Here is a 57,296-nt window from a genome sequence, read left to right on the forward strand (position 1 = left end):
AAACGCCCGGTTACATTCCGAACCCGGAAGCTAAGCCTCACAGCGCCGATGGTACTGCAGGGGGGACCCTGTGGGAGAGTAGGACGCCGCCGAACTCCTTTTAGAGCTCTGGCTCTTGGGCAACAAGCCCAAGAGCCAGAGCTTTTTTGCGTTGAGGTAGGGTCAGGGAGCAAAGTTGGCTCGTTTCCCATCACAGGAGGCCCCCGGGTGGAGGTCCAGGAGACGCGTGTCCAGACGGACCGGGTCCTCACCATCCCGAACATCCTCAGCATGGCGCGTCTCGTCGGCGTACCCGTCTTCCTGTGGTTGATCCTCAGGCCCGAGTTCGGCGGGCCCAAGAGCGACGGCTGGGCGCTGCTGGTGCTCCTCTTCAGCGGCGTCAGCGACTACCTGGACGGCAAGCTCGCCCGGCGCTGGAACCAGATCAGCAGCCTCGGCCGGCTTCTCGACCCGGCCGCGGACCGGCTCTACGTCCTGTCGACGCTGGTCGGACTCACCTGGCGGGAGATCCTGCCGCTCTGGCTGACGGCCGCGCTACTGCTGCGTGAACTGATGCTGCTGGTGATGGTGGGGATCCTCAGGCGCCACGGCTATCCGCCGCCACAGGTGAACTTCCTCGGTAAGGCCGCGACGTTCAATCTGATGTACGCGTTCCCGCTCCTGTTGCTCAGTGACGGAAGCGGTTGGATCTCGTCACTCGCTGCTATTTTCGGATGGGCGTTCGCCGGTTGGGGTACAACGCTCTACTGGTGGGCAGGAGTGCTCTACGTGGTGCAGGTCCGTCGCCTGGTTCGCGCGGACGCCACAGCCGATTGAGCTCGGCGATTGTCCGGACGTAGTGGCCCTCGATTGCTCTCGATGGCCCACGGCGGAAAAGTGCGGGACAATCTGGACGGGTGAAGTCGGCTAGACCGTCATCTCTTAGAGGAGGACGCTTCCGACATGAAGGCCGTCGTGATGGCCGGTGGCGAAGGCACACGCCTTCGCCCCATGACCTCAAGCATGCCCAAGCCGCTCCTTCCGGTGGTGAACCGCCCGATCATGGAGCATGTGCTACGGCTGCTCAAAAGGCATGGGCTCACCGAGACCGTCGTCACCGTGCAGTTCCTGGCATCGCTGGTCAAGAACTACTTCGGGGACGGCGAGGAGCTCGGAATGGAGCTCACCTATGCCAACGAGGAGAAGCCACTCGGTACCGCCGGAAGCGTCAAGAACGCCGAAGAGGCGTTGAAGGACGATGCTTTCCTGGTCATCTCCGGCGATGCGCTGACCGACTTCGACCTCACCGAGCTGATCAACTTCCACAAGGCGAAGGGCGCGCTCGTCACGGTGTGTCTGACGCGAGTGCCCAATCCCCTGGAATTCGGCATCACCATCGTCGACGAAGAGGGGAAGGTCGAGCGCTTCCTGGAGAAGCCGACCTGGGGGCAGGTCTTCTCCGACACGGTGAACACGGGCATCTATGTCATGGAGCCCGAAGTATTCAACTATGTAGAGGCCGATGTTCCGGTCGACTGGTCCGGCGATGTCTTCCCGCAATTGATGAAGGAAGGCAAACCGATCTACGGCTATATCGCCGAGGGCTACTGGGAGGACGTCGGGACGCACGAGTCGTATGTGAAGGCGCAGGCCGACGTCCTGGAGGGCAAGGTCGACGTCGACATCGACGGCTTCGAGATATCCCCGGGCGTCTGGGTGGCGGAGGGCGCCGAGGTGCACGCCGACGCCGAACTGCGCGGGCCGCTGTACATCGGTGACTACGCCAAGGTCGAGGCCGGCGCGGAAATCCGTGAGCACACCGTCGTCGGATCCAATGTCGTGGTGAAGAGCGGGGCCTTCCTGCACCGGGCCGTCGTCCACGACAACGTGTACGTCGGGCAGCACAGCAATCTTCGGGGCTGTGTCGTCGGGAAGAACACCGACATCATGCGGGCCGCCCGGATCGAGGACGGGGCGGTCATCGGGGACGAGTGCCTGATCGGTGAAGAATCGATCGTTCAGGGCAACGTCCGGGTCTATCCGTTCAAGACCATCGAGGCCGGCGCGTTCGTCAACACGTCGGTGATCTGGGAGTCCCGGGGGCAGGCGCATCTGTTCGGCGCTCGTGGTGTGTCCGGCATTCTGAACGTGGAGATCACCCCGGAGCTGGCCGTACGGCTCGCCGGCGCGTATGCGACCACTCTGAAGAAGGGGTCCACCGTCACGACGGCCCGTGATCACTCCCGTGGTGCCCGTGCGCTCAAGCGGGCGGTCATCTCGGCGCTCCAGGCCAGCGCCATCGACGTACGGGACCTGGAGAACGTACCGCTGCCCGTGGCGCGGCAGCAGACCGCGCGGGGCAGTGCCGGCGGCATCATGATCAGGACCTCGCCAGGGGTGCCCGACTCCGTCGACATCATGTTCTTCGACGGGCAGGGCGCGGACCTCTCGCAGGCCAGCCAGCGCAAGCTGGACCGGATCTTCGCGCGACAGGAGTACCGCCGCGCGTTCCCGGGCGAGATCGGCGACCTCTACTTCCCGGCCAGCGTCTTCGACTCGTACACGGGTTCGCTGCTGCGGAACGTCGACACGACCGGGATCGCCGACGCGGGCCTGAAGGTCGTCGTGGACGCCTCCAACGGCAGCGCCGGGCTCGTCCTGCCCAGCCTGCTCGGCAAACTCGGAGTGGACTCGCTGACCATCAATCCCGGCCTGAACGAGGCCAGGCCCACGGAGACGGCCGACCAGCGGCGGTCGGGCCTGGTGCGGCTCGGTGAGATCGTGGCCTCCTCCGGGGCCGCGTTCGGCGTACGGTTCGACCCGGTCGGCGAGCGGCTGTCCCTGGTGGACGAGAAGGGCCGCATCATCGAGGACGACCGGGCGCTGCTGGTCATGCTCGACCTGGTCGCCGCCGAGCGGCGCAGCGGTCGGGTGGCGCTTCCGGTCACCACGACCCGGATCGCCGAGCAGGTGGCCGCGTACCACGGCACCCAGGTCGAGTGGACGACCACCTCTCCCGACGACCTCACGCGCGTGGGGCGTGAGGAGGGCACCATCTTCGGCGGTGACGGAAAGGGCGGGTTCATCGTCCCCGAGTTCAGCAGTGTGTACGACGGTACGGCCGCCTTCGTACGACTGATCGGTCTGGTGGCGCGGACACAGCTCACGCTCAGCCAGATCGACGCCCGGATCCCGCGGGCGCACGTCCTCAAGCGGGACCTGGCGACCCCGTGGGCTGTCAAGGGGCTGGTCATGCGGCGTGTCGTCGAGGCGGCCGGTGATCGCTTCGTCGACACGACCGACGGTGTGCGGGTCGTGGAGACCGATGGACGCTGGGTGATGGTGTTGCCCGACCCGGCCGAGGCGGTCACCCATCTGTGGGCCGAGGGGCCCGACGACGCCTCCGCGCAGGCCCTGTTGGACGAGTGGTCGGCGATCGTGGACAGCGCCGGACGGTAGAAGACACTGCACGCGTGCGTGCCGGACAGGTGTCCCCCAGGGGGCCCGTCCGGCACGCCGGTGGGGCCATTCGGAGGTACTGGCCGCGACGTGCGACGATGTGCGGCATGCCGCAGCAACCCCCCGTTCGGAGCAGCGCCACCCGGCCGCAGCGCCCGGACGCCTCCATGTCGTTGATCACCAACGTCATGGACCACAGCCTCGACGACGGGTACGCCGAGGCGGCCGCCCGTAAGCGGGCTCAGGGGCAGGACGGCGGCATGCCGAAGACCCTCCGGGCCAAGCTGGGGCTCGCCGGCGGTCTGGTGCTCGCAGCCCTGGTGGTGACCCTGGGAGCGGCGCAGGCGCATGTGACAGCGCCGGTCGTGGCCAAGGAGCGCCAGGAGCTCATCGACCGTATCGACCGGGAGACCGCGGCCGCCGACAAGCTCGAGACGAATGTCGACAAGCTGCGTGACGACGTCGGCGACCGCCAGCGCGCGGCGCTGAAGGAGAGCGGCGGCAGCGGGCAGGTGGACCTGATGGGCGTCCTGTCGGGTGCCACGGCGGTGCACGGCCCGGGTGTGAAACTGGTGGTGAACGACGCCAAGGAGGCATCCTCCGGCGGCGACGCCAGCAATCCCCGGGAGACCTCCGGGTTCTCCGACACCGGCCGGGTCCGCGACCACGATATGCAGCGTGTCGTGAACGGGCTGTGGGGTTCCGGCGCCGAGGCGATCTCCATCAACGGGCAGCGGCTGACCGCCCTGTCCGCGATCAGGGCGGCGGGAGACGCGATACTGGTCGACAACAGGCCGCTGGTACCGCCGTACACGGTGCTGGCGGTGGGGGACGGGGCAAAGCTCGGTTCCAGGTTCCAGGACAGTCCGGACGGGCTGTACCTGCACGCACTGGAGCAGAACTTCGACATCAGGGCGACGATCTCCACGGAGAGTGACGTCCAGTTGCCCGCCGCACCGAGCGTGATCGTACGTACGGCGGAGCCGTACACCGAGAAGACTGAGAAGGGCACATCGTGATCGCCGTACTTGGCCTCGTCGTGGGCGTCGTGGCCGGACTTTTGGTCCGTCCTGAGGTTCCGGCGGTCGTCGAGCCGTATCTGCCGATCGCCGTCGTCGCGGCGCTCGACGCCGTCTTCGGCGGTCTGCGAGCCATGCTCGACGGGATCTTCGACGACAAGGTCTTCGTGGTGTCGTTCCTGTCGAACGTGGTGGTGGCCGCGCTGATCGTCTTCCTGGGCGACAAGTTGGGCGTGGGCTCGCAGCTGTCGACGGGGGTCGTGGTGGTCCTCGGTATCCGTATCTTCTCCAACGCCGCGGCGATCCGGCGGCACGTCTTCCGGGCGTGAGCGGCATGAACGAGAACGAGAACAGCGAGAACGGCCGCGAGCACGAGAAGCGGCCGGAGAGCCCGCTGCGCAAGGAACTGCCGGACGAGGTGCCCGCCGTGGCGCCGGCGCCCGAACCCGTTGCCGGGCCCGATCCGGAGGCCGGCCTGACCGGTCGCAGGCGACTGGTCCAGGGGCTGTGGCCGCCGCGGGTCAGCCGCGCCCAACTGATCGTCGCCGTGCTGCTGTTCGGGCTCGGATTCGGTCTCGCCGTCCAGGTGGCGTCGAACAGTGACAGCGACAGCGCGCTGCGCGGGGCCCGCCAGGAAGATCTTGTGCGCATCCTCGATGAACTGGACGACCGTACTCAGCGTCTTGAGGACGAGAAGACAGGACTGGAGAAGCAGCGCCAGGAGTTGCAGAGCAGCTCCGACCAGGCGGCGGAGGCCCGCAGACAGACGGCCGAGAAGGAGCGGCAACTCGGCATTCTGGCGGGCACCGTGGCGGCGCAGGGTCCTGGCATCACGATGACGGTCGACGACCCGAAGGGGACGGTGCAGGCGGACATGCTGCTCGACGCGATCCAGGAGCTGCGCGCGGCCGGCGCGGAGGCGATCCAGGTCAACGGGGTGCGGGTGATCGCCGGTACCTACCTGGCGGACTCCGGGAAGAGTGTGAGCGTCGACGGGAACAAGATCACCCAGCCCTTCGTTTTCAAGGTGATCGGCAAGCCGCAGGACCTCGAACCGGCCCTCAACATCCCCGGAGGCGTGGTGCAGACCCTGGAGAAGGAACAGGCGACTGTGTCCGTCGAGCGGTCGGCCAAGATCGTCGTGGATGCCTTGCGACCGGCGAAGCAGCCTGACTACGCTCGGTCGTCCTCACAGTGAACCGGCGGTGCATGGCGGACGTCCGGCGAGGGCATGAGGATGCGGGGGGTCGGCGCACCGGGGAGCCGGTGCGTGGTGGAAACTGTCTGGTGGATACGGACGTTGTGTGGTTGTCCGGGTCGGCCGGTTTGTTCAGTCAGGGTTCGTCCTGCCCCACGGGCGGGTCTGTTTCGGTCAAGGGGAATCGCCCGTGAAGTTGTTTGCGAAGTTGTTCGGCAAGAGCGCGCGAGAAGGCAGCGACAACGCGACCGCTCGCCATCGTGCACAGCCCGACGAGGAGGGCCGGCGCCCGCTGTTCCGGGATCAGGTGGCTGGTCCGGGGGGTGACATTTCGGGAGGTCAGGGCGCGCCGTCAGTTGACCCGTCCCAGTCCGGCGGCATAGGTTTCGGGCAACCGTCAACCTCAGGTGCGGGTGGAGGGTTCGCCTCCGGCCCGTACGCGTCCAACGCCCCGGCGGGGCAGCCGCGGCAGGAGGATCCGTCGATGTCGGCCCTGGTTTGTACGAGGTGCGGTAACCGCAACGCGGAGAACGCCCGCTTCTGTTCCAACTGTGGTGCCCCGCTGCGTGCGGGTGCCGTCCCCGAGCGTGCGGCGGAGACGACTTCCACGATCTCGATCTCCGGCCTGGAGGCCTACGACGCCGAGGTCACCGGCCAGACCCAGGTGCCGGCGCTCTCGCCCGAGGCCCAGGCGGCCGTCGACGCGCTGCCGGTGGGCTCGGCCCTGCTGGTCGTGCGGCGTGGCCCGAACTCGGGCAGCCGCTTCCTGCTGGACAGCGACCTGACCACGGCCGGGCGTCACCCGCAGAGTGACATCTTCCTGGACGACGTGACGGTCTCGCGTCGGCACGTGGAGTTCCGCCGTCAGCCTGACGGTTCGTTCACGGTGGCCGACGTGGGCAGCCTCAACGGCACGTACGTCAACCGGGAGCGCATCGACCAGGTCGCTCTGTCGAACGGTGACGAGGTCCAGATCGGCAAGTACCGGCTGGTCTTCTACGCGAGCCGGCAGGGCATCTGACCCTCCGGACCTCGTCCGGGGGATCCCAGGGAAGAAGGTCCATGCTGCACACACCGAGCGGCGGTGCCGGTCACGGCACCGCCGCCACGGAGACCGGGCTGATGAGTATCGGCACGGTACTGAACGTGCTGCGCGACGAGTTCCCCGAAGTCACCATCTCCAAGATCCGCTTCCTGGAGTCGGAGGGGCTCATCGAGCCGCGCCGCACCCCTTCCGGGTACCGCAAGTTCGGTGCCGGGGACGTGGAGCGGCTCGGACACGTCCTGAGAATGCAGCGGGACCACTATCTGCCGCTCAAGGTCATCCGGGAGTACCTGGACGCCATGGAGCGCGGTGAGGCCGTACAGCTGCCCGTACTGGGCCGGCAGCGGGACGGCGAGGCCGTACAGCTGGGCCCCGAGCCGCCCACCGTGGCGCGGATCGGGCGGGACGAGCTGCTCGCGGCCGCCGGGATCGACGAGAGCTGTCTCAAGGAGTGGGAGTCGTACGGGCTGATCGCTCCCCTGGAGGACGGCGTGTACGACGCCGAGACGGTCACGGTGGCCACGCTCGTGGCCGAGCTGGGCCGGTTCGGGATCGAGCCGCGCCATCTGCGGGTGATGAAGGCCGCGGCCGATCGTGAGGCGGGCCTGGTGGACCAGGTGGTGGCCCCGCTCAAACGTCACCGCAACCCGCAGACCAGAGCCCATGCGGAGGCCCGTGCGAAGGAGCTGGCGGTGCTCACGGTGAGACTGCACGCCGCGCTGGTGCAGACCGCGCTCGGGGTGCGGCTGCCGTGACCGTCGTGACGGGCCCCGGGCCGAGGCCGGATCGGGCGCGCGTTTTTGACCCGACTACCCAAACGTCCCGGGCACGGCCTAGGGTTGCTGTGTGAACGAGCTCGATGTCGTAGGTGTCCGGGTGGAAATGCCCTCCAACCAACCGATCGTGCTCCTGCGCGAAGTGGGAGGCGACCGCTACCTCCCCATCTGGATCGGGCCGGGGGAGGCGACGGCGATCGCTTTCGCCCAGCAGGGCATGGCCCCCGCGCGACCGCTGACCCACGACCTGTTCAAGGACGTGCTGGAGGCCGTCGGTCAGGAGCTCACCGAAGTACGCATCACGGACCTGCGTGAAGGCGTCTTCTACGCGGAGCTGGTGTTCGCCAGCGGCGTCGAGGTGAGCGCCCGTCCGTCCGACGCGATAGCGCTGGCGCTGCGCACCGGAACGCCGATCTACGGCAGTGACACGGTGCTGGACGACGCGGGCATCGCGATCCCGGACGAGCAGGAGGACGAGGTGGAGAAGTTCCGCGAGTTCCTCGACCAGATCTCGCCCGAGGACTTCGGCACCAGCAGCCAGTGAGGACAGAGCGGCCCGTCATCCGCCGGAAGGCAGGTGGCGGGCCGGTTCACGGCTGGGCGCGGCCGAAAGTCATGGGCAATTGCCAGCGGCCATTGAGAGCGTCCTACGGCTTCCCGCCAGAGCATTCGGCTAGCCTTTCCCCGCGGTGGAGCACGGGAAACCACTCCTAGGGTGATTATCACTCGGCGTGCCGAGTGTGGCGATCGTTGACGCGCCCCTGGTGACTGCCTACCGTCGAGAAGGCAGGTCAAGGACGGAGGTCGGCGTGAGAAGCAGCGGCGACGGTACGGCTGGGGGTGCCCCGGGACGAGGTCTCGGGGAGAGCGGTCCGTACGCGCTTCACGGCAGCGCGGCCGGTCGCACCCCGCAGCGGCCGGCGGCAGTGCCGAGCGGCGGAGGGGCGGCGTCCATGGCGACCGAGGAGATCGGCTACCGGGGGCCCACGGCCTGTGCGGCGGCCGGCATCACCTATCGGCAGCTCGACTACTGGGCCCGCACCGGTCTGGTCGAGCCCAGCGTGCGGCCCGCCTACGGGTCGGGTACGCAGCGGCTGTACAGCTTCCGGGACGTGGTCGTCCTGAAGATCGTCAAGCGGTTCCTTGACACCGGGGTGTCCCTCCAGAACATCCGTACCGCCGTCCAGCACCTGAGGGAACGCGGTTTCAGCGATCTGGAGCGCATGACCCTCATGAGCGACGGCGCCACGGTCTACGAGTGCACCTCGCCGGACGAGGTACACGCCCTGCTCCAGGGCGGCCAGGGCATCTTCGGTATCGCGGTCGGAGTGGTCTGGCGGGACGTGGAAAGCGCGCTCTCCCAGCTGCACGGCGAGCGCGTGGACACCGGGGAGACGCTCGTCGGGCACAACCCCGCCGACGAGCTGGCCCGGCGGCGCAACCGGGCGGTCTGAACTCCTGGCCCGAAGGCCCTCGGCCCGATGACCATCGTGACAACGCCCCGGCACGCAACCGTGCCGGGGCGTTGTCAGTGCTGTGGTGCAGCATCGGACATGTGAGAAACGCGCCCACGATCCTGCATCTCGACATGGATGCCTTCTTCGCCTCGGTGGAGCAGGCGTCCAAGCCGAGTCTGCGCGGGAAGGCCGTGATCGTGGGCGGGCTCGGACCACGCGGCGTGGTGGCCACCGCGTCGTACGAGGCCCGGGTGTTCGGGGTGCACTCCGCGATGCCGATGGCCCAGGCACGCAGGCTGGCGCCGAACGCCGCGTATCTCGTGCCGCGCTTCGGGCTGTACCGGTTGATCAGCGAGCAGGTGATGGGGCTGCTGCGCGCGCTGTCGCCGCTGGTGGAGCCGCTGAGCCTGGACGAGGCGTTCGTGGATCTGGAGGCCGCCGGGGCGGCCTGGGACGGGCCGTCGGCGCGATCGGTGGGGGAGAGGCTGCGCGCGGACATACGGGCCGTCACGGCGCTCTCCGGGTCCGTCGGGCTCGCCGCCTCCAAGATGCTCGCGAAGATCGCCTCCGAGCAGGCCAAGCCGGACGGTCTGGTGCTGATCGAGCCGGGTACGGAGCGGGCGATGCTGGGGCCGATGCCGGTGCGGACGCTGCCGGGGGTGGGGCCGGCGACGGGGGACCATCTGCGGCGGGCCGGCATCACCACCGTCGAGGAGATCGCCGAGGCGGGCGAGGACGAGCTGGTGCGGCTGCTGGGCAAGGCGCACGGACATGGGCTGTACGCGATGGCGCTGGCGCACGACGAGCGGCCCGTGGTGGCCGAGCGCGAGACCAAGTCGGTGTCCGTCGAGGACACGTACGACGTGGACATCCACGACCGGGTGCGGGTGGGGCTGGAGGTGCAGCGGCTGGCCGACCGGTGTGTACGGCGGCTGCGGGAGGCCGGACTGTCGGGACGCACGATCGTGCTGAAGGTGCGGCGGTACGACTTCTCGACGCTGACCCGTTCGGAGACGCTCAGAGGGCCCACCGATGACCCGGCGGTGGTGCGGGAGGCGGCAGCACGGTTGCTGGACTCGGTGGACACGACGGGGGGTGTGCGGTTGCTGGGGGTAGGGGTGTCGGGGCTGGCCGACTACACGCAGGAGGACCTGTTCGCGCAGGCGGCGGCCGAAGAGGGGACGGACGGCCTGGCGGAGGAGGCCGTCCCCGAGCCCGTCGCCGAGCAGGAGGAGGCCGCCGAGCGGCGCTGGCGTGCGGGACACGATGTGCGGCATACCGAGTACGGACACGGATGGGTGCAGGGGAGCGGCCTGGGCAGGGTGACGGTGCGCTTCGAGACGCCGGGGTCGCCGGTGCCGGGGAGGGTGCGGACGTTCCGGGTCGACGACCCCGAACTGGAGCCGGCGGATCCGTTGCCGCTGGTGCCGGGAGGACAGCGGGTGCCGTGAGCGGGGCACTCATCCGCAGGCGTCCGACGGCCTGGCGCCCCCTTCGGCGCTCACGCCCCCGCGTCCTCCGTTCCCGCCAGCTTGCCGAAGTCGTGGTCCGGGTGGTCCGGGGGCGGGGCGGTCGTGTCCAGGCCGTAGTGGTGGTAGAGCTGGAGTTCCTGCTCCGGGGACAGATGGCGGCCGACGCCGAAGTCGGGCGCGTCTTTGATCAGAGCGCGGTCGAAGGGGACCTGGAGGGTGCCCTCGACCAGTTCGCTGGGCTCCAGGGGCACGAAGGCGTCCCGGGAGAACAGGCCGGTGCGTATGGCCGCCCACTCCGGCACTCCGGTCGCGTCGTCGAGGTACACCTCGTCGATCGTGCCGATCTTCGTGCCGTTGCGGTCGAACGCCTTGCGGCCGATCAGGTTGCGCGGATCGATGTCGGTCTGCACGGGCCCTCCACTTGGTCGCAACTCATCCGTAAGCACTACAAAAGAGCACATTCAAGGAGGCGGCCACTCGAAGGCCCGTGCGTTGCCCTCGCTGGTAGGCTGGCAAGCGGCTGCTGACCCCGTGCGGGAGAGTCCTCCGGGCAACCGGAGGCGCCGAAGGAGCAAATCCTCCCCGGAATCTCTCAGGCCCACGTACCGCATGGACGAGGTCACTCTGGAAAGCAGGGCGGGTGTCGACGGTGTCCGCCCTCACCGACGGTGAAAGCCGGAGCCTTCGGGTATCCGGTGAAGCTCTCAGGTTGAGATGACAGAGGGGGAGGCCGTCGGGGTACCCGCGCCGGGGTACCCCTCAAAGGTCGCGTCAGACCAGGAGGCCTCCGCCATGACCGCCCACCGCCCTTCGCTTTCCGAACTCGAACAGGGGATCCCGTTCGAGCAGCGTCATATCGGGCCCGATCACGAGGCCCAGGCGAAGATGCTCGCCCAGGTCGGGTACGGCTCGCTGGACGAGCTGACCGCCGCCGCCGTGCCGGACGTGATCAAGAACGCCGACTCCCTGGAGCTGCCGGGAGCCCGCACCGAAGCCGAGGTGCTGGCCGAGCTGCGCTCGCTCGCCGACCGCAACCAGGTGCTCGACTCGATGATCGGGCTGGGGTACCACGGGACCTTCACACCGCCCGTCATCCTGCGCAACGTCATGGAGAACCCCGCCTGGTACACGGCCTACACGCCGTACCAGCCGGAGATCTCCCAGGGCCGGCTGGAGGCCCTGCTGAACTTCCAGACGGTGGTCGCCGACCTCACCGGGCTGCCCACCTCGGGTGCCTCGCTGCTCGACGAGGGCACGGCCGCGGCCGAGGCCATGTCCCTGTCGCTGCGCATGGGCAAGAACAAGAAGGGCGTCTTCGTCGTGGACGCGGACGCGCTGCCGCAGACCATCGCGGTGATCGAGACGCGGGCCGAGCCGACGGGCGTGGAGGTCGTCGTCGCCGACCTGAGCGACGGCATCCCGGCCGACCTCGCCGCGCGTGAGATCAACGGCGTGCTCATCCAGTACCCCGGCGCCTCCGGTGCCGTACGCGACATCAAGCCGGTCGTCGAGCAGGCGCACGAGCTGGGCGCGCTCGTCACCGTCGCCGCCGACCTGCTCGCACTGACCCTGCTGACCTCGCCGGGCGAGCTGGGCGCCGACATCGCCGTCGGTACGACCCAGCGGTTCGGTGTGCCGATGGGCTTCGGCGGTCCGCACGCCGGCTACATGGCGGTCCGCGAGAAGTTCGCCCGCAGCCTGCCCGGGCGGCTCGTGGGCGTGTCCGTGGACGCCGACGGGCACAAGGCCTACCGGCTGGCCCTGCAGACCCGTGAGCAGCACATCCGGCGCGAGAAGGCCACCAGCAACATCTGCACCGCGCAGGTGCTGCTCGCCGTGATGGCCGGCATGTACGCCGTCTACCACGGGCCCGAGGGGCTCAAGGCCATCGCGCAGCGCACGCACCGGTACGCCACGATCCTCGCCGCCGGGCTCAGGGCCGGCGGGGTCGAGATCGTGCACGGCGCCTACTTCGACACCCTCACCGCGCGCGTGCCCGGCAAGGCCGCCGAGGTCGTCGCCGCAGCCCGGCAGGGCGGGGTCAACCTGCGGCTCGTCGACGCCGACCACGTCTCCATGGCCTGCGACGAGACCACCACCCGCGCCCAGCTCGGCGCCGTGTGGACGGCGTTCGGAGTCGAGGGCGACGTCGAGGCGCTGGACGAGGCCGCCGAGGACACCCTGCCCGAGGCGCTGCTGCGCGGCGACGGCTACCTGACCCACCCCGTCTTCCACGACCACCGTTCCGAGACCGCGATGCTGCGCTATCTGCGCAGGCTCGCCGACCGGGACTACGCGCTGGACCGGGGCATGATCCCGCTGGGCTCCTGCACCATGAAGCTCAACGCGACCACCGAGATGGAGCCGGTCACCTGGCCCGAGTTCGGCCAGCTGCACCCCTTCGCGCCCGCCGAGCAGGCACAGGGCTATCTGACCCTCATCCACGAGCTGGAGGATCGGCTCGCCGAGGTCACCGGGTACGACAAGGTCTCGCTCCAGCCCAACGCCGGATCGCAGGGCGAACTGGCCGGACTGCTAGCCGTACGCGCCTACCACCGGGCCAACGGCGACGCGCAGCGGACCGTGTGCCTGATCCCGTCCTCCGCGCACGGCACCAACGCCGCCAGCGCCGTCATGGCCGGGATGAAGGTCGTCGTCGTGAAGACCGCCGGGGACGGCGAGGTCGACGTCGAGGACCTCCGGGCGAAGATCGCACAGCACCGCGACGAGCTGGCCGTGCTGATGATCACCTATCCGTCGACGCACGGTGTGTTCGAGGAGCACGTCGCCGACATCTGTGCCCAGGTGCACGAGGCCGGCGGCCAGGTGTACGTCGACGGCGCCAACCTGAACGCCCTGGTCGGGGTTGCCAAGCCGGGCCACTTCGGCGGTGACGTCTCGCACCTCAACCTGCACAAGACCTTCTGCATCCCGCACGGCGGCGGCGGCCCGGGCGTCGGCCCGGTGGCCGTACGGGCCCACCTGGCGCCGTACCTGCCCAACCACCCGCTGCAGCCCGCCGCCGGGCCGGAGACGGGCGTCGGACCCATCTCGGCCGCGCCGTGGGGCTCCGCGGGGATCCTGCCGATCTCGTGGGCCTACGTCCGGCTCATGGGCGGCGAGGGCCTGAAGCGCGCCACCCAGGTGGCCGTCCTCAGCGCCAACTACGTCGCCAAGCGGCTGGAGCCGCACTTCCCCGTGCTCTACACCGGTCCCGGCGGGCTGGTCGCGCACGAGTGCATCATCGATCTGCGGCCGCTGACCAAGGCGACCGGTGTGAGCGTCGACGACGTCGCCAAGCGGCTGATCGACTACGGCTTCCACGCGCCCACCATGTCGTTCCCGGTGGCCGGCACGCTGATGATCGAGCCGACCGAGTCCGAGGACCTCGGCGAGCTGGACCGGTTCTGCGAGGCGATGATCGCCATCCGCGCGGAGATCGACAAGGTCGGCGCCGGGGAGTGGACCGCCGACGACAACCCGCTGCGGGGTGCTCCGCACACCGCCGGTGCGCTCGGTGGGGAGTGGAAGCACGGCTACACCCGGGAAGAGGCCGTCTTCCCGGCCGGGGTGTCCGCCGCCGACAAGTACTGGCCGCCGGTGCGCCGGATCGACCAGGCCTTCGGTGACCGGAACCTGGTGTGCTCGTGCCCGCCGCTGGACGCGTACGAGGACTGATCCGGTACGGACCTGGCAGAGGAGGCCCCGCTTCGGCGGGGCCTCCCGTGCGTCTACGCCGGGTACGCGTGCGTCTGGGTGGCCTTCACCGTCGCCCAGACCGTGGCGCCGGGGTGCAGGTCCAGTTCGGCCGCGGCGACCGTGGTGAGGTCGGCGGCGAGGGGGAGTTCGCCGGTCAGGTCGGCGCGGATCTGGTCGCCGTGGGTTTCGAGGCCGGCGACCTCGCAGCGCCAGAGGTTGCGGGCGCTGGCGCCGGTGGGGCGGTCCCGGAAGAGGGTGACGGCGCTCGGCGGGAACGCGACGAAGGCGTCACCGGCGAGGTCCTCCGTGGTGCTGATCGAGGGGCCCGCCTCCAGTTTGACCGTGTGGCCCTCGGCCCGGCCCCGGTAGAGGTTGAGGCCGACCAGATGGGCGATGTAGTCGGTGCGCGGGTGGCGGGCGATGTCGGCGGGGGTGCCCTCCTGGACGACCCGGCCCTGTTCGATGACGACCAGGCGGTCGGCCAGCACCATGGCGTCCAGCGGGTCGTGGGTGACCAGGACGGCCACGGCCTCGAACTCGGCCAGATGGCGGCGGAGCTGGGACCGCACGTCCAGGCGGGTACGGGCGTCCAGCGCGGCCAAGGGTTCGTCCAGGAGCAGCAGGCGGGGGCGGGTGGCCAGGGCACGGGCCAGCGCGACGCGCTGCGCCTGGCCGCCGGAGAGACGGCGGGGCTTGGCGCCGGCGTGCTCGGCGAGGCCCATACGGTCCAGCCACTTGGCGGCCTGGGCACGGGACTCTGCCTTGGTCGCGCCGTGGCAGCGGGGGCCGAAGGCGACGTTGTCGAGGGCCGTGAGGTGGGGGAAGAGGAGGTAGTCCTGGAAGACGACGCCCACCGGGCGGGATTCGGGCGGTGTCCCGTCCAACTCCTCGCCGTCGAGCCGGAGACGGCCGGAGGTGAGGGGGGTCAGGCCGGCGAGGGCGCGGAGGGCGGTGGTCTTGCCCGCGCCGTTGGGGCCCAGCAGGGCGACGACCTCGCCGGGGGCGGCGGTGAGGGTGAGATCGAGGTGGAAGGCGGGGCGGGCCACGACGAGATGCGCGTCGAGGCCGTCGGGGATCGGGTCTGTCATTTTTCCTTACGCCCCCGCCATCCACCGGTCCCGCAACCCCGCGAGCACCGCGATCGACACCGTCAGCAGCACCAGGCTGAGCGCGATCGCCGCCTCGGGATCGTTCTGGAGGGCGAGGTAGACCGCGAGGGGCATGGTCTGGGTGCGGCCGGGGAAGTTGCCGGCGAAGGTGATCGTCGCTCCGAACTCGCCCAGCGCGCGGGCCCAGGCCAGGACCGCGCCGGCCGCGATGCCGGGGGCGATGAGGGGGAGCGTGACCCGGCGGAACGCGGTGAAGCGGGACGCGCCCAGGGTCGTGGCCGCCTCCTCGTAGCGCGGGTCGGCGGCGCGCAGCGTGCCCTCGACGCTGATCACCAGGAACGGCATCGCCACGAAGGACTCGGCGACGACGACCCCGGCCGTGGTGAACGGGAGGGTGATCCCGAACCAGGAGTCCAGCCACTGGCCGACCACCCCGTTGCGGCCGAGGGCGAGCAGCAGGGCCACACCGCCCACCACCGGCGGCAGGACGAGGGGGAGGGTGACCAGCGCCCGTACGAGACCCCGGCCGGGGAACTCCGTGCGGGCCAGCAGCCAGGCCAGCGGAACGCCCAGCACCAGGCTCACGGCCGTCGCCGCCGTCGCGCTGAGCAGGGAGAGCTGCAGGGCCTGCCACACCTCCGTGCTGGTCAGCAGCGACGGGAGGCTGCTCCAGGGGGCACGCAGGAGGAGGGCCAGCAGGGGCAGCAGGAGGAACGCCAGAGCTACCGCTCCGGGGAGGAGGAGCGGTAGCGGTACGGCTGTCCGGACGCGCCGGCGTCGCGGGCCGCCCCGGAGGGTCTCGGCCACGGCGCCGGACTCGTCGGCCTTCGTCACGGCTTGAGGAACCCGGCCTGGTTCAGGACCTGCTGGCCCTCGGCGGACTGCACGAGCGCGATGAACGCCTTGGCCACCGCCGCGTTGGGGGCGTTCTTCAGCAGGGCGATCGGGTACTCGTTGATGGCGTTGGCGGACTCGGGGAACTCCACGCCCTCCACCTTGCTGCCCGCGGCCTTCACATCCGTCTTGTAGACGACGGCCGCGTCGGCCTCCTTCAGCACGACCTTGTTGAGGGCGGACTTCACGTCCTCCTCGTAGGAGGCCGGGGTCAGCTTGAGCTTGCCGGCGTCCAGGGCCTTCTGTGCGGCGGCGCCGCACGGCACCGTCTTGTCGCACAGCACGACCTTCAACGAGGACTTGGTGAGGTCCTTCAGGGAGGAGATCCTGTCGGGGTTGCCCGGCAGGGTGGCGATCTCCAGCTGGTTGCGGACGAAGGTGGCAGGCGTGGTGGCGGTGTCGTTCTTGGCCGTCACCAGCGCCATGGTCTTGGCGCTCGCGGCGGCGAAGACGTCGGCCGGCGCACCGCTGGTGATCTGCGCGGCGAGGGTGTCACTGCCGCCGAAGCTGAAGTCGACGGTGGTGCCGGGGTGCGCCTTCTCGAAGTCGGCCTTCAGCGTGGTGAAGCTCTCCTTGAGGGAGGCCGCGGCGAAGACGGTGATCGAGCCGGACAGCTTGGGCGACGCCGACGACGAGGTGTCGGACTTCGTCTTCGCGGACGAGTCGTCCGAGGACGAGGACGAGCAGGCGCTCAGGGCGAGCAGGGCCGCGACCGAGGCACCGGCCACCTGGAGCGTCCGACGGGTCCGGCGCACGGAACGGGTCATCACGAGTGAACTCCTCTGAAGTCAACTGAAATAGCTGTCGCGCCCTGCTGCGACCTGTGTATCAGCCGCCTGGCGATGATACTGCCGCATTTGCCAGGCGTAAGTCTTCTGTCACATCGCATGAGCTGCATACTTGTGACTTGAGCCTGGCATGTGCGTTTGTACGGTGAGGTGCCGCGGGTACCGTCATCCGGGAGGTGGCCGCACATGACGCTCGCCGAACTCGTCCTCACCGGAGACCTGGCACGGCCCGCTCGGCTCACCGTGTCCGACCTGCTGCGCTGGCCCCAGCACCGGGCACGGGTCAGCTTCGAGTGCGCCACCAGCGGCGTCCAGCACCACGGCTTCACCGGCCCGCGGCTGTACGACGTCCTCGCCGATGCGGGCCCGGGCTTCGACCCAGCCCGGCGCAAGGACCGGCTGCGCTTCCTGATCGCGGTCACCGGCGCCGACGGCCACCACGCGCTGCTCTCCTGGGCCGAGATCGACCCCGATTTCGCGCACGCTCCGGTTCTGCTCGGTGTGAGCATCGACGACACCCCGCTGGACCGGGCGGGTCCGCAACTGGTCCTGCCCCAGGACCGCTGCGGGGCCCGGCACATCAGCGGCATCCGGGCGATACGGGTGGACGGGGGGTACGACGGCTGGCATCCGGTGCCCGCCGCACCAGGTCATGCGTCAGCGGCGGCTCAGTGAAGCACGCCGGCCACCGACCTGCCCGGCGCCCGGACCGCTCACCTCGTCACACGCGGTCGATGTGCACGTTCGTCGACTTCACCCGGGCCGTGGCCTCCATGCCGACCTCCAGGCCGAGTTCCTCGACGGCCTCGCGGGTCAGGAGGGAGACCAGGCGGTGCGGGCCGGCCTGGATCTCGACCTGGGCGGCCACGTCACCGAGCTTGATCGCGGTGACGATGCCGGGGAAGGCATTGCGGACCGAGGTGTAGGAGGCATCCTCGTCGCCCGAGCCGGACTTGGCCACTTCGACGGAGAACGCGGCGAGGTCCTTGCCGTCGATGAGCCGTCGGCCGCCCTCGTCGCGATGGGTGGCCATCCGGCCCGCGTCGGCCCAGCGGCGGGCGGTGTCCGGGCTGACGCCGAGCAGCCGTGCCGCCTGGCCGATCGTGTAGGAAGGCATGGGCTCACGATAGGGCCGGATGGCGGGGCACGCGGACATCGGGCCGCTGGTCAGCTGAGGCCGGACGCCTCAAGGACCGCGCGTGCGTTCGTGTCGTCGATCTCGTGACCGAGCCGGGCGAGCACCTCGGCGCCCCGGCGCAGGGTGCCGCGTTCCAGGGAGCGCCGCACACCGGTGTCCAGTTCGTGCCAGAGCAGGGGGTTGGCGTGCAGGACGTACGGGTCGAGCTCCAGCCGGTTGCCGGCGAGGTCGCGCAGGACCAGGTGGGTGGAGACGTCGCCGTACCGGCCGACGTAGACGAGACGGTCGGTACGGACGGTACGGCGGCGGAGCGGGCCGTGCACGGTCAGCCAGCCGGGGCCCGCGGTGACCCGGGCCGGCAGCAGCATGCTGAGGATCGCGGCCGACAGGGCGACCCAGAGCAGGGCGCGGGCCGGGGTGAGGGTACCGGCGTCCCAGTCCACCAGGAGCGTGAGGCCGCCGAAGCCCAGGGCGCAGCCGAGGGCCAGGCATGCGCTGCCGCGCCAGGTGCGGTCACCGGACGCCCGGACTCTGCCTCTTCTGTCCTCCATGAGGCCGACGGTAGGGGCCGGTGGGCGCACAGGACCGGCCCCTGACACGCTTCTTATGCGGACCGAGCGGTTATTGACGGGATCCTTACGGCACGCGCGCACCCCTGGGACACGGGCTCAGCCCGTGTGGACGCGCGGCCGCCGGGCGCGGTCCGGCTCCGCCTCGCGCAGCACCTCCCGGGTGACCGGGGCGACCTCGCCCTGGCCGAAGAGGAAGAAGCGCAGGAAGTTGGCGAACGGGCCGCCCTCGGTCCACTCGAAGTAGATGTGCGGGATCGAGCCGGTCTCGTCGCGGACGTGGAGCAGAAGCGCGGCCAGGGCGTTGGGAATGGAGGCCGACTCCAGGGTCAGGACGCGGTAGCGGTTGTGCAGGACCTCGCCGCGGACGGTCAGGCCGGCCTCGAACTCGGAGGGGTCGGTGACCGTGACCTCGACGAAGACGAAGTCGTCCTGCTCGGGCATGTCGTTGTCGGCCCGGATCTGCTCGACCTTGTCGCGGTACTCGGCCATGTCACGGCGGTCCGGCTCGTTCGCGATCAGCCGGATCTTCCGGCTGGCCATATCCCTGACGAACCGTTCCGCCATGTCGTCGAGGGTCACGCTCGTCACGCGCAGCTCGAAGGCGCGGGCGAGCCGGGACAGCAGCGAGACCAGGATGATGCCGACGATGAAGCAGGCACCGATCTTCACGCCGTCCGGGCGCTCGATGACGTTGACGACCGTCGTGTAGAGGAACACCGCCGAGATGACCGCGAAGCCTACGGTCCACTTGCGCTGGCCGGCCTTGCGGGCGGCGATGGTCACGGCGATCGCGGCGGAGCTGATCAGCACCAGCACACCGGTGGCGTAGGCGCCGCCCTGCGCGTCCACGTTGGCGTCGAAGATCCAGGTGACGAGGAAGGCGATCAGGGTGAAGACGATGACCATGGGGCGTACAGCGCGGGCCCAGTGCGGGGCCATGCCGTAGCGGGGCAGGTAGCGGGGCATCAGGTTGAGCAGGCCGGCCATGGCGGAGGCGCCGGCGAACCACAGGATGGCGATGGTCGACACGTCGTAGACCGTGCCGAAGGCGCCGCCCAGGTACTGGTGGGCGAGGTAGGCGAGGGCACGGCCGTTGGCGGCGCCGCCGGCCTTGAACTCCTGCTCCGGGATCAGCAGCGTGGTGATGAAGCTGGTCGCGATCAGGAAGCAGCTCATGATCACGGCGGCCGTGGTGAGCAGCTTCTTGGCGTCCCGGATCCGGCCGGTGGGCTGCTGCTCGGTGTCTTCCGGGTCGCCCTTGACGTGCGGCATGACGGCGACGCCGGTCTCGAAGCCGGACAGGCCCAGGGCGAGCTTGGGGAAGATGACGAGGGCGACGCCGATCATGACGAAGACGTTGCCGTGTTCGGCGGTCAGGGCACTGGTCCAGTCGGTGACCACGTGTTCGGCCGTGAGGACGTGGTAGAGGCCGACGATCACGACGACGACGTTCAGCGCGAGGTAGATCCCGACCAGGGCGACCGCGACGCCGATCGCCTCCAGGAAGCCCTTGAGGAAGACCGCGCCGAGCAGGGCCACCAGGAACAGCGTGATGATCATCTGCTCGCCGTGCAGGGCATTGGTCAGATGCGGGTTCTCCACCAGGTGGGTGGCGGCGTCGGCGGCCGACAGGGTGATGGTGATCAGGAAGTCGGTGGCGGCGAAGCCGAGCAGGGTCAGCACGAACAGCTTGCCCTGCCAGAAGGAGAGCAGCCGCTCCAGCATGGCGATGGAGCCTTCGCCGTGCGGGCTCTCCTCGGCGACCCGGCGATAGACCGGCAGAGCGCCGGCCAGGGTGACGATGACCAGCACGATGGTCGCGATCGGCGACAGCAGGCCGGCCGCGAGGGCGGCGATGCCGGGCTGGTAGCCGAGAGTCGAGAAGTAGTCGACACCGGTCAGGCACATCACCCGCCACCAGCGCTGGCCCTGGTGCGCGGGTTCCGGCTGCGCATGGGGGCCGGTGTGCCCGCCGCCCTTGCCCATGTCGGACAGCCCCTCCAGCATCCAGGCGCGCAGGCGACTGGGAGGGGGATGTTCGGTCGTGGCCATGGGGCTGGCTCCTGGTGTCCGGCGAGGTGTGGTGCGGGGCAGTTCGATTTCCGGCCATCACGCGGACGGCGGCACCAGCGTAAGCAGAGAGTGACGCGTGGGCCCACGGATAGGCGTGGGCTGGGCGTCAAGGCTGCGTTAAGAATGGCCTGGCGGGGGGTGGTCGAGCATCAAGAAGGGGTGGCTCGGAGGCCGTGACGAGGCGTTCGGCTGTACGAGGGACGACAAGCGGGAGCACGGCACCGGACACCGAGCGTTATCCCTCACGCCTCACGCCTCACGCCTCACGCCTCACGCCTCACGCCTCACGGCGCACGGGGCTACGCGTCCGTCGGCCTCGCCTCCTCCACCGTGATCAGGTCGCGGCGCAGCTGTCGGTGGACCAGATCGGCCGACTCGGCCGTACCGTCGTCGGTCGGACGGTCGCGGGCGGCGTCGAGGCGGCCGTGGCGGACCATGTGTGCGGTGAATCCCTGTTGGGCCGGCCGCCCCGGCTCGGCACGGACGCCGGGCCCGGGGCCTGGACCGGAGCGGCCGGCCGGAGGGCTGGACCGAGCTGTGCGCGTACGGCAACGGGCGCTACCTCGGTCGGTTCATGTTCACGCCGGGACCCGGGCCGGTGACCGCGGGACAGGCGGCGACCCGCGTTCTTGGCATGTTCTTGACGGATATTTGAACGGGGGTCAGGTGCCCGGCCGGAACCGGCGTCGCGGCCGGTGCCGTTCAGGCTGATGTGACGTCAACCCTCCCCGTACCAGCGGCATCTGGAGAGAGAACCGGGCACATGGTGATCTGCGGCGACGACGGGCTCGCGCACCGGCTCGCCGTCGAACTGGACGCCGTCTGCGGGGAGGTCGTCACCGTCGTCATGCCGTCCGCCGCCGATGTCCACGGCGGCCAGGTCGCCGCCCTGCACCGCGACCCGGGCTCCGCGGTCCACCTGCACGTCTCCAGCCGCCCCGACGAGGCCACCCTGCGCGCTGCCGGCGTCGAACGGGCCGCGGCACTCGCTCTCACCTACCGCGACGACCAGGTCAACGTCACCGCCGCCCTGCTGGCCCGTACCGTCAACCCCTCCGTACGGCTGGTCGTGCGCATGTTCAACCGGGAGCGCGGCAGCCATCTGGAACGGCTCCTGGACCGGGCGGCGGGCCTGGGCGACGGCCCCGCCGCGGACACCTCCACCACCGTGCTCTCCGACGCCGACACCGCCGTACCGGAGCTCGTCGCGGCCGCCGCCGTCGGTCACGGCCACACCCTCCAGGTCGAGGGCAAGGTCTTCCGCGGGGTCGTACGGCCGGCGGGCACCCCGCAGCACGCCACCGACCTCGCCACCCTCGCCGTGCTCTCCGGCGCTCACGAGGACGATCCGGCCAGCGAGGACAGCGCCGAGACGGCGGGTGAGGACGGCACCCAGCTGCTGCCGGACGACCAGACGGCGTACCACCGGCAGTTCACCCACGGCCGGCTCATGCTGGAGGAGGTCATCCATCGCCACACGGCCGAACCGGCCCGCCGCACCTGGCACTTCAGGCCGCTGCGCTGGGTACGGGCGCGGCTCGCCCACCTGCCGTGGCGGGTCTTCCTCTCCCGCCAACTGGGTGCCGTCTACGGTTCCTTGGCGGCCGTGGTCATCGCGCTGGCCACCGCCACCGCGCTCTTCGCCGACGAACACCCCTGGTGGAAGAACTTCTACCTGCCCCTCCTGGACATCTTCACCATGGGCGATCCGGCCACCGAGGAGTCGCCCGCCCGCCGCATACTCCAGCTCGTCGCCGGCTTCGTCGGACTCGCCGTGCTGCCACTCGTCGTCGCCGCGACCATGAACGCCACCGAGGCGTTCCGCACCGCCTCCGCGAACCACCCGCCGGGGGAGGAGGTCAGCGGCCATATCGTCCTGGTCGGCCTCGGCATGGTCGGCACGCGCGTACTCGACCGGCTGCGCACCACCGGTCACCGTGTCGTGGCCATCGAACGTGACCCGCGCGCCCGGGGCGTCGCCCTCGCCCGGGATCTCGGCGTCCCGCTGATCCTTGAGGACGCGACCGCCCCCGGAGTGCTCGAACTCGCCCGGGTCCGGCAGTGCCGGTCCCTGCTCGTCCTCACCCGTGACGACGGCCAGAACCTCGACATCCTCATGGCCGTCCGGGAGTACAACCCGGAGGTGCGGGTGGTGGCCCGGCTCTACGACGACGACTTCGCCGCGACCGTCCAACGCACCCTGCGGGCGTCGTACCCGGACGCGCTGACCCGCAGCAGGAGCGTTTCCGCCCTGGCCGCACCCTCCTTCGCCGCCGCCATGATGGGGCGTCATGTGCTGGGCGTGATGCCGGTGGAACGGGGGTCGCTGCTGTTCACGTGCGTGGACGTGGCCGGGCATCCGGAGCTGGAGGGACGGACCGTGCACCAGGCGTTCCGGCGCCGGGAGTGGCGGGTGCTGGCGGTCGGACCGGTCGGTGGCGGGACGGGGGTCCCGGGGGCGGACGCCTTCGACTGGCGGCCGGCGCAGGGGCGGGTACTGGTGGCGGGGGACCGGGTGGTGATGGCCACCACGCGGCGGGGGCTCGATGTGCTGATGACGGGAGTGGTGGGGACGGGCTGAGGCGGGTCTACTCCAGGCCCGACGCCTTGAACACACCCAAGGCGTTCTCGCGGTCGACCTGTTCGCCGAGGCGGCTGAGCGCCAGCGAGCCGCAGAGCAGGGTGCCGGCCGCGGCGGCCCTGCGGGCCCCCTCGTCGACGCGCAGCCAGAGGTCCGGGTTGTCGACGAGCACCCGGGGGTCGAGTTCGAGGCGGCCGCCGAAGGTGTCCCGGAGCAGCAGCCGAGGGGAGATGCCGTCCAGGCAGCGGACGGAGACCAGGAGGTCGGTGCGGACCCTGCGGGTGCGCAGCAGCCGGCGTGAGGTGAGCCAGCCGTCGCCGGCGCGGACCCTGGCGGGGCAGAGGACCGTGAAGAGCAGCAGGGCGAGCGCGGTCCAGAGGGCGCCGCGCCACCAGGTGAGCGTCGAGGCCCCCCAGTCGATCAGGAGCAGGAGGGCCAGCAGGACGCCTGCGCAACGGGCCGATGCGTAGACGTCTTTGGACCAGCGGCGGTCCTCGGAGTGCTGCATGGGGTGAAGGTAGGGAGTGGGGGACGACGGCGTCAGCAGGTGTGGCATGTCTTTGACGGGACTCTGACGGGTCGCGGGTCACTGCGGGGCGGTGGGGGTGAGGGCTGGTCGCGCCCACGCGGCGGTGGCCACACGTCAGATACTGACCCGCGCCCCTTTCGGGGGGTGTGGTCGTCTACACCATGGTGGGGCGGCCGCCGGTCGCGGCGGTCCGGGACGGGCGCGCCCGGCTGCTGGTGGGCCGGGAGTCACCGGAAGACATGCGGAGGCGGGACGTGGGGCCGTAGGCCGGTGGGGGTGACACTGGTGGCGACCTGACCCACCCGGCCGTGATGAGGTCCCGATGGCGTATGGCCTGGCACGTCGTGAACTGAGACCGCGTGTTCCGCTGCGTCCCGGCGAAGGCGAGAAACACCATCTGACCAGCCTGGAGGGGCTCGCCGCGCTGTCGTTGGACGCGCTGAGCTCCGTGGCGTACGGCCCCGAGGCGATCGTGCTGGCGCTGGTGGTCGCCGGGACCGGGGCACTCACCGCGACCCTGCCCATCACCCTGGCGATCACGTTCCTGCTCGCGGCACTCGTGGTGTCGTACGGCCAGGTCATCGCCGTTCACCCGGACGGCGGTGGCGCCTACGCCGTCGCCAAGGCGGACCTCGGTGCCACCGCGAGCCTGCTGGCCGCCGCCAGCCTGGTCGTCGACTACGTGCTCACCGTCGCCGTCAGCCTCGCCGCCGGTGCCGACGCGCTCGCCTCCGCCTTCCCGGCCTTCGCCCACGACAAGCTCGTCGTCTGTCTGATCGGCCTGGCCCTGCTGGCGGCCGTGAATCTGCGGGGCGTCTCCGAGAGCGCCCGGGTGCTGATGCTGCCGACCGTCCTGTTCATCATGGCGATCCTCGGCGTGATCCTGCTCAGCCTGCTGCGCGGGCACCCGGTCGCCGTCGTCGGCACCGCCCAGCCCGTGCACGCGACCGAGGCGCTGACCGCGCTGGTGATCCTCAAGGCGTTCTCGTCCGGCTGCTCGGCCCTGACCGGTGTGGAGGCCATCGCCAACGCCGTCCCCACCTTCCGCACCCCCAGGGTCAGACGCGCCCAGCGCACCGAGCTGATGCTGGGCGGACTCCTCGGGACCATGCTGATCGGCCTGGCGGTCCTGATCCACCGCGACCATGTCGCCCCGCGCGGCGGGGTGACCGTCCTCGCCCAGCTCACCGCGGGCGCCTACGGCACCGGCTGGCCCTACTACGCCACCAACCTCCTGGTCACCCTGGTCCTGGGCCTCGCCGCCAACACCAGCTTCGGCGGACTGCCGGTGCTGATGAGCCTGCTCGCCCGCGACAACCGGCTGCCCCACATCTTCGGCCTGCGCGCCGAACGCCCCGTGTACCGCTACGGCGTGGCCGCCCTCGCCCTGCTCGCCGCCCTGCTCCTGCTCGCCACCGACGCCGACACCCACCGCCTGCTCCCGCTCTTCGCCATCGGCGTCTTCATCGGCTTCACCCTCAGCCAGGCCGGCCTGGTCCGGCACTGGGCGACCGAGCGCCCGGCCGGGTGGAAGCGCCGGGCGGTCATCAACGGGACCGGCGCCCTGCTCACCACCCTCGCCGGGGTCATCCTGCTGTTCACCAAGTTCCTCGCCGGCGCCTGGGTGGTGGTGATCGCGGTACCGCTGATGATGCTGTTGTTCGCCCGCATCCAGCGCTACTACACGGAAGTGGGGGAGGAGTTGGGCCTGGGGCGGGTGCCGGAGCCGCCGCCCCGGCGCACCGGGAGCCTGGTGATCGTGCCGATCGGCGAGGTCAGCAAGCTCGCCCGGCATGCCCTCGGTGCGGCCCTCGCCCTCGGCGACGAGGTGGTCGCGGTCGCGGTGCACGGCGATCCCGCCAAGTCCCGTGCGCTGGAGGAGGCCTGGGAGCGCTGGAACCCGGGCGTGCGCCTCGACGTCATCGACAGCCCGCACCGCTCCCTGGTCCAGCCGATCGTCGACTACGTCCAGCGCGCCGCCGAGGACGGCCGTCAGGTCGCCGTCCTGATCCCCGAGGTCGAACCCCGCCACCGCCGCTACGAGATCCTCCAGAACCAGCGCGGCCTCCTCCTCGCGACCGTGCTGCGCGCCCGCACCGACGTCGTGGTGTGCCTGCTGCCGTACCGCCTGAAGGTGTAGGAGCCCTTCTTGTCGGGCCCTGACCGTCCTTCTACAGTGCGCCTCGTAATGTTCGCCGATCTTGCCGAAACTTTCGGTGACGCGGCGGCCGGACATGAGAGGGACGCAGGCGCATGCGGACGTACGACAACCCGGTCATCCCCGGATTCCACCCCGACCCGAGCGTGTGCCGGGTGGGGGAGGACCACTACCTGGTGTGCTCCAGTTTCGAGTACTTCCCCGGAGTCCCGCTGTTCCACAGCCGGGACCTGGTGCACTGGCGGCAGATCGGCAACGTGCTGGATCGGCCGCTGCCCGAGGACACGCCGGCCTCGGGCGGGATATACGCGCCGACCATCCGGCACCATGACGGGCTCTTCCACGTCATCACCACCGACGTCAGCGGCGGCGGCACCTTCCTCGTCACCGCCGAGCGGCCCGAGGGGCCCTGGTCGGACCCCGTGTGGATCGACCTGCCCGGCATCGACCCCGACCTCGCCTGGGACGAGAACGGCGACTGCTGGTGTGCCGTGGCCGGGGTGGCGGTGGCGAGGATCGACACCCGGACCGGGAAGGTGCTGGAGGGGCCGCTGCCGATGTGGTCCGGGACCGGGCTGCGGGACCCGGAGGCTCCGCACCTCTACCGGGTCGGGGGGTGGTGGTATCTGCTGGTCGCCGAGGGCGGTACGGCCCTCGGGCACGGTGTGTCCGTCGCCCGCGCCCGCTCGCCGCGCGGCCCCTGGGAGCCCTCGCCGGGCAATCCGCTGGTCTCCCACCGGGGTACCCGGGAGCCGGTCCAGTGCATCGGGCACGCCGACCTCGTGCAGGCGGCCGACGGCAGCTGGTGGGCGGTGCTGCTCGGCACCCGGCCGCGCGGCTGGTTCCCGGAGTTCCACGTCCTCGGCCGCGAGACCTTCCTGGCCCCGGTGGAGTGGGTGAACGGCTGGCCGCGGATGGGGCCGGTACGGGAACGCCACCCGGCACCCGCCGCCTGGCACCCGGTCGAACAGCTGCCGGCGCGGGACGACTTCACGGCTCCCGCCCTCGCACCGCAGTGGATCTCCCCGCGCAGCCGACCGGACGGGTCCTGGTCGCTGACCGAACGCCCCGGGTGGCTGACGCTCACGGCCACCGGGGACAGCCTCGACCGGCCCGGGCACACCTTCGTCGGCCGTCGCCAACAGCATCCCGACTGCCGTGCCGCCGCGCTGCTCGACCCGGGCTCGGGGCGCGCGGGTCTCTCGGTCCGTATCGACGAGGCGCACCACTACGACCTGGAGGTGGGCGGGGGAGTGGTGAGCGTCGTCGCGCGGATCGGGCCGCTGCGGCAGCGGATCGCCGAACACCCGGTACCGCGGGGCCCGGTGACCCTCGTCGTCGAGACGCGTACGGACCGGGTGCCGCCGCCCACCGCGACCGCGCCCGGGGCGGACGTGCCCGGGGCGGAGGTGCCGGGCGGGGTCCGTCCCGCCGGGCCCGACGCCGTGATCCTTTCGATCGAAACGCCCGACGGCGCCGTTCGGCTGGCCGAACTCGACGGGCGGTATCTGTCCACCGAGGTGGCGGGCGGCTTCACCGGCCGGGTCATCGGCATGTACGCCACCGAGGGGCGGGCCGCCTTCGACTGGTTCGAGTACGCACCCATGACCTGATGCGCGACACCTTGACGCTCCTGATCCGCCTTTCTAGAGTCGCCGTTCGGAACGTTCGGTGAAAACGTCGAATGTTTCGATGCGGCCGACCTCCGCCAGGCCGTCGAGAGTTCGGTTGATCCAGAGCCAACGAACCAGGACGGCGTCGGTCGTCCCGTACCTCAAGGAGCGCATCATGGGCGACCCGGCACTGTCCCGTCGCGGATTCCTGGCGGCCACCGCGGCCGCCGGACTGGGCGTGACCGCCCTCAGCGGCTGTGGCTCAGGCTCCGACGGAGGCTCGTCGTCGGGGAAGGTCACCGTCGAGTGGTGGAACATCTCCACCACCCAGCCGACCAAGAGCGTCTGGGCAACCCTCGCGAAGAAGTTCGAGGCCCAGAACCCGCACGTGAAGCTGAAGATCGTGCAGCTGGAGAATGACGCCTACAAATCCAAGATGACGGCGCTCATAGCCTCCGGGAAGCTCCCGGACATCTTCCACACCTGGGGCGGTGGCGTCCTCAAGCAGCAGGTCGACGCCGGTCTCGTCGAGGACCTCACCGATCACACCAAGCCATGGGCGGACGGGATGCTGTCGGTCGCCAAGCAGCCGTACCTCATCGACCAGAAGCTGTACGGCATCCCGTTCGACATCGGCATGATCGGCTTCTGGTACAACAAGGCGCTCTTCAAGAAGGCGGGGATCAGCGAGCCTCCCGCCACCTGGAGCGGATTCCTCGACGCCGTGAAGAAGCTCAAGGCCGCCGGTGTCACCCCACTCGCCCTCGCGGGCAAGGAGAGCTGGACGGGCATGTACTACTGGGCGTACCTGGCGATGCGCACCGCCGGGCTCGACGCCCTCCAGAAGGCCAACGAGGACAAGGACTTCACCGGCACCGGGTTCGTCCAGGCCGGACAGCACCTGAAGGACCTCGTCGGTCTCCAGCCGTTCCAGAAGGGCTTCCTCGGCGCCGCCTACTCCTCGCCCACCGGCCAGGCGGCCACCGTCGGCAACGGCAAGGCGGCCATGGAACTGATGGGCCAGTGGGCCCCGGTGGTGGAGGCGGACGCGGGGAAGGGCCTCGGCTCGGACCTGGGCTTCTTCCCGTTCCCGGCGGTCGACGGCGGCAAGGGCGCCATCACCGAGGTCTTCGGCGGTGGCGGCGGGCACGCCCTGCGCAAGGACGCCCCGAAGGAAGCCGTCGACTTCCTGAAGTTCTTCGCCTCCGAGGCCACCGACCTGGTGCTCGTCGAGAAGACCAACACGCTCCCGGTGGTCCCCGGTGCCGAGAAGGCGCTGAGCGACCCCAACACCAAGGCCGTACAGGCGCAGTTGAAGGCTGCCACCGGGTTCCAGCTGTACCTCGACCAGGCGTACGCGCCGGCCGTCGGCCAGCAGATCAACGACAGCGTGGCCGGGTTGATCGCAGGGTCCAAGTCTCCCGCGGACGTCACCCAGGCGATCACCAAGACCGCGAAGGAAGAGCAGTAGGCCGCCCGATGACCTCGACCTACCTGTCCGGCACGCGGTCGGGACCGGACGCCGTGCCGCAGCCGCTCCCGCCCTCGGGCCGGGCGCGCTCCCGGCACCGGCTGCTGCACTGGCTCACCGCCGTCGGCTTCCAGCTGCCCGCCCTGGCGCTGTTCGGCGTGCTCGTCCTGCTGCCGATCCTGTTCGCGCTGTACGCCTCGTTCTTCCGCTGGGGCGGCTTCGGCATGCCCTCCGACTACACCGGCACCGACAACTTCACCCGCCTCTTCCAGGACGACGTCTTCCTCGGCGACCTGTGGCGCTGCCTGGTCCTGGTCGTGCTGTCGCTGGCGCTGCAACTGCCGTTCGCGCTCGCCATGGCGGTCCTCCTCAACCAGAGGATCCGCGGCCGGGCCGTCTACCGGATGCTGTTCTTCGCCCCGTACGTGCTCTCCGAGGCGATCACCGGCGTGTTGTTCGGCATGATCTTCGCGCCGGACCAGGGGCTCGCCGACCACGTCCTGGGTGCCGTCGGACTCGACGGTCTCGGCGGGGAGTGGTTCTCCGCCCCCTCCACCGTGATGGCCACCCTCTTCCTGGTCATGACCTGGAAGTACTTCGGCTTCCACATGATGCTCTACCTGGCCGGACTCCAGTCCATCCCGGCCGAGTTGACGGAGGCGGCGACCGTCGACGGCGCGGGCCCCTGGCAGCGCTTCCGCCATGTCACCCTGCCGCTGCTCGCTCCCACCCTGCGCATCAGCGTCTTCCTGTCGGTCATCGGCTCCATCCAGCTCTTCGACCTGGTGTGGGTGGTCACCGCGGGCGGCCCCGACCACCACTCGGAGACCATGGCCGTGACCATGTTCCAGTACGGCTTCAAGCGCTACCAGGTCGGCTACGCCAGCGCGATCAGTGTGGCCATGTTCGCCATCAGCCTCGTCTTCGCCCTCGCCTACCAGCGGTTCGTGCTCCGCCGCGACCTGGAGGGCGCCACCACGAACATGAGGGGAGACGGCGCATGAGCGGCATCCGCAGGACGCCCGTACGGAACCTGCCGCTGCATCTGGTCCTCGTCCTGGTCGGCGCGGTGATGGTCGTACCCCTGCTGTACGCCCTGCTCTCCGGGTTCAAGTCGACGGACGAACTGTCCCGCAACCCGGTCGGGCTGCCCGACTCCTGGGTGACCTCCAACTACACGGACATCCTCGGTTCCGGCTCGTTCTGGCGGCTGGTCGGCAACAGCACGCTGATCGCGGTCGCCACCACCGTCCTGGTGGTCGCGGTGTCGGCGCTGGCCGCCTTCTCCTTCGCGCGGTTCGCGTTCCGTGGGCGCGAGGTGCTGTTCACGGTGTTCACGATGGGGCTGATGTTCCCCTTCGCGGTGGCCGCCCTGCCGCTGTTCCTGCTGCTGCGCTCGATGCACCTGCTGGACAACCCGCTGGGCGTGATCCTGCCGCAGGCCGCGTTCGGGCTGCCGATGACCATCATCATCCTGCGCGGCTTCTTCCGGGAGATCCCCGGGGAGCTGGAGGAGGCGGCCACCCTCGACGGCTGCGGGCCGTTCGCCTTCTTCTGGCGGATCCTGCTGCCCATGGCCCGGCCCGCGCTCGGCACGGTCTCCGTGCTCGCGGTCGTCACCAGCTGGAACAACTTCTTCCTGCCGCTGCTGGTCTTCACCGACTCCACCTGGTGGACGATCCCCATCGGCGTGCAGCAGTTCCAGGGCCAGTACTCCACCGAATACGCCCGTGTCTTCGCCTACCTGGTCCTCGCCATGGTTCCCGCCCTGGCCTTCTACTCGGTCGCCGAACGCCAGCTGGTCGGCGGCCTCACCGCCGGCGCCACCAAGGGCTGAACCGCCTTACACTGACAGGAGTCGCACGATGTCCCGTACACGTCTCAGACTCGCCGGTGCCCTCGCGGCCGTCCTGGTGGCCGCCGGAGTCGCCACCGGGCCCGCCGCCCAGGCCCATGACCGGCAGCCCACCCTCGCCGAACTGGCCCAGCGCCACGGCCGGTACTTCGGCAGCGCCACCGACAACCCCGAACTCACCGACACCGCCTACACCGGGCTGCTCGGCAGCGAGTTCGACATGATCACGCCCGGCAACGGCATGAAGTGGTACGCCACCGAACCCGAACAGGGCGTCTTCGACTGGACCAACGGCGACCAGATCGTGAACCTCGCCCGCAAGAACCACCAGAAGGTCCGCGCCCACACCCTGGTCTGGCACAGCCAGCTGCCGGACTGGCTCACCTCGCGCACCTGGACGGCCGACGACCTCAGGGCGGTACTGAAGAAGCACATCCAGACCGAGGTACGGCACTACCGGGGCAAGGTCTACTCCTGGGACGTCGTCAACGAGGCCTTCAACGAGGACGGGACCTACCGCGAGACCCTCTGGTACAAGACGCTCGGCCCCGGCTACATCGCGGACGCGCTGCGCTGGGCCCATCAGGCCGACCCGCACGCCAGGCTCTACCTCAACGACTACAACATCGAGGCCACCGGCCCCAAGAGCGACGCCTACTACGCGCTCGCGCAGGAGCTGAAGGCCCGGCATGTGCCGCTGGACGGCATCGGCTTCCAGGCCCACCTCGCGCTCCAGTACGGCTATCCGTCCACCCTGGAGGAGAACCTCCGCCGGTTCTCCCGCCTAGGCCTGGACACCGCGCTCACCGAGGTCGACGTGCGGATGCAACTGCCCGCCACGGCCGAGAAGCTGGCCGAACAGGCGACCTGGTACGCCGATCTGACCAAGGCGTGCCTCGCGGTGCGCCGGTGCGTGGGCATCACCGTGTGGGACTACACAGACAAGTACTCCTGGATCCCGGCGTTCTTCCCCGGGGAGGGCGCGGCCCTGCCCTGGGACGAGCAACTCGCTCCCAAGCCGGCCTACTTCGCACTGCGCGCAGCACTCGGCTACACGGGGTAGTCACCCCCGGACATGCGTCGGGGCCGGTGCGCACCGTGTGTGTGCGTCCGGCCCCTTCAGGTCACCGGGCGGAGCGGCGGGGCCGCCCGGGTGGTGCGATGTTCGGGTGGTGCGGTGGTCCTTTTCAGGCGGCGGTCACCACGCGGCCGGCACCGAGCGGGCGGTGCGGCGCGATGATCTGGCCGTCGGGCAGGAGCTCACCGGTGTCCTCGAAGAGCAGAACGCCGTTGCACAGCAGGCTCCAACCCTGCTCCGGGTGGTGCGCCGTGAGGCGGGCGGACTCCCGGTCGGCGGATTCGGCTGTCGGACACGGCGGCTGGTGCTGGCACATGGGTGGGGTCTCTCGCTCTGTCGTGGTCATGTCGGTCCCCCGTGATGATGAGTCGGTCGGAAACCAGTGTTGCCCTCCGGGCGTTCTTCCGCAGGGATTTAGCTGCACCGCTTCTCACAGGTTGGAGACGCGTCACCCGCGCGGACGGTTCATCTCAACTGGGCTGCCAATTCGGATGGTTCCGCATGGCCGGATGGGGCTAGTCCGGACGGTGGGAAAACCCGGGGGAGAGCCATTATGGCTCTTAGGAGCGGCTATTTGCTCGTACGAGCAACGAGGGGCATTCGGTGTCCCGCCCGAGGACATAGGGGAATACGCGCGTACCCCGCCTCCCGTTCAGGGGCGGCGGGGTGTGGCGGGGTGCGGCGGGTGCAGTCGGGTACGGCCGGGGCGGTCTCAGGCCGGCGTGATGAGCAGGGGTGCCGGGGTGACCCGGTGGGTCAGTACGGGGAGCAGTTCGTCGACCAGGTGGGGACGGTGGGCCGCGATACCGGGCGGTGCCGGTGCCAGTGGGACGAGCAGATCGGTGGCGGCCGGGTGGCCCTCGGCGCCGTCCGCCGTGCAGTCGCCGTGCAGCCACAGGGTGAGCATGTAGAGGCCGGGCACGGACAACAGACGCGGCTGGTAGGTCTGTTGCAGGGCCTCGGCCTGGTGCAGGGCCCGCTCGGTGGAGGTGATGTAGGGCCCCTCGAAGAAGTGCGAGAAGGCCCAGCCGTCCGGGGTGAGCATCGTGTCGGCCGCGGCCACCGCCCGGTCGCCGCAGCGGATCAGGAAGCGCCAGCCGGCCAGCCGGGTGGCGGAGACGCCCTCCGGGGTGATCCGGTCCAGTACGTGCACGGGCAGCGGGAGTTCGGGGATCGCGGGTCCCTGCGCGGCGCGCAGGGAGGGGGTACGGGCCTCGCGGACCGCGGTGGGGGAACCGAGGGCGGTGAGGACGGAACGCAGTGCGGGCGCGGGGGCAGGAGGGACTTGCAGCGGCATGGTGGGTCGCCTCTCATTCGACAGGCGCGGTGGCGCGAGGGCGGGGGCGGACGGCGCTGTCAGCTCACGAGGGGTCAGAGAGGCGGGGGCCCGGTTCGGTGAAGAGAGGTGCGGGCGTTGCCTGCCGCACGCACTCGGACGGCAGGAACCAGGACCGTGGGCGCCAGCCTTCTGCCTTGTTCGCGGAGTTTATACGACGCCTGTTCAGGTGGTGTTTCACCGGGCCGTTTCACAGAACGGAACAAGGCGTAATTCAGCCGTCGATTCGCGGGGAATCCTCCCGATTTTCTGCCTGCCGGAGCCCTGCTGACCTCGGAATACGAGGTTGTCGCGGTCGGCCGAATGTCGTCGGCGTTTTTCACGAGGGGAACGGGGCACCCGAAGTTGCACGATGCTCCATGCCCCGTGAATGTGCCGCGGGACACATTCCAACAGAGTAGCGGGTGCCGGTGCCGCGCGCGACGTTATCGATCGCCTCCGCTGGGCATCATCCCACCTGGACTCGGGACACCGGCGGCCGGCACCCCGGCCCGCCCATTCGAGGAGGGACACTTCGATGGGGGAGAAGGTCGTGGCGGGCCGGTTCGACCTGTCCGATCGCCAGCGGTACCGTGAAAAGCTGCGCAGCTGCCTGGCGGGGCTGGAGCGGCTGCTGATGGAGAAGCGGTTCGATCGCCCCAAGAACCTGATGGGCGTCGAGATCGAATTGAATCTCGCCGGTACGGACGGTATGCCGAGAATGCTGAACGGCCAGGTTCTCGAACGTATCGCAAGCCGAGACTTCCAAACAGAACTCGCCATGTTCAACCTGGAAGTCAACATAGCCCCACACCGGCTCGGCGGCCGGGTTTTCGACCGGCTCGCGGAAGAACTCCGGACCTCGCTGGCGTACGCCGACCGCAAGGCGGGCGAGGTGGACGCCGGGATCGTGATGACCGGCATTCTGGCGACGCTGGAACGGGACGACCTGGTCTCCGCGAACCTCTCCGAGGTCGACCGGTACACCCTGCTCAACGATCAGATCGTGGCCGCCCGGGGCGAGGACTTCCTGATCGACATCGAGGGCGTCGAGCATCTCGTGTGCACGTCGAAGTCGATCGTCCCGGAGGCCGCCTGCACCTCCGTGCAGTTGCATCTCCAGGTCACCCCGGCCCGCTTCGCGGACGTGTGGAACGCGGCTCAGGCGGCCGTCGCCCCGCAGATCGCCGTCGGCGCGAACTCCCCCTTCCTCTTCGGCCACGAACTGTGGCGGGAGTCCCGGCCGCCGCTGTTCCTCCAGGCCACCGACACCCGCCCGCCGGAGCTCCAGGCACAGGGCGTACGGCCGCGCACCTGGTTCGGCGAACGCTGGATCACCTCCGCGTACGAGCTGTTCGAGGAGAACCTGCGTTTCTTCCCGGCGGTCCTGCCGATCTGCGACGAGGAGGACCCGCTGGCCGTGCTGGACGCGGGCGGGGTGCCGAAGCTCGCGGAACTCGTCCTGCACAACGGCACGGTCTACCGCTGGAACCGGCCGGTCTACGGCATCGCCGACGGCGTCCCGCACCTGCGCGTCGAGAACCGTGTACTGCCCGCCGGGCCGACCGTCACCGACGTGATCGCCAACGCGGCGTTCTACTACGGCCTGGTGCGGGCCCTCGCGGAGGATAGCCGGCCGGTGTGGACGCGGCTGCCGTTCGCCGTGGCGGAGGCGAACTTCGACGCGGCGTGCCGCCACGGGATCGACGCACGTCTGGTCTGGCCGAGGAGGGGGCGGTACGGCGGGGGCACGGCCGAGGTCGACGCGGTCACCCTGGTCCGCGACGAACTGCTGCCGCTGGCGGAGGCGGGGCTGGACGCGTGGGGGGTGGAGGCCGCGGACCGCGACCACTACCTCGGCGTGATCGACGAGCGCTGCCGGCGGAGGGCGAACGGGGCGTCCTGGCAGGCGGCGACATTCCACCGGGCGCTGGAACAGGGGCTCTCGCGACAGGCCGCGCTGGCCGCGATGACGCGGCGCTATGCCGAGCTGATGAATGCGGGGGAGCCGGTGCACACCTGGCCGGTGGGGTTGGTGGAGCCGGTGTTGACGGGGTGAGGCAGCGGGGGGAGCCGTCGCGCGGAGTGCGGGGGCCGGGAGGCCGCTGACCGTCGGCCCCGGACCGTGGCCCGCGGTGGTGCCGGTCGGTGGTGGTGCCGGTCAGCGGTCGTGCCGGTCGGCGGTGGTGCCCGTCGGTGGTGGTGCTGCTCAGCGGTGGTGTCGTTCAGCGGCGGAGGCGCTCAGGGGTGGCGGCGCGTTCGACCGGGACGAAGGCGGCGGGTCGAACACACCGCTCAAGGAACCTCGCCCGGGAGCTCGCCTCCCGGCAGGTGGCCGTACCGCGCTTCGGCAAGGTGTGACCTTCGTGCCCCCGGATCGCCGCCACCGGCCCGTCGATCGCCGGCCTGGTATCGCTCGCCGCGGACACACAGCCGATGCAGGAGGCGGCCGTCCGGGTGGCCCGCCCTCGCGCGGAGCTCGCCCCGGCCCGAGCGCGGACGACACGGTGCCGGCACCGATCCGGCAGGCCGCGCGGTGGCGAACCAAGAGCTCACGCCTGGCACCCCGTCGAACCCGCTGCCACTGCGCCTCTGGCGGCGTGTCGGCGACGGCAGACCCACCCCGGCCGAGTTGCGCGCGGCCGGGGGTCGGTGCCGGCGGTTCGGAGTTGATCGGGCAAGCTGTGACGTCCCACGACGGTGGTGGCCCTCCCTGTCCCCCGGGAGTGCTCAGCTGGAGACAGGAGTGCAGGTGGAGGCGGAGTCGGTGGCCGATGCTTATCCCGTGGAGCGGCCCTCGCGGCGGGTGTTCAGAGACGAGACACTGCTCGTTCTGGGGCTTTCGCTCGGTGCGAGCGGAGTATCCGCTCTGATCAGCTTTGTCGGATCGGTCACCAAGCCGGGCGCGCTCAAGGACCAGGCGGCGACCCTCAACGCGTCGGCCGCACCGGGCCGCCCCTGGCTGGATCTCTCCTGGCAGCTGTTCGACATCGCAGCCGCGCTCGTCCCTGTCGCCCTGGTCGCGCATCTGCTGCTGCGCGAGGGCGCGAGCCTGCGCACACTCGGCTTCGACCGCACCCGTCGCTGGCCCGACCTCGGGCGCGGGGCGGGGGTCGCGGCCGTGATCGGCAGCACCGGAATCGCCTTCTACCTCGCCGCCCGTGGCCTCGGCTTCAATCTCACGGTGGTGCCGGAGGCGCTGCCCGACGTGTGGTGGAAGTACCCCGTGCTGATCCTCTCCGCGATGCAGAACGCGATCCTGGAAGAGGTCATCGTCGTCGGTTACCTGCTGCGCCGGCTGGACCAGTTGGGGTGGAGTGCGGGCGCGGCGCTGGTGGCCAGTTCCGTACTGCGGGGGTCGTACCACCTGTACCAGGGCATCGGCGGCTTCCTGGGCAACATGGTGATGGGCGTGGTGTTCGTCTACCTGTACCGGCGGTGGGGCCGGGTCGGTCCGCTGGTCGTGGCGCATTCCCTCCTGGACATCGGTGCGTTCGTCGGCTATGCGCTGCTCGTCGGAAAGGTGGGCTGGCTGCCCACCGCGTGAGCGGTTCCGGCCCGAATAACTCTCCGACGCTTAAACAAAAAGCAGTGCGGAATTTACTCACAATGCCGCCGGGTGACGCCGTGGAATATGTCATCAATACCGCTTGTGGCTAAACGCGTTACTGGTTAGCCTGACGTCATGGTGGATACAACAGGGGAAATCTCACCCGTAGTCGAGCGGTTAGGCGATTCATTTTTCCAGGATCCCCAGGGCTTGTTCGCGCGGCTGCGTTCGTCCGCGCCGGTGACTCCGGTCATCACGCCCGAGGGCGTACGGGTCTGGCTCGTCACCCGGTACGAGGACGTGCGCGCCGCGCTGGCCGACCCCCGGCTGGCCAAGGACTGGGTGACGCACATGACGCCCGAGGACTTCGACATCAACGTGGATCCCGTGCAGGCGTATCTCGACCAGCACATGCTCAACCTCGACCCGCCCGACCACACCCGGCTGCGCCGCCTGGTGGTGAAGGCGTTCACACCGCGCCGGACGGCCGGCCTGCGGCCGCGGATCCTGGACATCACCGCCGGGCTGGTGGACGCGATGGCGGACGGCCCCGACGAGACGGAGCTGATCGAGGCGTTCGCGTTCCCGCTGTCGGTGACCGTGATCTGCGAGCTGATCGGCATCCCGGTGGGCGACCGGGAGTCGTTCCGCGAGTGGTCGGACACGCTGCTCTCCTCCCGGGGGACGCGCGAGGAGACCCGCGCCGCCGCCGTCGCCATGTACGAGTACTTCACGCACCTGGTCGCGGAGCGCAGACGGTCACCGGCGGACGACCTGCTCTCGGCGCTGATCGCGGCGCGCGACTCGGGTGACTCGCTGACGGAGCACGAGTTGCTCTCGATGATGTTCCTGCTCCTTGTCGCCGGGCACGAGACGATGCTGAACCTGATCGCGGGCGGAGTGCTGGCGCTGCTCACCCATCCCGCCGAGCTACGGCGACTGCGAGACGATCCCGCGCTGTTGCCGTCGGCGGTCGAGGAACTGCTGCGGTACGCGAACCCGCTCAACCACGCGACCGAACGATTCACCCTGGAGCCGGTGACCATCGGCGGCGCGACCATCCCCGCGAAGGAATGGGTCATGCTCGCGACGTCGTCCGCGAACCGCGATCCGTCCCGGTTCGCCGAAGCCGACCGCCTGGACGTGGGCCGGGACGCCGCGGGACACGTGGGCTTCGGACACGGGATCCACTACTGCCTCGGAGCGCCACTGGCGCGGATCGAGGGCGAGATCGCCTTCGGGGCGCTGCTGTCCCGGTTCCCCGCGCTGGCGCTGGCGGTGCCCGAGTCGTCGCTGCGGTGGCGGTCCTCCAGCCTCATCCACGGTCTGGAGAACCTCCCCGTACGGCTGCGCTGACCGGCGCCCCTGCCAGGCCGCCGGCTCGCCGTACCCGAGGCCGGCCGATACCCGGGACATCCCGGGTACCGGCCGGAACCGGCGCCGGGCCGCCGGGCCGTGACCCTATTCCTCCGCCACCGCCGGCACCGGGCCGGACTCCCGCAGCCGCTCCCGCAGCACCGCTGCCACATCGGCGGGCGCGGAGTGGTGGTAGAAGTGGCCGCCGTCGAACGCCTGCAGACGGAAGCCGGCCGACGTCAGGCTGCCCCACGCGGCGAGCCTGTCCAGAGCGACACCGGGATCCTGGCGACCGCCCATCGCCGTGATCGGCACCCGCAGCGGACCCCGGTGCGGGACATAGGTCTCCCAGACCCTGAGGTCCGCGCGGAACAGGGGAAGCAGCAGCTGCACCAGCTCCGGCTGGGCAAGTACCTCCGGTGACGTGCCTTCCAGCTGATCGACGACCGCGATGAGCTCGTCGTCCGGCAGTCTGTGCAGTACCGGCCCCTCAGGCGGCAGATGCGGAGCGCCCAGCCCCGAGACGAACAGGTGCCCAGGAGGTTTGCCGAGCGCGGACAGTTCGTGCGCCAGCTCATAGGCGAGCAGCGCACCCATGCTGTGTCCGAACAAGGCGAAATCGTGCCCCGCGCGGCTCGTGAAGGGCTCCAGTAATTCGGCGACGAGTTCCGAAGCCGAATGGAGCGCCGGCTCCCTGAAACGGTTTTCCCGTCCCGGGAACTGCACCGGGATCGCCTCTATGTCCGGGGCCAGCAATTCGGGCCAGTCACGATAGGCCGATGCCCCCGCCCCCGCGTGTGGAAGGCAGAACAACCGCACGGCGTCCGCGTCCAGGGCCGGCGCGGGAGTGGCTTCCGCCCGGCAGGGCGGGAAACAGGCCACATCGGCCGCCCGCGTCATGACCGCCCTTCCCCGGGCCGGGTGGCCGGAACGGTCCGCTGCCGGACGAGCCCGCCGATGCCGCGCGCCGTCGGATCCTCGAAGAACTCACCCAGCGTCAAGTTCACACCGAAGCGCCTGCCCACCTGCGTGAGCAGGCGTATCGCGAGCATGGACTGCCCGCCGCTCTCGAAGAAGTTCTCCTCGTGCCCGAAGCTCGGCACTCCCAGCAGCTCCCCGATGAGGGTGGCGATCTCGCCGTCGAGAGTGCCGGCGTCCGGGTGTGCGTCGGCCTCCGCCCGGCGGCCGTCGGCCTCCGCCAAAGACGCATCCGCCAAAGACGTCGAGGCCGCCGGGGAGGCCGCCGGGGAGGGCAGCCGCTCGCGGTCGACCTTCATGTTGGCGTTCTTCGGCAGTTCGGGGAGGCGGACGAGCCGGGACGGCACCATGTACTCGGGCAGCCGGTCCCGCAGGAACGCCGGCAGTTCCCTTGTCTCCGGAGTCGCTTCGCCTGCCCCCACGTAGTAACTGACGAGCGTTTTCTCCCCCGTCCGCGGGTCGGCGTCGGCGACCGTCACGGCCTCCCTGATCCCGGAGTGCAGCAGGAGTGTCGAGTCGACCTCGTTCATTTCGACACGGAAGCCCCGGATCTTGACCTGGAAGTCGGCACGGCCGAGGAAGTCCAGCGAACCGTCCGGCAACTGGCACACCAGGTCTCCGGTCGCGTACATGCGCCCGTCCGGTTCCGTCGTGAAGGGGTCGGGAAGGAACCGCTCCTTGGTCAGGTCCGGACGGCCGAGGTAACCGCGTGCGACGCCGTCACCGCCGATGTAGAGCTGGCCGGGAGTGCCCGCCGGCTGCGGCCGCAGACTGTCGTCGAGCACATAGCAGGTCGTGTTCGAGACGGGGCGGCCGATCGGCACCCGCAACTGGCCCTCGGGCATCGGCGTGACCCGGTGCGCGGTGCCGAGCGTCGTACATTCAGCGGGGCCGTACCCGTTGAGCAGGGTGCAACCCGGCAGCGCGGCGACGGCGCCTGCCGGGCGGACCGCCATGACGTCCCCGCCGACCAGAACCTGGGAGACCGTGGCGAACGTCGAAGGGTCGTCGGCCGCAAGCTGGTTGAAGAGCGGTGTCGCCATCACCATGGTGTCGATGAGACGTTCGCGCAGCGCGGTTGCCAGCCGGCCCGGTGAGAGCACCGTGTCCCGGTCGAACCCGATCAGTTCGCCGCCGTTGAGCAGCGCTCCCCAGACCTCGATCGTGGCGGCGTCGAAGGCCGCGTTGGAGATCTGGGCCACCCGGTCTCCCGCCTCGAACCTGAGGTAGTCGGTGTTCCGGGTGCGCTGGACCACGTTGCGGTGGGTGATGCAGATGCCCTTCGGCGCGCCGGTCGAGCCCGACGTGTACACCACGTAGGCGAGATCTTCGGGGCCGGTGCCCCCGGCCGGCGGGACGTCGTGAGTGGTGTCGTCCCGTACGGCGTCCTTGAGGTGTTCGGCGACCGGGACCACGGGGATTCCCAGACCGCTCGGCTCGTCCGTGCCTGCTTCCGACAGCAGCGCCACGGGCTCGGACTCCTCCAGGATGGTGCGTAACCGGGAGACCGGGTGGGCCGGATCAAGGGCCAGATAGGCACCCCCGGCCTTGACGGTGGCCAGCATGCCCACGACGACGCTGAGGTTCCGGTCGGCCTGGAACGCGACCAGCCGGTCGCGCCGCACGCCGAGTTCCCGCAGCCGGGCTGCCAGCGAGTTGGTGACCCGGTCGAGCTGGCGGTAGGTCAGTGTGACGGCCCCGTAGGTGACGGCCGGTGCGTCGGGAGAGCGTGCGACGTGCTCCGCGAAGAGATCGTTCAGCGAACTGTCCCGGATATCGACGGTCTCCACACCAGATTCCGACATGAGCGTCCAGTCCTTTCTCGCTACCTGACTGATTGGCCGGCCGGCTGCCACAACGGCATGACGTTCCCGACCTTCTCGATCATTCCGTGACAGTAGGAGCCGCTGTGGTCACGGCTCTGTGTCGGCATGAACGGATATTGCAGCCTCTTGTGATCGACCGTGAATGTGCCGTCCGCCGGAATCGTGTCGATCCGGATCGCGTCGGCCAGCTCCGGCAGGTGTTCCGTGGGCACCTGCACCGTGTAGCTGCGAGGACCGAGGTCCAGGAGGCGGAGTTCCTGGAAGCCTTCGGCGGGTACGTCCATGGGCGTGTTGCTGTACATGTAGGGGCGGTTGAGGAAGTCGATCTCGAACAGGGCCCGCACCTTGTCGTCGTCCCACCAGTCCTGGCTCTGCGCGAAACGCCGGACGTGCTCGGTGAAGAGCTCCCTGTGCTCGTGCAGCACGGAATGGATGAAGAGCCCGTAGTTGTTCACGTCGTAGTAGTCGGCGTCTTCGACGGAGCGCTCTATGTACGCGAGGATGGGGTCGTCCGGCCCCTGCACGCGTAAGAATTCCGCGAAGGCGGAGAAGACGTCCTGGTAGCGCATCCCGGACTGCTTCACGAGATGGCGGATCACCGTACGGAGACTGCTCGGGTTGTGCAGCGCGTGGAAGGCGTAGAAGTAGTACATGCCTTCGGTGAATTCCGCTACGGAGACCTCTCGCGTGCCGATGACGATCCGGGCCTCGGCGATGTCCCCGCCGGCCGGCCGGGTCAGTATCCCCATGGCGTCGGAGTGGTGATAGATGGGCGTGTTGTTGAGGAGCAGGTGAGGGTACGCGATCACGGTCTGCGCCTCGTTCTCGCACAGCGTGCCGACGCCGCGCTTGAAGGAGTCGAGGGTCTCGCCCGGCAGTGGCCAGATGAGTTCGATGTAGGAGCTGATGCGCTTCTCACGTAGGTCTTCCTGGATCGCGGCGAAGGCGCTCAGCTTGATGTTCGAGCGGGAGATCAGGTCGAGGCTGGTCGGTTCGAGGGTCTGGAGCGACACCGGCTGGGAGGCGATGAGGTTCGCGTCCTGGAAGATGCCGGTGATCTCCGTGACCGCCTTCGGCTTGTTCTTCGCCGCGGAGAAGTAGACGACGTTCGGGGCCCCGTGGTCCTGTGCGCAGTTCGTGATGTGCCGGGAGATGTCGACATCCCGGCTCAGCATTCCCCAGTTCGCGTCGGCGATGAAGAGGAAAAGTATCTCGTTCTTCGCCACCCACTTGATTTCCGCACGGACCCGCTCCTCGTCGAAGCGGTGCACCCGGTCGTTCGTGGCGGCGCCCCAGAAGCAGAATCCGCAGTGGTAGGGGCATCCGCGGTTCGTCTCCAGGATGGCGATGCTGTAGGCCGAGTCGAAGACTCCCGTCAGGAACGGCGAGGGAATGTCGTCCAGGCTGCTGATCCTCGACTGCTTCGGCGTCGTCACCAGTTCGCCGTCGCGGTAGAAGCTGAGACCGTCGACTCCATGGAGCCGCGCAGGCGCATCGGATTCGGTCAGCGCGAGGAGGTACTGCGAGAAGGTGATCTCCCCTTCTCCGTTGCAGATGGCGGTCCGTTCGTCGGTCCTGCTGAGGTAGCGGTTGCCCTGCGACATCACCTGGGGGCCGCCGAGGATGATCTGGGCGTGCGGCCTTGCCTGCCGGACGGCCGCCACGACGGACCTCACCAGGCCCATGTTCCACACGTAGCAGCTGAAGGCGTACACATCGGCGGCCGCCCCGATCAGATTCCGGATGATATCGGCCCGAGGTGTCCTGGCGACGGTCGTGTACCGCTCGAATCGATACTCGCTGCGAATCACCGAATCCGTCGTCGCGTATGCCTGGAGATAGCCGGAGGCCAGCGGTGTCATTCGCTCGAAAACGGAGAGTTCGACTAGCAGGACCTTCTTCAAATCGCTCACCCTTTCAGGAAATGGGAAGCACCCGGCGAGTGGCGCCGCCTGTGACGACCCCTTGTGAACGGTCAGCGACGCTCCGGCGCCGGCGGAGGCGCGGCGCGGGCACGGCGCGGGCGCTGAGCGGCTGGACGGGTTGCCGGAGGAGGCTGCACAGGTCGGCGGCAAGGGAAAGTCGGACGCCGGCGTTCGCGAGGATGAAGTGGGCGATGACGCCCGGCGGTCCGCTCAGGTGGGTCATCCGCGCTCGCGGGATCCGGCCGCGCGCAGGGACCGGGACGGAGCGGGACCGTCATGAAGAGCGGGGCGACCGCCATGGTGCATCGGAGGGCCCGACGGCCCGCGGCACGGCATCCGTGAGGACACGCGCGGTGACCGCGTTCGCACTGCCCCGGAGCGAGGCGGGCGTGATCACGGGTCCGACCGCCACGAGCTGGTAACCCCGTTGACCGAGTATGTGTCACCTCCATTGGCTGACGAGCAGTGGATCAGTGACCGAAACATAAGCGGTGTATCGCCCAGTATGCTAGAGGACGCATGGCATGCTGGCGAAGGTGCCGAACTTAGTTCGGAGGATTGGGGCGGGAAGGGATCGTGCATGAACTTAGTTCGCTGCTGTTGCGGCTCCCGCCGGAAGATGGTCGGCGAACCGGCCGCGAGCCGCGCCCACGAGCGGCAGATCGAGCCATCGGCGCGCGGGAGCGGGCGTGTCCGCCGCGCCCGTGGTGACCGGCGCGCCCCGTCGTCCTGGTCGTTCCGGCTCCATATTCTTGACCGGGCGTCACCTTCTGCTACCGCGTCTCTCCATGTGGACGAGTTGTGGTCACCGTTCGTGAGATGCCGTAAGCATGTACTGAGTTCAAGCAGCGAGAAGTAAGCGGTGGGGGTGTTTCGGATGCTGTCATCACATGTCGATGGACTGCGATTCCGGGTATTGGGGCCGCTGGAAGTCTGGGCGGGCGGCAAAAGACTGCAACTGACGGCTCCGAGACTTCAGATCATATTGGGCACGTTATTACTCAAGCCCGACCGCGTGGTTTCCGTGGAGGACCTGGCGCACAGCATCTGGGAGGACCGGATGCCGGCCGATCCGCCCAATCAGATCGCCATCTGCGTCTCCAAGCTGCGCGGCCGCTTCCAGCGGACACGGACCGTGCGCGATCTGATCCTGACCCAGCCTCCTGGCTACCTCCTGACCACGCGGGATGCGGAGTTGGACACCCAGCGGGTGCTGGCCCTCAGGGTGCAGGCCGACGAGCTCGCGGCCGCCGGGGACCACGCCGAGGCGGTCGCCCGTCTCGACCGGGCGCTCGCGCAGTGGCGCGGTCCGCTGCTCGCCGGCATCACCCGGCAGGCCTGGCGCGCCGAGGCCCGCGTGTGGGAGGACACGCAGGTGGCGCTGCGGGTCAAGAAGGCCGACCTGCAGCTCGAACTCAAGCAGTACGAGGCGGTGATCGGCGAGTTGTCGGCCTTCATCCAGGAGCACCCGTTCTTCGAGCGTCCGAGGGCGCAGCTGATGACGGCCCTGTACCGGTCGGGTCGGCAGGCGGACGCACTGCGCCTGTACCGCGACACCGGCCAACTGCTCGACGAGGCACTCGGCATAGCGCCGGGTACCGAACTGCAGCGACTGCATCAGGAGATCCTCAAGGGGGCCGCGCCGCCCGGCACCGAGGCCCCGCAGGTCGCGCTGGTGTCCGCCCCGTCCGTGCCCGCGTCCCCGTCGGCCGGCGGACCGTGCCTGCTCCCTCGTGACGTCGGGGAGTTCGTCGGGCGCGAGGCGGAGATGGCCAACCTCGTCGAATATCTGAGGCCCGAGGGCAGGCATGTGCCCATCGTCGAACTGGTGGGTGCCGGCGGCACCGGCAAGACAACCCTTGCCATTCACGTCGGGCATCAGCAGCGGAGAAATTTCCCGGACGGACAGCTCTATGTCGACCTGCGGGGGCTCGACAGGGACACGGTCAGTCCGGAGGAGGCGCTCGCCCGATTCCTTCGCGAGCTGGGAATTCCGGTGTCCGACATTCCGGAGGGGCTGGACCAGCGTGCCGAGAAATTCCGCGCCCTGCTGACCGACAAGCGCGTGCTCATCATTCTGGACAACGCGTCCGACGCCGCCGGTATCCGCCCGCTGCTGCCGGGGACGGGCGGCTGCGCCGTCATCGTGACGAGTCGCTCCCGGGTCGCCGCGTCGTTCTCCGCCCAGGTGGTGGAACTCGGGGGGCTGTCCACGGAACAGGCCCTGGAGCTGCTGTACCGCAGCTCGGAGCGTGAACGTTCCGACGCCGACCGGGTCGCCGCGCTCCGACTGGTCCAGTACTGCGGCAACCTGCCCCTCGCGGTGGCCATCGTCGGCGCCAAACTGGCGGCCAAGCCGCACCGGACGATGCGCCGTCTCGCGGAGCGGCTCGCGGACGAACGGCGCAGGCTCGACGAACTGGTGCACGACAGTCTTGCCGTCCGCACCAGCTTCGAGCTCTCCTACGACTGCATCAGCACCGACGCCCAGGTGCTGTTGCGCAGGCTGTCCCTGCTCGCCGTACCGGACTTCGCGGACTGGCTCACCCCGCACCTGGTGGACCTGGGCTGGAACGAAGCCGAGGACCTGGTCGAGGAGTTGGTGGACGCCCGGCTCATCGAGGTGACGGGACGGGACCGGGCGGGCCAGCTCCGCTACCGCCTCCACGATCTGGTCCGGCTGTTCGGGGCCGAGCGGGCCGACGGCACGGAACCGGAGTCCCAGCGCCGCGCCGCGGTCGAGCGCACAGCCCGCGCCGCTCTCGCCCGGGCCGAAACGGCTCACCGCACCGTCTGCGGCGGTGACTACTCCGTCGTGCGCAGCGGTACGGCGGGCTTCGACGGCGACAACGCCTTCACCGAGTACGAGGACACCGACGCCCTGCTCTGGTACGAGGCCGAGCGCACCACCCTGACCACTCTGGTGCGGCAGGCTGCCGGACACGGGTTGGACAACGTTGCATGGGACCTCGCCGCGGTGTGCCGCTGCCTTTTCAGCACCCGCGGGCACTACGAGGACTGGCTGGCGACCCATCAGCACGCGCTGGGCGCCGTGCGCACGGCAGGCAACCGCAAGGGCGAGGCCGCACTGCTCCTCGGCCTGGGTGATCTGCACCTGGACAAGGGCGACTTCACCCGGGCGGCCGTCCTGCTGGACCAGGCCCACACGAGGTTCACGGAGGTGGGGGAGGACTACGGTGCCGCGCTCGCGCTGCGCAGCGCAGCCCGCGTGGACCGGATCCTCGGCCGCTACGAGCAGGCGCTGGAGCGCTGGCAGGAGTGTCTGCCCGTGCTCACGGCCCATGGGGACCTGGAGGCCCGGACCCAGGTGCTGAGCTGGCTCGGCCTGACCCTGCTCGAACTGCGGGATCCGGAAGGCGCCGAACCCTATCTGCGGCAGGCCGAGGACGTCACCCGCGGCTTCGCCGGCAGAGTGGCCGGGCAGGTGCGGCTGGCCCTCGCCGATCTGCTGCGTGAGCAGCGCCGACCGCAGGAGGCGGAGGCCGAGTACGTCCGGGCCCGGGAGCTGGCAGCGGCGCTCGGCGATGTCTTCGGCATCGGCTACGCCGACTTCGGCCTCGGCGTCGTGGCGCTGGAGAGGGGGCAGCACACCGAGGCCCGTCGGCTGCTGAGCACCTGCCTGCAGTCGGCACGTGCGGTGGGCGATCCACTGCTGGAGGCGCTCAGCACGTTCTGTCTGGCCGGCGCGAACGGGCACGACGGCAGGCTCGACGAGGCCGAGCGACAGCTGCTCCAATCCGCCGCGATCTACCGCGACCTGGGCTCGCCCGTACGTTACGCGCGTTGCCTGGACGCCCACGCGGGGGTGATCGACCAGCAGGGCGGAGACGCGGCCGAGGCGGTCGGCCTCCGTACCAGGGCGGCGGCCGCGGTGGCCGGCACGGGCTCGCCCCTTGCGGTCAGGGCCTTCGACCGCAAAGCGGGCTCTCGCTACTCGCTCGTTCTGTGACCGTCGGCCCCGACGGCCCGGTATTTCCGTTCGATTTCCATCCGATGTCAGAGGAAACATGCAGGTCGGAAGGGTTTTTGAGGGTGTGTGACACCGTTGGGCAAGTTCCTTGCCGCTCACGGCCGGCATCGGAAAGGATGGGTGACAGCGGCGGGTTCCACCGGGACGACGGTGTCTCGAAGGTGTCGGACCGCAGACTCCCCCCACCTCCTTTCCGCCGCTTCCTCTTCCCGAATGTCAGCGTCGGTCATCCGGTCCTTGTCGTGGGCCCGAACACTGACCAAGCATCCATGAATCTCGCACCTTGAGATTGCTTTCGAAAACAGTTGGCTCAGGGCGGTGCCCCATCCATGCACCCGTCCATACTGGATAGAGAAGGTCAACGTGGAGCAGCAAGACAACGTCGCAGTCGACTCAGGTATCCGGATCGATGACTTCCGTGAAGTGATCGATTCTCTGGACCTGCAGATCATAGAACTCATCAAGCGTCGACGGGATCTCTCCTCCCAGATTCAGCAGCAGCGTATACGTGAGGGCGGCACTCGCACCGTTCTCTCCCGCGAGAAGATTATTCTCGACCGTTATGCGGCCGGTCTCGGCTCCGAAGGGACCGCTCTTGCACTCAATATCCTGAGCCTTTGTCGGGGCCGGATTCCCAAGGCCGCGGCCGAGGCGGGTGGCGACCCCCGGGACGCGGCGTGAAGGCGCCGGCGGCCCTCACGGCACGCCTCGGCGACATCTCTTTCCTCAACTGCGCACCCATTCGCTGGGGCCTCGCGGACAGCGGGGCGGTCCGCGACGTCGGCCTGGTCTCCGCGCCGCCGGAGCGGCTTGCCGAAGACCTGCTGTCGGGCGCCGTGGACATCAGCCCGATCAGTCTCGTCAGATATCTGCGGCACACCGAGGACCTGTGTCTGCTGCCGGGGCTCGCGATCGGCAGCGACGGTCCGGTGGGCTCGTGCCACATCGTCTCGCGTGACCCGCTGGAAAGCCTCGACGGACGCCTGGTCGCGCTCTCCGAGGCCAGTCGCAGCACCGCCCTGCTGGCCAGGATGCTGCTGGAGGACGCCATCGGTGTGCGCCCCGTGTACCGCACCCTGCGGCAGGACCTGGACGGGATGCTCGGCACGGCTCGGGCCGCCGTGGTCATCGGGGACGACGCCCTGCGGGTGCGGGCCGAGGCGCCGCCCGGCCTCACCGTCCACGACACCGGTGCCATGTGGCGGGACTGGACCGGGCTGCCCATGATCTTCGCGGTCTGGGCGGTGCGCCGGGAATTCGCCGAGGCCCGCCCGGACGCGGTGCGCGACGTGCGGGCCGCACTCACCGACGCGGTCGCGCGAGCCCGTCGCCACCCCGTCGAGGTGGCCGCGGCAGCGGCGCGCGAGTCGTACCGGAGCCGGGCCGGCGCGCTGGAGGTGCCCCTGCTGCTCGACTACTACCGGCTGCTCGACTACTCGCTCGGCGAGCGCCAGCTGGCCGCGATACAGGAGTTCGCCGAACGCGCCGCCGCTCGTGGCGAGGTGCCCGCCCCCGCGTCCACGCGCATAACGATCCACGGAGGGTGAACATGATCCGTCACATCGTGCTCTTCAAATTCAAGGACGGAATCTCCTGGGACGATCCGAGGGCGCAGGAAGCGGAGCGCTTCGCGGTCAAGGTGGGCAGCGAGGTGCCCGAACTCCATGAATGGATCCCCGGTCGCAACATATCGACCCGAGCCGTCGCACACGATTACGCGGTGATCGGTCTGGTGAGTGACGAGGAGGCACTGGAGCGCTATATGGTGCACCCGTTCCACCAGGAAGCGATCCGTCTGTGGCGAGAGATCAGCGACTGGGTCATCGCCGATCTCGAAGAATAACAACAGGTCAACTCAGAGCAAATATCCGGCAGATTGATATTTGCGTCAGTTAATGCATGGAATGGTAGGGAAAGACTGTGACTGCTCAGTACGAGAAGTGCGCCTTCGTCGTCGAGAAGGACCTGGCTGCCGGGCTCGCGATGAACACCGTGGCGGCGCTCTCGATGTCCGTCGGCCGGTTCGTCGACGGGATCATCGGCGACGCCGTCAAGGACGCCGACGGCGAGGCGCACATCGGCATCACGGCGATCCCGCTGCCCATCCTGAAGGGCGAGACGACGGACCTGCGGGACATCGTGCTGAAGGCGGCCGGCATGCCCGATGTCTTCGTCGTCGACTTCACCGCGGTCGCGCAGTCGTCGCGAAGCTACGACGAGTACACCCGCCGCACCGCCGAGGCGGCCACCGCCGAGCTGCCGTACATCGGAGTCGCCGTCTGTGGCAGCAAGAGCGCGGTGAACAAGCTCACCGGCAGCCTGCCGTTGTACCGCTGACGCAACCGACACGAGGGAAGCATGTTCACCGTCTTCAACGAAGAACTCGCCAAGGAAGCCCGCGAGATACGCGATCGGCACCAGGCGTTCGCCGCCGGCCGATGGACCGATGCCGAGCTTGCCGACCACCAACTCCGTGAATTCCGCCGCACGGTGGCGTACGTGAAGGCGAACTCGCCGTTCTACGCGCGCCACCTGGCCGCGATCGACCCCGACTCCGTCACCGCCGTGACTCCCGGGCAGCTCGCCTCCGTACCGTTCACGACCAAGGACGACCTGCGGCGCGAGTTCGAGAACGTGCTCTCGCTGCCGCTGTCCAAGGCCTGGATCTTCTACGAGACCACCGGCACCACCGGCCGGAGCACGCCCTGCCCGCGGAACAACACCGACTCGCTGCACAACAACACGGCGCTGACGGTGTACTACGACACGATCTTCCGGCAGTTCGGCGACGAGCAGGTGATCGGCGTCTCCGGGCCGACCGAGCTGCACGCCTTCGGGGACACCTTCGGCGACGTCTGCCGCAACCTGGGACACGCGGTCGCCAAGATGTGGCCGCACTCGCCGATGGTCGGATACGACCGTGCGCTGGAGACCCTGCGCGTGCTTCCGGCCACCGGTCTGTTCAGCACCCCCGGCATGGCCCTGTCGCTGGCGAAGAAGGCGTACGCGGCCGGTCTCCACCCGCGGCGCGACTTCCGCCTCGACGTCCTGATGTGCACGGGGGAACTCGCCTCTCCCAGCCTCCTCGACAACATCGGCGAGGTGTGGGGCGCCAAGGTGTACAACGCCCTCTACGCCTCGCAGGAGGCCTCCGTGATGGGCGCGGCCGGTGCCGACGGCACGCTGTACACGGCCCCCCTGCTCAACCTGTACGAGGTGATCGACCCGGACACCGGGCACGCGGTCGAGCCGGGACCCGACGGCGTGCGCACCGGCGAACTCGTCGTCACCTCCCTCTACCAGGGCAGCAAGCCGCTGGTGCGCTACCGCACGGGTGATCTGGTCCGGTTCGGCCCCGCCGCCGCGGACCGCACGCTGCCCGCGCCCACCCTGGAGGTGCTCGGCAGGACCCGGGACACCCTGCTGATCGGCGGCAACCGGATCAGCGGCTACGACCTCGAGGAACTGCTGCTGACCCACCCCCGCGGCTACCTCGACTACCAGATCGTCATCGACGCGGTCGACGGCCGGGACGAGCTGACCCTCCACTTCGAGACACCCCCCGACGGCGAAGGCGTGCGCATCGACGAGAAGGCGATCGCGGCAGCCGTGCGTGAGCGGCTCGACGTCCCGGTCCGGTTCGAGTACGGCCCGCTCGGCGGCGTCACCACGACCGGCGCCATGGTCAGCTGGAAGGCCGCCAGGGTGGAGGACCGGCGCCCTGCCGCTCCGGACGCCGAGCGCGCCGCCGCACTCGCCGTGGCCGGCGGGAGGGCCCAGTGACCAGCGCCGTAGCGACACCCACGGGCGCGACGGCGCCGGCCGTCGCGGCTCTGGCCTACCACGACGGGGAGTTCGTGCCGCTGGAGCAGGCCCGGGTGCCCGTCACCACCCAGGCACTCCAGTACGGTACGGGCGTCTTCGAGGGCATCCGCGCCTACGCCCAGGCGGACGGCGGCCTCGCCGTCTTCCGCGGCCGTGACCACTATCTGCGCTTCCTCAGGAGCTCGCGGACCCTGCGCATCGACGTGGGACTGGACGCGGAACAGCTGTCGGAGGTGACCGCGGAACTGCTGCGCCGGATCGGGGCGAGCGAGGACACCTACGTCCGCCCGCTGGCGTACAAGCGCTCGCTGCTGCCCGGGACGCCGCCCGGCGTCCAGCTCCAGGGGGTGTCGGACGCGCTGTCGATCAACGCCTTCCGGATGGGCTCGTACACCGACCGCGCCGGGATCCGGGTCGCGATCAGCTCGTGGCGCAGGCCGGAGTCCGGTGTCCTCCCCGTCCGCGCGAAGGTCACGGGGGGCTATGTCAACAACGCGCTCGCCGTGGACGAAGCGCGGGCCGCCGGATACGACGACGCCATCCTGCTCAACAGCCGTGGTCAGGTGGCCGAGGCCAGCACGTCCAACGTGTTCGCCGTCGTCCGCGGGCGACTGGTCACCCCGCCGCTCAGCGCCGACCTGCTCGAAGGCATCACGAGGGACACGGCGGTCACCCTGGCCGCCGACCTGCTGGATGTCGGGACCGACTTCACCGACCTCGGCCGCGACGACCTGTGCAACGCCGACGAGGTGTTCCTCACCGGCACCGGCGCGGAGATCGTGCCGGTGACCGAGATCGGCGGCCGCCCGGTCGGGGAGGGCACCCCCGGACCGCTCACCACCGCTCTGATGACCGCGTACCACAAGGTCGTCCGAGGTGACGACCAGCGCTATCGCCACTGGCTCCAGCCCGTCCGGCCCGCCGCGGCCCGGCCATCAGCAACTGGGGGAACAACATGATCCAGACGGCAGGTTGGATAGACACCGAACTGTCCTCGGGCCCGTCGGTCCGGAGCATCGGCACGCTGGGCCCCGCCGGTACCAGCAGCGAGCAGGCGGCCCTGTACCTCTGGGCGGACCGCGCACCCGAGGGACCGCCCGCCATCCGCCTCTACGACTCCTACGAACAAGCCGGCTCGGCGCTGCGCCTGGGTGCCGTCAGCCACGTCGTGATCGCCAACGCGTACGCGTCGGTGCACAGCTTCTACATGGACCCTTCGCTGCGGTTCGCGGGGGCGTTCCTCTTCGACACCCCGCACTACGGCATCGCCGTCTCCCCGGGCCACCGCATTCCCGGCGCGGCCCGGGTCGCCACCCATCCGGCACCGGAGGCACTGGTCGAGGAACTCCTCCCGGCGGAGTACTCGGTGGCGGAGATCCGCTATGCCGCCTCCACCAGCGCGGCCGCCGACAAAGCCCGCCGCAGGGAGACCGACCTCGCCCTGACCACGCAGCCGGCGGCCAGGGCCAACGCGCTGGAATTCATCTCCCGTACCCGGCCGATCCGCATGCTGTGGTCGGTCTTCACCCTCGCCGGTGCGGACTCCTGAAGGAAACAGGTACCCCCATGCTGCTGATCGACCGTGCCACGGTTCGTGAGCTCTATCCGGTCGAACTCGCCATGCCGGTGATGGCGGAGGCCATGCGCCGGTACAGCGGCGGCCAGGTGGAACTGCCGCTGCGGACCATCCTCCGGCCGGAGAAGGACACCGGCCTGCTGGGCACCATGCCGGGCTTCGTCGCCGGGGAGGACCTGGCGGGGTACGGGCTGAAGGCCATGGTGCTCAAGCCCGAGAACCCGGCGCGCGGCCTTGACCTGCACATCGGGGTCGTCCTGGTCTTCGACCCGGGGACGGGTGCTCCGCTGGCGATGATGGACGCGGGAGCGGTGACCGCGGTGCGCACCGCCGCGGTGTCCGGCGTCGCCACCGAGGCGCTGGCGCGGCCGGACGCGGGCGATCTCGCCGTGCTCGGCTCCGGGGTGCAGGCCCGCAGCCACCTGGAGGCCATGCACCTGGTCAGGCCGCTGCGCCGGGTCCGGGTGTGGAGCCGTACCGCCGAGAACGCCGAGGCCTTCCGTGTCTGGGCGGACAAGGAGCTGGGTGTCGAGGTGGAGACCATGGCCACCCCGGCGGCGGCGCTGGCCGGGGCGGACCTGGTGTGCACCACGACGGCCGCCAGGGAACCCGTCGTCCAGGCGGCGGACCTCGCGCCCGGGGCGCATGTCAACGCCGTCGGCGCGTCCTTCATCGACCACCGTGAACTGTCCAGCGAAGCCGTGGCCGGCGCGTCCCTCTTCGTCGACAGCCGGGAATCGGCGCTCGCCGAGTCCGGCGATCTGCGGGCGCCGCTCACCGAGGGCCTGGTCGGGCCCGGCCACATCCGGGCCGAACTGGGGGAAGTGCTCCTCGGCACCCGGCCGGGCCGCCGGGAGCCGACGGAGATCACCGTCTTCAAATCGCTCGGCCTCGGCGTGCAGGACATCATGTCCGGCTTCGCGGTCGCCGAGGAGGCCGCAGCCCGGGGACTGGGACAGACCTTCGAACTCGACTGACCCGAGTCGGGAAACAGCAGAGGAGCACGACAGGAATGAGCTCTCTTTCGCCCTCGCCGCGTGTCGTGCTCGACGGCATACCGGCCTATGTGCCCAAGCCGCCGCAACCGCCCGCCACGGGCGTCTCGCACCGGCTCTTCCTCAACGAGAACCCGTATCCGCCGCTGCCGTCGGCCCTCGCGACGATCTCCTGGGCCGCTTCGCAGACCAACCTCTACCCGGGGATCTTCCCGGAACAGCTGACCGACGCCCTCGCCCGCAAGCTGGACGTGCCGCTCTCGCATGTCGTCACCGGCCCGGGCTCCGTCGGCATCTACCAGCAGCTCGGCCAGGCCATGCTCTCGCCGGGCGACGAAGTGGTCTATGCCTGGCCGTCGTTCGAGGCCTTTCCCATCGTGGTACGGATGGCCGGCGCCGTTCCGGTCGAGGTGCCGCTCACCGGCGAACTCCACGACCTGGAGGCGATGGCCGCCGCCATCACGCCACGGACCACCATGGTGCTGCTCTGCGAACCCAACAACCCCACGGGGACCGCCGTCGGGGCCGCCGAGCTCAAGCGGTTCCTGGACCGGGTGCCGGGCCATGTCCTGGTGGTGCTGGACGAGGCCTACTTCGAGTTCTGCCAGGGGCCGGACGCGCCGGACGGGGTGGAACTCCACCGTGACCGGCCCAACCTGGTGGTGCTGCGCACCTTTTCGAAGGCCTACGGGCTGGCCGGGCTGCGGGTCGGCTACGGCGTGGCCCACCCCGAGATCGCCGAGGCCCTGCGCAAGTGCGCCGTGCCGTGCGGAGTGAGCCGGATCGCGGAACAGGCGGCCCTGGCGGCACTGGACGCGGAGTCCGAACTCTTCGACCAGGTGGACAGGATCACCGCCGAACGGGAGCGGCTGCGGGAGGCCCTCGGCCGGCAGGGCTGGAGCATCCCGCCGGGCGCGACCAACTTCCTCTGGATGCCGCTCGGCGACGACTCCGACCGGGTCGCCGCCGCACTCGAGCGGCGCGGACTGCTGGTGCGCAACTTCTCCGGTGCCGGACTGCGGATCACCGTCGGCCGCCCGGAGGCGAACGATCTGCTGATCGAGACGCTGCAGGGCCTCACATCGGTTCGATGACGTTCTTGCGCAGGTGTCCGTAGACCACCGAGGTGCGTACGTCCGCGAGTTCCTTTCGTTCGGTCAGCTTGTCCAGGACCACCGAATGCAGATGGTCCATGTCGCGAACCGCCGCGTGCAGGAGGAAGTCGTCGTTGCCCGTCAGCACGAAGACCGCTATCACCTCGGGCATCCGCGCCACGAACGCCTGGAACCGCTCGATGACCGTACGCGTCGGCGGCCGCACCTTGACGGCGATGATGGCCTGGAGCCCCCGGCCGAGCGCGGGGAGGTCGACCTCCGCGTGGAATCCGAGCAGTACACCGCGGTCACGGAGGGAACGCACCCGCTCCAGGCAGGTGGAGGGGGCGATGCCCAGCTCCTGAGCCAGGTCACGGTTGGTGCGCCGACCGTCTTGCTGCAGCAGCCGCACCAAAGCCGAATCTAGTTCATCCATATTCCGTCAAGCTCCACACTCGCCGAATTATATTCGGCCACCATGCCACATTCCCGGACCCATTGCTAGTGTGTTTGCGCGGACACCGTTCAAGATTCGCTCCTGTGATATGTGGGCCGGACGGTGTCGGGGAGCTCGTAAGGGAAGGGGTATGTGGGGTGGACGAGCGGAAGAGCCGGACCTTGGCGATCTGTTCGGTCGTGGCGGCCGCGCTGTTCTGGAGCAGCTCGTACGCGGTGACCAAGGAGGTGCTGGCGGACGTCGGGCCGCTGACCATCGGGGCCATCCGCTTCACCGTCGCCGCCGTGCTGCTCGCGGCCATGGTGCGCTTACGCCGTAACCCGGTCGCGCGGCCGGATGCCCGCCAGCGACGGATGATCTATCTGAGCGGCCTGCTCGGCATCACGGTCTACTTCGTGCTGGAGAACATCGGCGTCGAGCTGTCGACCGCCTCCGACGCCTCCCTGATCGTCGCGTCCTATCCGCTGATGACCATGCTCATGGAGCTGGTGGTCTTCCGGAGCAGGATGCCGCTGATCCGGGTCGGCGGTGTGCTGCTGGCCACGGCCGGCGCCTTCCTGGTCGTACGCAACGGCGCGGAGGTCGGAGGCGCGGCACGCTGGTTCGGCGATGTCCTGCTGCTGCTCGGCGGCTTGGTCTGGGGCGGCTACAACGTGCTGGTCAAGCAGGCGGGCCGTGGACAGGACGCCGTGAACCTCACCTTCTACCAGACCGTGGCGGGCGCCGCCGGCTTCCTGCTCGCCTCGCTCCTGGAGGCCGGGGACTGGAAGGTGCCGGACGCCACGACCTCGGTGCTGCTCGGCTATCTGGCCGTGGCGTGTTCCGTCGGAGGCTTCCTGCTCTACAACTACGGCCTGCGCCGGATGACTTCCAGCGTCGCGGTCAACATCCTCAATCTGGTGCCGGTGTTCGGTGTGCTCGGTGCCGTGGTGATCAACGGAGAGACAGTCCGGCTCGCGCAGGTGTTCGGCGGCGTGATCATCATCGCCGGTGTGGCACTGGGGCTCGTGGAACGCCGCACGGTCGCCGAGAAGGCCGCGGTTCCGGAGCCGACCCCGGTGGGTGAGCGCGCCTGAGGGAGCCGGTGGGAGCCGGTGACGCCGAAAAGGGCCGACCCGGTGTCGGGTCGGCCCTCCTGACGCGGAACGCTCAGTCCGTGCCCAGCTCCATCGCTGCCCGGTCCAGCAGCTCGTCGTCGTCCGACACGGCCTCGCCCCGGGACGCGATCGCCTCGGCGCCGCCCTTCGGCATCGTGCCGATCAGGCCGGTCGCCGCCGCCTGGGCCGCGCCGATCGCCGGGTTGCTGGAGCCGATCAGGCCCAGCCCCGCGTACTGCTCCAGCTTCGCGCGGGAGTCGGCGATGTCGAGGTTGCGCATGGTGAGCTGACCGATCCGGTCGACCGGACCGAACGCCGCGTCCTCGGTGCGCTCCATCGACAGCTTGTCGGGGTGGTAGCTGAACGCGGGCCCCGTCGTGTCGAGGATCGAGTAGTCCTCGCCGCGCCGCAGCCGCAGCGTCACCTCACCGGTGACGGCCGCACCGACCCACCGCTGCAGCGACTCGCGGATCATCAGTGCCTGCGGGTCCAGCCACCGGCCCTCGTACATGAGCCGGCCGAGACGGCGCCCCTCGTTGTGGTACTGCGCGACCGTGTCCTCGTTGTGGATCGCGTTGACCAGCCGCTCGTAGGCCGCGTGCAGCAGCGCCATGCCCGGCGCCTCGTAGATGCCCCGGCTCTTCGCCTCGATGATCCGGTTCTCGATCTGGTCGGACATGCCGAGCCCGTGCCGGCCGCCGATCGCGTTGGCCTCCATGACCAGCTCGACCGCGGTCTCGAACTCCTTGCCGTTGATCGTCACCGGCCGGCCCTGGTCGAAGCCGATCGTCACGTCCTCGGGAAGGATCTCGACCTCGGGGTCCCAGAACCGCACGCCCATGATCGGCTCGACGGTCTCGATGCCGTTGTCCAGGTGCTCCAGGGTCTTCGCCTCGTGCGTGGCGCCCCAGATGTTGGCGTCCGTGGAGTACGCCTTCTCCGTGCTGTCCCGGTAGGGCAGCCCGTGGGCGAGCAGCCACTCGGACATCTCCTTGCGGCCGCCGAGCTCGGTCACGAAGTCCGCGTCCAGCCAGGGCTTGTAGATCCGCAGGTGCGGGTTGGCGAGCAGGCCGTAACGGTAGAACCGCTCGATGTCGTTGCCCTTGAAGGTCGAGCCGTCGCCCCAGATCTGGACGTCGTCCTCGAGCATCGCCCGGACCAGCAGCGTGCCGGTGACGGCACGGCCGAGCGGGGTGGTGTTGAAGTACGCCCGCCCGCCCGAGCGGATGTGGAACGCGCCGCAGGTCAGCGCGGCCAGGCCCTCCTCGACCAGCGCGGCCCGGCAGTCCACCAGGCGCGCGATCTCGGCACCGTAGGTGTGCGCACGGCCGGGCACCGAGGCGATGTC

49 protein-coding genes, 1 rRNA gene and 1 riboswitch (1 of these 51 running past the window's edge) are annotated in these 57,296 nt (G+C 69.7%); of the genes, 34 read left to right on the plus strand and 16 right to left on the minus strand.

All coding sequences use genetic code 11. From position 1 onward, the window contains the following. From rrf to ACIRR9_RS32995, 11 genes are all read left to right on the plus strand, one after another. Positions 1 to 95, plus strand: a 5S ribosomal RNA gene (gene rrf, locus ACIRR9_RS32945); the annotation flags it as partial. A gap of 112 nt (positions 96 to 207) precedes the next feature. After that, positions 208 to 816, plus strand: a complete 609-nt coding sequence (locus tag ACIRR9_RS32950; protein WP_123978636.1) for a CDP-alcohol phosphatidyltransferase family protein — start codon at positions 208 to 210, stop codon at positions 814 to 816. Positions 817 to 942: 126 nt separating this feature from the next. After that, positions 943 to 3,438, plus strand: coding sequence for a sugar phosphate nucleotidyltransferase (locus tag ACIRR9_RS32955; protein ID WP_403759375.1), 2,496 nt, complete (start codon positions 943 to 945; stop codon positions 3,436 to 3,438). Between the two features lie 107 nt (positions 3,439 to 3,545). Beyond that, positions 3,546 to 4,457: a DUF881 domain-containing protein gene (locus ACIRR9_RS32960; RefSeq protein WP_365343650.1), complete on the plus strand. Its 912-nt coding sequence runs from the start codon at positions 3,546 to 3,548 to the stop codon at positions 4,455 to 4,457. Beyond that, complete coding sequence (locus ACIRR9_RS32965) at positions 4,454 to 4,786, plus strand: small basic family protein (protein WP_046727248.1); 333 nt, start codon at positions 4,454 to 4,456, stop codon at positions 4,784 to 4,786. Before ACIRR9_RS32960 ends, ACIRR9_RS32965 begins: the two co-directional genes overlap by 4 nt. A 5-nt stretch (positions 4,787 to 4,791) precedes the next feature. After that, on the plus strand, positions 4,792 to 5,655 hold the full coding sequence (locus tag ACIRR9_RS32970; protein WP_403759379.1) for a DUF881 domain-containing protein: 864 nt from the start codon (positions 4,792 to 4,794) through the stop codon (positions 5,653 to 5,655). Positions 5,656 to 5,845: 190 nt separating this feature from the next. Then, complete coding sequence (locus ACIRR9_RS32975) at positions 5,846 to 6,676, plus strand: FHA domain-containing protein (protein WP_403759382.1); 831 nt, start codon at positions 5,846 to 5,848, stop codon at positions 6,674 to 6,676. A 41-nt stretch (positions 6,677 to 6,717) separates the two neighbouring features. Continuing rightward, positions 6,718 to 7,455 (plus strand): MerR family transcriptional regulator, encoded by a 738-nt coding sequence (locus tag ACIRR9_RS32980; protein WP_403759384.1) that lies wholly within the window; start codon positions 6,718 to 6,720, stop codon positions 7,453 to 7,455. Between the two features lie 91 nt (positions 7,456 to 7,546). Then, the gene (locus tag ACIRR9_RS32985; RefSeq protein WP_026253112.1) at positions 7,547 to 8,020 is read left to right on the plus strand and encodes a bifunctional nuclease family protein; all 474 of its coding nucleotides are present in this window, start codon (positions 7,547 to 7,549) and stop codon (positions 8,018 to 8,020) included. 265 nt (positions 8,021 to 8,285) lie between these two features. After that, positions 8,286 to 8,930 (plus strand): MerR family transcriptional regulator, encoded by a 645-nt coding sequence (locus ACIRR9_RS32990; protein ID WP_123978642.1) that lies wholly within the window; start codon positions 8,286 to 8,288, stop codon positions 8,928 to 8,930. Between the two features lie 101 nt (positions 8,931 to 9,031). Then, positions 9,032 to 10,384, plus strand: coding sequence for a DNA polymerase IV (locus ACIRR9_RS32995; protein ID WP_403759387.1), 1,353 nt, complete (start codon positions 9,032 to 9,034; stop codon positions 10,382 to 10,384). A gap of 50 nt (positions 10,385 to 10,434) precedes the next feature. Here the strand turns inward: ACIRR9_RS32995 and ACIRR9_RS33000 are convergent, their stop codons facing one another. Beyond that, entirely contained in the window at positions 10,435 to 10,815 is a 381-nt protein-coding gene (locus ACIRR9_RS33000) for a PRC-barrel domain-containing protein (protein ID WP_365343644.1), read from the minus strand. A gap of 114 nt (positions 10,816 to 10,929) precedes the next feature. After that, positions 10,930 to 11,023: riboswitch (glycine riboswitch) on the plus strand. Positions 11,024 to 11,197: 174 nt separating this feature from the next. On the opposite strand from ACIRR9_RS33000, the gene gcvP reads away from it, so the two are divergent. Next, positions 11,198 to 14,083 carry an aminomethyl-transferring glycine dehydrogenase gene (gene gcvP, locus ACIRR9_RS33005; protein ID WP_403759391.1) on the plus strand — a complete coding sequence of 962 codons (2,886 nt, stop codon included), beginning with the start codon at positions 11,198 to 11,200 and terminating at the stop codon, positions 14,081 to 14,083. Positions 14,084 to 14,136: 53 nt separating this feature from the next. Here the strand turns inward: gcvP and ACIRR9_RS33010 are convergent, their stop codons facing one another. Genes ACIRR9_RS33010 through modA form a run of 3 tightly spaced genes read right to left on the minus strand, consistent with a single transcriptional unit; the run spans position 14,137 to position 16,874 of the window. Next, positions 14,137 to 15,192, minus strand: coding sequence for an ABC transporter ATP-binding protein (locus tag ACIRR9_RS33010; RefSeq protein ID WP_403759394.1), 1,056 nt, complete (start codon positions 15,190 to 15,192; stop codon positions 14,137 to 14,139). Between the two features lie 6 nt (positions 15,193 to 15,198). Then, the gene (locus ACIRR9_RS33015) at positions 15,199 to 16,047 is read right to left on the minus strand and encodes an ABC transporter permease (RefSeq protein ID WP_403759397.1); all 849 of its coding nucleotides are present in this window, start codon (positions 16,045 to 16,047) and stop codon (positions 15,199 to 15,201) included. After that, positions 16,044 to 16,874, minus strand: a complete 831-nt coding sequence (gene modA / locus ACIRR9_RS33020; protein WP_403759400.1) for a molybdate ABC transporter substrate-binding protein — start codon at positions 16,872 to 16,874, stop codon at positions 16,044 to 16,046. The genes ACIRR9_RS33015 and modA overlap by 4 nt, the downstream gene beginning before the upstream one ends. Positions 16,875 to 17,081: 207 nt before the next feature. On the opposite strand from modA, the gene ACIRR9_RS33025 reads away from it, so the two are divergent. After that, complete coding sequence (locus tag ACIRR9_RS33025; protein WP_403759402.1) at positions 17,082 to 17,570, plus strand: molybdopterin-dependent oxidoreductase; 489 nt, start codon at positions 17,082 to 17,084, stop codon at positions 17,568 to 17,570. Between the two features lie 46 nt (positions 17,571 to 17,616). Here ACIRR9_RS33025 and ACIRR9_RS33030 read toward each other — a convergent pair whose 3' ends face one another. The 4 genes from ACIRR9_RS33030 to ACIRR9_RS33045 all read right to left on the minus strand — a co-directional run bounded on the left by ACIRR9_RS33030 (position 17,617) and on the right by ACIRR9_RS33045 (position 21,115). Beyond that, the gene (locus tag ACIRR9_RS33030; protein ID WP_403260486.1) at positions 17,617 to 18,012 is read right to left on the minus strand and encodes a molybdopterin-binding protein; all 396 of its coding nucleotides are present in this window, start codon (positions 18,010 to 18,012) and stop codon (positions 17,617 to 17,619) included. A gap of 50 nt (positions 18,013 to 18,062) precedes the next feature. Continuing rightward, positions 18,063 to 18,584 carry a hypothetical protein gene (locus ACIRR9_RS33035; protein WP_403759405.1) on the minus strand — a complete coding sequence of 174 codons (522 nt, stop codon included), beginning with the start codon at positions 18,582 to 18,584 and terminating at the stop codon, positions 18,063 to 18,065. A gap of 117 nt (positions 18,585 to 18,701) precedes the next feature. Next, a complete protein-coding gene (locus ACIRR9_RS33040; protein WP_403759408.1) occupies positions 18,702 to 20,657 on the minus strand; it encodes an APC family permease in 1,956 nt (651 codons plus the stop codon). A gap of 320 nt (positions 20,658 to 20,977) precedes the next feature. Then, entirely contained in the window at positions 20,978 to 21,115 is a 138-nt protein-coding gene (locus ACIRR9_RS33045; protein ID WP_403759411.1) for a hypothetical protein, read from the minus strand. Positions 21,116 to 21,441: 326 nt separating this feature from the next. On the opposite strand from ACIRR9_RS33045, the gene ACIRR9_RS33050 reads away from it, so the two are divergent. Then, positions 21,442 to 23,259: an NAD-binding protein gene (locus ACIRR9_RS33050; protein WP_403759414.1), complete on the plus strand. Its 1,818-nt coding sequence runs from the start codon at positions 21,442 to 21,444 to the stop codon at positions 23,257 to 23,259. 7 nt (positions 23,260 to 23,266) lie between these two features. Here the strand turns inward: ACIRR9_RS33050 and ACIRR9_RS33055 are convergent, their stop codons facing one another. Next, complete coding sequence (locus ACIRR9_RS33055; RefSeq protein WP_403759417.1) at positions 23,267 to 23,767, minus strand: hypothetical protein; 501 nt, start codon at positions 23,765 to 23,767, stop codon at positions 23,267 to 23,269. Between the two features lie 343 nt (positions 23,768 to 24,110). On the opposite strand from ACIRR9_RS33055, the gene ACIRR9_RS33060 reads away from it, so the two are divergent. From ACIRR9_RS33060 to ACIRR9_RS33085, 6 genes are all read left to right on the plus strand, one after another. Further along, entirely contained in the window at positions 24,111 to 25,928 is a 1,818-nt protein-coding gene (locus tag ACIRR9_RS33060) for an APC family permease (RefSeq protein ID WP_403759419.1), read from the plus strand. 113 nt (positions 25,929 to 26,041) lie between these two features. Next, a complete protein-coding gene (locus ACIRR9_RS33065; RefSeq protein WP_403759422.1) occupies positions 26,042 to 27,559 on the plus strand; it encodes a glycoside hydrolase family 43 protein in 1,518 nt (505 codons plus the stop codon). Between the two features lie 175 nt (positions 27,560 to 27,734). Beyond that, a complete protein-coding gene (locus tag ACIRR9_RS33070) occupies positions 27,735 to 29,030 on the plus strand; it encodes an extracellular solute-binding protein (RefSeq protein ID WP_403759425.1) in 1,296 nt (431 codons plus the stop codon). Positions 29,031 to 29,038: 8 nt separating this feature from the next. Continuing rightward, positions 29,039 to 30,034, plus strand: coding sequence for a carbohydrate ABC transporter permease (locus ACIRR9_RS33075; protein ID WP_403759428.1), 996 nt, complete (start codon positions 29,039 to 29,041; stop codon positions 30,032 to 30,034). Beyond that, entirely contained in the window at positions 30,031 to 30,867 is an 837-nt protein-coding gene (locus ACIRR9_RS33080) for a carbohydrate ABC transporter permease (RefSeq protein WP_403759430.1), read from the plus strand. The genes ACIRR9_RS33075 and ACIRR9_RS33080 overlap by 4 nt, the downstream gene beginning before the upstream one ends. Before the next feature lie 28 nt (positions 30,868 to 30,895). Next, a complete protein-coding gene (locus ACIRR9_RS33085) occupies positions 30,896 to 31,948 on the plus strand; it encodes an endo-1,4-beta-xylanase (RefSeq protein ID WP_403759432.1) in 1,053 nt (350 codons plus the stop codon). Between the two features lie 124 nt (positions 31,949 to 32,072). Here ACIRR9_RS33085 and ACIRR9_RS33090 read toward each other — a convergent pair whose 3' ends face one another. After that, on the minus strand, positions 32,073 to 32,279 hold the full coding sequence (locus ACIRR9_RS33090; RefSeq protein WP_089105610.1) for a DUF5999 family protein: 207 nt from the start codon (positions 32,277 to 32,279) through the stop codon (positions 32,073 to 32,075). Positions 32,280 to 32,675: 396 nt separating this feature from the next. Further along, positions 32,676 to 33,260, minus strand: coding sequence for a hypothetical protein (locus tag ACIRR9_RS33095; protein ID WP_365343432.1), 585 nt, complete (start codon positions 33,258 to 33,260; stop codon positions 32,676 to 32,678). Between the two features lie 556 nt (positions 33,261 to 33,816). Here ACIRR9_RS33095 and ACIRR9_RS33100 point away from each other — a divergent pair. The 3 genes from ACIRR9_RS33100 (at position 33,817) to ACIRR9_RS33110 (ending at position 38,184) form a co-directional block, all read left to right on the plus strand. Continuing rightward, positions 33,817 to 35,337 carry a glutamate--cysteine ligase gene (locus tag ACIRR9_RS33100; protein ID WP_403759435.1) on the plus strand — a complete coding sequence of 507 codons (1,521 nt, stop codon included), beginning with the start codon at positions 33,817 to 33,819 and terminating at the stop codon, positions 35,335 to 35,337. A 687-nt stretch (positions 35,338 to 36,024) separates the two neighbouring features. Then, the gene (locus ACIRR9_RS33105; RefSeq protein WP_123978664.1) at positions 36,025 to 36,825 is read left to right on the plus strand and encodes a CPBP family intramembrane glutamic endopeptidase; all 801 of its coding nucleotides are present in this window, start codon (positions 36,025 to 36,027) and stop codon (positions 36,823 to 36,825) included. Between the two features lie 213 nt (positions 36,826 to 37,038). After that, positions 37,039 to 38,184, plus strand: a complete 1,146-nt coding sequence (locus ACIRR9_RS33110) for a cytochrome P450 (protein ID WP_403759439.1) — start codon at positions 37,039 to 37,041, stop codon at positions 38,182 to 38,184. Between the two features lie 105 nt (positions 38,185 to 38,289). On the opposite strand, the gene ACIRR9_RS33115 is transcribed toward ACIRR9_RS33110, so the two are convergent. From ACIRR9_RS33115 to ACIRR9_RS33125, 3 genes are read right to left on the minus strand one after another with little or no spacing between them, the layout of a single operon-like run. Next, positions 38,290 to 39,084: a thioesterase II family protein gene (locus tag ACIRR9_RS33115; RefSeq protein ID WP_403759442.1), complete on the minus strand. Its 795-nt coding sequence runs from the start codon at positions 39,082 to 39,084 to the stop codon at positions 38,290 to 38,292. Beyond that, positions 39,081 to 40,967 carry a non-ribosomal peptide synthetase gene (locus ACIRR9_RS33120; RefSeq protein ID WP_403759445.1) on the minus strand — a complete coding sequence of 629 codons (1,887 nt, stop codon included), beginning with the start codon at positions 40,965 to 40,967 and terminating at the stop codon, positions 39,081 to 39,083. The genes ACIRR9_RS33115 and ACIRR9_RS33120 overlap by 4 nt, the downstream gene beginning before the upstream one ends. A gap of 20 nt (positions 40,968 to 40,987) precedes the next feature. Continuing rightward, positions 40,988 to 42,901: a cobalamin-dependent protein gene (locus ACIRR9_RS33125; RefSeq protein ID WP_403759448.1), complete on the minus strand. Its 1,914-nt coding sequence runs from the start codon at positions 42,899 to 42,901 to the stop codon at positions 40,988 to 40,990. Positions 42,902 to 43,928: 1,027 nt separating this feature from the next. On the opposite strand from ACIRR9_RS33125, the gene ACIRR9_RS33130 reads away from it, so the two are divergent. The 10 genes from ACIRR9_RS33130 (at position 43,929) to ACIRR9_RS33175 (ending at position 54,394) form a co-directional block, all read left to right on the plus strand. Then, on the plus strand, positions 43,929 to 46,883 hold the full coding sequence (locus tag ACIRR9_RS33130; protein ID WP_403759451.1) for a BTAD domain-containing putative transcriptional regulator: 2,955 nt from the start codon (positions 43,929 to 43,931) through the stop codon (positions 46,881 to 46,883). Between the two features lie 384 nt (positions 46,884 to 47,267). Further along, positions 47,268 to 47,585 carry a chorismate mutase gene (locus tag ACIRR9_RS33135; protein WP_403759454.1) on the plus strand — a complete coding sequence of 106 codons (318 nt, stop codon included), beginning with the start codon at positions 47,268 to 47,270 and terminating at the stop codon, positions 47,583 to 47,585. Beyond that, a complete protein-coding gene (locus ACIRR9_RS33140) occupies positions 47,582 to 48,451 on the plus strand; it encodes a menaquinone biosynthetic enzyme MqnA/MqnD family protein (protein ID WP_403759456.1) in 870 nt (289 codons plus the stop codon). Before ACIRR9_RS33135 ends, ACIRR9_RS33140 begins: the two co-directional genes overlap by 4 nt. Positions 48,452 to 48,453: 2 nt before the next feature. Beyond that, positions 48,454 to 48,747 (plus strand): Dabb family protein, encoded by a 294-nt coding sequence (locus ACIRR9_RS33145; RefSeq protein ID WP_403759459.1) that lies wholly within the window; start codon positions 48,454 to 48,456, stop codon positions 48,745 to 48,747. Between the two features lie 77 nt (positions 48,748 to 48,824). Then, positions 48,825 to 49,241 (plus strand): DUF2000 domain-containing protein, encoded by a 417-nt coding sequence (locus tag ACIRR9_RS33150; RefSeq protein ID WP_123978673.1) that lies wholly within the window; start codon positions 48,825 to 48,827, stop codon positions 49,239 to 49,241. A 21-nt stretch (positions 49,242 to 49,262) separates the two neighbouring features. Then, positions 49,263 to 50,687, plus strand: coding sequence for a phenylacetate--CoA ligase family protein (locus ACIRR9_RS33155; protein ID WP_403759462.1), 1,425 nt, complete (start codon positions 49,263 to 49,265; stop codon positions 50,685 to 50,687). Next, complete coding sequence (locus ACIRR9_RS33160) at positions 50,684 to 51,688, plus strand: branched-chain amino acid transaminase (protein WP_365343410.1); 1,005 nt, start codon at positions 50,684 to 50,686, stop codon at positions 51,686 to 51,688. The genes ACIRR9_RS33155 and ACIRR9_RS33160 overlap by 4 nt, the downstream gene beginning before the upstream one ends. Further along, a complete protein-coding gene (locus tag ACIRR9_RS33165; RefSeq protein ID WP_365343408.1) occupies positions 51,685 to 52,278 on the plus strand; it encodes a prephenate dehydratase domain-containing protein in 594 nt (197 codons plus the stop codon). Before ACIRR9_RS33160 ends, ACIRR9_RS33165 begins: the two co-directional genes overlap by 4 nt. A gap of 17 nt (positions 52,279 to 52,295) precedes the next feature. Beyond that, positions 52,296 to 53,282: an ornithine cyclodeaminase family protein gene (locus ACIRR9_RS33170; RefSeq protein WP_403759465.1), complete on the plus strand. Its 987-nt coding sequence runs from the start codon at positions 52,296 to 52,298 to the stop codon at positions 53,280 to 53,282. 35 nt (positions 53,283 to 53,317) lie between these two features. Next, positions 53,318 to 54,394, plus strand: coding sequence for a histidinol-phosphate transaminase (locus ACIRR9_RS33175; protein WP_403759468.1), 1,077 nt, complete (start codon positions 53,318 to 53,320; stop codon positions 54,392 to 54,394). On the opposite strand, the gene ACIRR9_RS33180 is transcribed toward ACIRR9_RS33175, so the two are convergent. Further along, complete coding sequence (locus tag ACIRR9_RS33180) at positions 54,378 to 54,830, minus strand: Lrp/AsnC family transcriptional regulator (protein WP_123978679.1); 453 nt, start codon at positions 54,828 to 54,830, stop codon at positions 54,378 to 54,380. The genes ACIRR9_RS33175 and ACIRR9_RS33180 overlap by 17 nt on opposite strands. A 158-nt stretch (positions 54,831 to 54,988) precedes the next feature. On the opposite strand from ACIRR9_RS33180, the gene ACIRR9_RS33185 reads away from it, so the two are divergent. Beyond that, entirely contained in the window at positions 54,989 to 55,927 is a 939-nt protein-coding gene (locus tag ACIRR9_RS33185; RefSeq protein ID WP_365343402.1) for a DMT family transporter, read from the plus strand. A 73-nt stretch (positions 55,928 to 56,000) separates the two neighbouring features. On the opposite strand, the gene argG is transcribed toward ACIRR9_RS33185, so the two are convergent. Further along, positions 56,001 to 57,296 carry the 3' portion of an argininosuccinate synthase gene (gene argG / locus ACIRR9_RS33190; RefSeq protein ID WP_123978681.1) on the minus strand. 153 nt of this gene lie beyond the right edge of the window, so the window shows 1,296 of its 1,449 coding nt (coding positions 154–1,449); the start codon falls outside the window, past its right edge — the gene reads right to left on this strand; it ends in the stop codon at positions 56,001 to 56,003.

The organism is Streptomyces sp. NPDC101234, from assembly GCF_044767525.1.
In the GTDB taxonomy this organism is placed as follows: domain Bacteria; phylum Actinomycetota; class Actinomycetes; order Streptomycetales; family Streptomycetaceae; genus Streptomyces; species Streptomyces sasae.

Excerpts from the sequence above, each read along its gene's own strand:
- ACIRR9_RS32955 (WP_403759375.1), top strand. The coding sequence starts at position 943 with ATGAAGGCCGTCGTGATGGCCGGTGGCGAAGGCACACGCCTTCGCCCC.
- ACIRR9_RS32960 (WP_365343650.1), top strand. The coding sequence starts at position 3,546 with ATGCCGCAGCAACCCCCCGTTCGGAGCAGCGCCACCCGGCCGCAGCGC.
- ACIRR9_RS32970 (WP_403759379.1), top strand. The coding sequence starts at position 4,792 with ATGAACGAGAACGAGAACAGCGAGAACGGCCGCGAGCACGAGAAGCGG.
- ACIRR9_RS32980 (WP_403759384.1), top strand. The coding sequence starts at position 6,718 with ATGCTGCACACACCGAGCGGCGGTGCCGGTCACGGCACCGCCGCCACG.
- gcvP (WP_403759391.1), top strand. The coding sequence starts at position 11,198 with ATGACCGCCCACCGCCCTTCGCTTTCCGAACTCGAACAGGGGATCCCG.
- ACIRR9_RS33010 (WP_403759394.1), bottom strand. The coding sequence starts at position 15,192 with ATGACAGACCCGATCCCCGACGGCCTCGACGCGCATCTCGTCGTGGCC.
- modA (WP_403759400.1), bottom strand. The coding sequence starts at position 16,874 with ATGACCCGTTCCGTGCGCCGGACCCGTCGGACGCTCCAGGTGGCCGGT.
- ACIRR9_RS33025 (WP_403759402.1), top strand. The coding sequence starts at position 17,082 with ATGACGCTCGCCGAACTCGTCCTCACCGGAGACCTGGCACGGCCCGCT.
- ACIRR9_RS33030 (WP_403260486.1), bottom strand. The coding sequence starts at position 18,012 with ATGCCTTCCTACACGATCGGCCAGGCGGCACGGCTGCTCGGCGTCAGC.
- ACIRR9_RS33035 (WP_403759405.1), bottom strand. The coding sequence starts at position 18,584 with ATGGAGGACAGAAGAGGCAGAGTCCGGGCGTCCGGTGACCGCACCTGG.
- ACIRR9_RS33040 (WP_403759408.1), bottom strand. The coding sequence starts at position 20,657 with ATGGCCACGACCGAACATCCCCCTCCCAGTCGCCTGCGCGCCTGGATG.
- ACIRR9_RS33045 (WP_403759411.1), bottom strand. The coding sequence starts at position 21,115 with ATGGTCCGCCACGGCCGCCTCGACGCCGCCCGCGACCGTCCGACCGAC.
- ACIRR9_RS33050 (WP_403759414.1), top strand. The coding sequence starts at position 21,442 with ATGGTGATCTGCGGCGACGACGGGCTCGCGCACCGGCTCGCCGTCGAA.
- ACIRR9_RS33055 (WP_403759417.1), bottom strand. The coding sequence starts at position 23,767 with ATGCAGCACTCCGAGGACCGCCGCTGGTCCAAAGACGTCTACGCATCG.
- ACIRR9_RS33060 (WP_403759419.1), top strand. The coding sequence starts at position 24,111 with ATGGCGTATGGCCTGGCACGTCGTGAACTGAGACCGCGTGTTCCGCTG.
- ACIRR9_RS33065 (WP_403759422.1), top strand. The coding sequence starts at position 26,042 with ATGCGGACGTACGACAACCCGGTCATCCCCGGATTCCACCCCGACCCG.
- ACIRR9_RS33070 (WP_403759425.1), top strand. The coding sequence starts at position 27,735 with ATGGGCGACCCGGCACTGTCCCGTCGCGGATTCCTGGCGGCCACCGCG.
- ACIRR9_RS33075 (WP_403759428.1), top strand. The coding sequence starts at position 29,039 with ATGACCTCGACCTACCTGTCCGGCACGCGGTCGGGACCGGACGCCGTG.
- ACIRR9_RS33080 (WP_403759430.1), top strand. The coding sequence starts at position 30,031 with ATGAGCGGCATCCGCAGGACGCCCGTACGGAACCTGCCGCTGCATCTG.
- ACIRR9_RS33085 (WP_403759432.1), top strand. The coding sequence starts at position 30,896 with ATGTCCCGTACACGTCTCAGACTCGCCGGTGCCCTCGCGGCCGTCCTG.
- ACIRR9_RS33090 (WP_089105610.1), bottom strand. The coding sequence starts at position 32,279 with ATGTGCCAGCACCAGCCGCCGTGTCCGACAGCCGAATCCGCCGACCGG.
- ACIRR9_RS33095 (WP_365343432.1), bottom strand. The coding sequence starts at position 33,260 with ATGCCGCTGCAAGTCCCTCCTGCCCCCGCGCCCGCACTGCGTTCCGTC.
- ACIRR9_RS33100 (WP_403759435.1), top strand. The coding sequence starts at position 33,817 with ATGGGGGAGAAGGTCGTGGCGGGCCGGTTCGACCTGTCCGATCGCCAG.
- ACIRR9_RS33115 (WP_403759442.1), bottom strand. The coding sequence starts at position 39,084 with ATGACGCGGGCGGCCGATGTGGCCTGTTTCCCGCCCTGCCGGGCGGAA.
- ACIRR9_RS33120 (WP_403759445.1), bottom strand. The coding sequence starts at position 40,967 with ATGTCGGAATCTGGTGTGGAGACCGTCGATATCCGGGACAGTTCGCTG.
- ACIRR9_RS33145 (WP_403759459.1), top strand. The coding sequence starts at position 48,454 with ATGATCCGTCACATCGTGCTCTTCAAATTCAAGGACGGAATCTCCTGG.
- ACIRR9_RS33155 (WP_403759462.1), top strand. The coding sequence starts at position 49,263 with ATGTTCACCGTCTTCAACGAAGAACTCGCCAAGGAAGCCCGCGAGATA.
- ACIRR9_RS33165 (WP_365343408.1), top strand. The coding sequence starts at position 51,685 with ATGATCCAGACGGCAGGTTGGATAGACACCGAACTGTCCTCGGGCCCG.
- ACIRR9_RS33170 (WP_403759465.1), top strand. The coding sequence starts at position 52,296 with ATGCTGCTGATCGACCGTGCCACGGTTCGTGAGCTCTATCCGGTCGAA.
- ACIRR9_RS33175 (WP_403759468.1), top strand. The coding sequence starts at position 53,318 with ATGAGCTCTCTTTCGCCCTCGCCGCGTGTCGTGCTCGACGGCATACCG.
- ACIRR9_RS33180 (WP_123978679.1), bottom strand. The coding sequence starts at position 54,830 with ATGGATGAACTAGATTCGGCTTTGGTGCGGCTGCTGCAGCAAGACGGT.